Below are 56,152 nucleotides of genomic sequence, written 5' to 3' on the forward strand. Positions count from 1 at the left end.
GATCAGGCTGATGGTCAATACGTAGCGCGAGATCTCGCGCTCGATCGAATGCAGGATGTCGATGGTCACGACTTTTTTGCGCTGGCTCGGCAACAGGGCGATCGCGTTGCGCTGCAAGGATTCGCCGTAGACCATGAAGAAGAACGTCAGCAGCACCACCGCCAGCGTCTGGGCGATGTACTTGGGCGTGGCGGTCAGCGAGCGATAGGGATCGTTGAGTTCGGTCTTGACCACCTGCACCGGCTTGCTGGTGCTTTCGCCGCCGGCGGCGCGGGCGAAGTTCTGCGCGGCGCGGTTGGCGTCCTGCAGCGGCTTGGTCATCTGCCGCAGCTTCGGGCCGATCTGCTTCATCTCGCGCGGCACCTGGCGCACCCATTCGCCGGCCGGTTCGGCCAGTTGCACGGTCAGCGCGCCGGCGATCGCAAGGCCACCGGCCAGCACGATCAACGCGCCGAGAAAACGCGGCATATGGAATTTGCCGAGCAGGCGCAGGATCGGATTGCCGACCAGGGCGAAGAACGCCGCCAGCAGCACCGGCAGCAGCAGTTCCTGCGCGGCCCACAAGGTGTAGCCGATCGCGAGCATGGCCAGCACCAGCAGCGACATCGGCGCGCGCGGACGCGGCGGCAGCGCAGGTTTGGCCGCGGCGTCGGGCGGTGGCGATGCGGTGGCGTCGGTTTGGGACGTCGAGGTGTCGACGTTCGGTTCGACGGTGGGGTCGGACGAAGCGACGCGCGCGTCGGCCGGCTGCGATTGCGCCGGGTCGGACGGCTCGGGTGAGGCGGACGGCGGCGCGGTCTGGCTCAAGGCGGCGAAGGCTCGGCGTTTTCGGAGCGCGTACTGTGCGCTGTCGCGTGTGTGTTCGCCATCACGCCGGACACACGCGCGGAACCGCTCGAAATGGGCTGCCGAAATGGCCTTGTCGGAACGGTCCTGTTGAAGCGGCCTTGTCGAAGCGGGCGCTTTGCAGCCGCGTTCGCACCGGCTCGTCGTGGCCGAACCGACGGGGCCCGAGGTAATCGAGTGCGAATCACGCCGCCCGACCCATGCAGTCGCGGCTTGCGCCGTTTGCGCGCACGGGAAAGGCGATGCCCGAAGCATCGCCGTGGCGGGAGTCGTTGTCGCTAAGCGATGGCGAGCGGCCTCAGGCCGCGTCGCGTTCGCCCGTTTGCGCCGCCTGGTGCGCGCTGTCGGCGGCGTGACCGGCTTCGCGCGCCGCATGACCGGCCTGGCCGGCGGCCTTGTCGGCGTTCTGCGCGGCTTCCTGCGCGCTGGTGCCGGCGAACAGACCCGACAACAAAGTCACGATCTGCATCAGGTTGCCGCTCTTGACCGCGATCTTGACCGGCTCGGCGCGACCCATCACGAAACCGCTGACCAAGCCGGCGATGACGATCCGGCCCGGCGTCCAGGCTTCGCGCCAACTGGCCTTCAGTGCGTCCTTACGCTCGACCGCCTGCTGATAACGGCCTTCGAGCAGCTTCTCGCGCTTGTTGACGCGGCGTTGCAAGGCTTCGAAACGGCTCATCACGCCTCCGTGCGGTTGGGATCGCGGGGCGTGAGCCCCGGCGCGACGCCGAGCGGAGTCGCATCGTCGTCATCGTCGCCGATGCCCAGCCGGCGCAGTTGCCGGCGGGTGGCGTCCAGGCGGGTGTGTTCGAAGTAACGCAAGGCCTGCCACACGCCCACGCCGGTCACGACCAGGCTCAGCCCCGCCGCGAACGCCATCGAGGCCATCCACGACCAGCCCAGCACGCCGTTGAGCACCGCGATCAGCGCCGCCATCAACAGCAGCCACGACGAGGCGCCGAACACGATCGCCACGCTGACCCACAACAGAGCCCGCCCCAGCGCACTGCGCGCCAGGGCGAGATCGGCCACCACCAGGCCGCGCAAGGCGCGGCCGGTGTCGAGCGCGGCCGACAGGCCCTCGCGGCCCGCGCTGCTGATATCGCGGAACGCCGCGTCGATCGAAGGTGCGCGATCGTCCGCGGCGGAACGTTGCGAGTCGCCGCCGGGGGCGCCCGAAGGCGCCTGGGCGTGAGGGTCCATGCCGGGCGTGTCGCTCACGCTTACTTGTCGCCGCTGCGGGCGAGCTTGGCGATGATGAAGCCGGCGGCGAAGGCCACGCCGAACGACGCCAGCGGACGCTCGCGCACCAGTTCGGCGGCGCTTTCGATCAGGTCGCGGCCCTTGTCCATCAGCGCGTCGACTTGCTCGCGCGCGGCGCCGCCGGCGTTCTCGGCCGCGGCGATGCCGGCCAGGGCGCTGTCGGCCAGGCCGGACTTGACGTTGGCCTTGCCGATCTTGAGTTCTTCACCGGCCACGCCGGCGGCGCTGCGGATCGCGTCGCCGGCGTCGGCGGCGGCTTGCTTGAGATGGGTGCCGGCTTCGCCCAGGTTGCTCTTGATGGCGTCGGTCGAGGTAGGGGTCATCAGGGTGTTCCTCCGTGCTGCATGGATGAACCGCTGAACAAGTCCAGGGTTCTAGCGGGTTGTCGCGAGCCCGGCGGCGGGGGCCGATCGGTGACGCGCGACGAGGGTGAGCGGATTGCGCCGCGAACGGTGCGATGAAGCATGGCGCATCGAACACGATGCATTGAAGCGTGGTGCCTTGACGGTGTCGCTTGAAACCTGACGCATCGAAACGAAAACACCGCGGACGGCGCCGGCACGATGCTCGGCACCTTACGCCATCCGCGATTACTGCATTGGCAGATTGCCGACACTGTTGCCGCGGCGGATCCGCAGGACCAACTGTGCCGGAGTCCGCGTGAAGCTCGCGCGGAAGCCGGGCAGATCGTCGAAATCGCCGCTGCTGGCCGCAACGATGACGTCGTCCTTGCGCAAATTGTTCGCCTCCGCGCGGCTGCCGCGGCTCACGCTTTCCACCACCACGCCGGAAACGCCGGATTGGCGCAGGCGCTCGGGCACTTCGGCGAAAGTCGCGCCGGTCAGGCGCGGATCGAGTTCGGCGCCGGCCATCGCCTTGGGCTGTTCGCGCAGGGTCGCGTTCAGTTGCACCGTCTGGCCGTCGCGCTGCACTTCCAGCGCGATCTTGCTGCCGATCGCCTGCAGGCCTTCGAAATTGCGCAGCGCATCGCGGCCGTCGACGCGCTGGCCGTTGGCGGTCAGGATCACGTCGCCGGGCTTGAGCCCGGCCGCCGCCGCCGCGCTGCCGGCGAACACGCGCGAGACCAGCGCGCCGCGCGGCTCGGACAGCTTCAGTCCGGCCGCGAGTTGCGGGGTGACGTCCTGCGATTCCAGCCCCAGCGTGCCGCGACGCACCACGCCGTTGTTGGCGATCAACTGGTCCTTGATGTTGCGCGCCAGGTTGACCGGGATCGCGAAGCCCAGGCCGATGTTGCCGGCCATGCTGCCCTGCGGATTGAAGCTGGCGGTGTTGATGCCGATCAGTTCGCCGTTGAGATTGACCAGCGCGCCGCCGGAATTGCCCGGGTTGATCGAGGCGTCGGTCTGGATGAAGTTCTGGTAGCCCAGCCCGCGCAGGCCGCTGCGGCCGACCGCCGAGACGATGCCCGAGGTCACCGTCTGGCCGATCCCGAACGGGTTGCCGACCGCGACCACGAAGTCGCCGACGCGCAGCGCATCCGAGTCGGCCAGGGTGATCGCGCTGAGGTTCTGCGCCGGAATCCGCATCACCGCCACGTCGGTATCCGGGTCCGAGCCCAGGAACTCGGCCTTGACGGTGCGGCCGTCGGCCAGGGTCACCGAGACCTCGTCGGCGCCTTCGATCACATGGTGATTGGTCAGCACGTAGCCGTTCTTGGCATCGACGATCACGCCCGAGCCCAGCGATTCGTTGATCCGTTCCTGCGGGATGTTCGGGAACATGCGGCGGAAGAACGGATCGTTGGCGAACGGGTTGCGGATGCGCACGGTCTGCTTGGTGTGCACGCTGACCACGGCCGGGGTCACCTTCTGCAGCATCGGCGCCAGCGACGGCAGCAACTGGCCGCCGACCGAGGCCGGCAGCGCGGCGGTGGTCGGCATCACCGCGGCCGCGGCCGGCGAGGCCGCCGCGGGCGCTTGGATCCCTTCGCGGATCGCGGTGGCGGCGAAACCGCCGAACGCGGCGGCCAGGGCAAGGGTCAGCAAGGTCGGCAGAGGGCGCATCGCGTCGCGGTTCCGGTCAACGTGAAAGAAAGAGGGAGGACATCGTGGCAGGTCGGCCCGGTGCCGCCAGGGCGGCCGCGCCGGTCGCAGGCTTGGACCGCCGCGGCGCGCGGTGGTTCGACGCCGGACCCATTCATTGTTGGAGCAGGGCGATAAATAGCCGATGAAGTGATGCACGGCCAGCACGGGCCGCGCAGTGTACGCAGGCCCTTGGCCGAGGATGTATCGCCGCCGCATCGGAACTGGAATCTGTGACAGAGCCAGGTCAGAGAAAGCGTGATAGTCATCAACAAGCCGTTGACTTCGACAAACGCGCGGCGTAGTTTGAAGTCCCTGCGGGGCCACAACATCTAGTGGTCGGCCCGGCGGGAGGAGCCCAAGCGTAGGGGTTCAGCTTGGGTGGGTGTGCAGGCATCGCCTAGACAGTGAGCGGGCGCATGACGACGACGAACGAGAACCTCAAAACACGCATACCAGCCGCACGCGGCGCGTAAATCACGCGATCGCGTGCGTCGTCGTCGGCGGGGGGCTGACGACAGGCTGATCCACCCGGCTAAGGACCTCGTCCGGCGCCAGGCGCAACACCCGCGACAGGCTCTACACGCAGCAGTCGTTACACAGCATGCGTGGGATCGAGTCAGGTCGCGGGACATAAATAGAGTGTCCCGATTACCCAGCAGTCGATTCACCGATCCACCCGCAGTACGTACCACCTTCCGAAGCAACTCAGATTCACCCCGATTACCCGTTCAAAAAAGAAACCACCGGCGGCGGGCGCAACCCAACGGCCCGCCGCCAATAGAAGGAGATGAAACAGGCATGAGCAGCGTGCGCCTCGAGGCGGTGAAGAACCCGGCGGCAGAGCAGGACATGGCCCTGCAGCCCGCGTCCCAGGACATCTGGGACAAGAAGTACCGCCTCAAGACCAAGAACGGCGAGGCCGTGGATGCCGATATCGACGGCACCTACCTGCGAGTCGCCCGCGCTCTGGCCGACGCCGAGCCCAATGCCGAGAAGCAGCAGTACTGGTACGAGCGTTTCGCCTGGGCCTTGCGCCGCGGCGCGATCCCGGCCGGCCGCATCACCTCCAATGCCGGCGCCTTGGAACACAAGCCCGCCACCTCGACGATCAACTGCACCGTTTCGGGCACGATCGAAGACTCGATGGACGGCATCCTCGAGAAAGTCCACGAAGCCGGCCTGACCCTCAAGGCGGGTTGCGGCATCGGTTACGAATTCAGCACCCTGCGGCCGCGCGGCGCGTTTGTCGCCGGCGCCGGGGCGTACACCTCCGGTCCGATGTCCTTCATGGATATCTACGACAAGATGTGCTTCACCGTGTCCTCGGCCGGCGGCCGTCGCGGCGCCCAGATGGGCACCTTCGACGTCAGCCACCCGGACGTGAAGGATTTCATCCGCGCCAAGCGCGAAGACGGCCGCCTGCGCCAGTTCAACCTGTCGCTGCTGATCACCGACGGCTTCATGGACGCGGTCAAGACCGATGCCGACTGGCCGCTGGTGTTCCCGGTCAACATCAAGGAACGCGAGGACGTCGACCTCGAAGACGCCGCCCAGGTGGTGTGGCGCGACTGGCCGACCACGCGCAACTACATCTCGCGCGAAGACGGCCTGGTCGCCTGCAAGATCTACGGCCACATCCGCGCGCGGCACCTGTGGGACATGATCATGGTCTCGACGTACGACTACGCCGAGCCCGGATTCATCCTGATCGACCGCGTCAACGAGATGAACAACAACTGGTGGTGCGAGACCATCCGCGCGACCAACCCCTGCGGCGAGCAGCCGCTGCCGCCGTACGGCGCCTGTCTGCTCGGGTCGGTCAACCTGACCAAGTTCGTGCGCAACGCCTTCACCGACCGGGCCGAGTTCGACTGGGAGGAATACAAGGAAGTCGTGCGCGTGTTCACCCGCATGCTCGACAACGTGGTCGAAGTGAACGGCCTGCCGTTGCAGCAGCAGCGCGACGAGATCATGCGCAAGCGCCGTCACGGCATGGGCTTTCTCGGCCTGGGCAGCACCGTGACCATGCTGCGGATGAAGTACGGCTCCAAGGCTTCGTGCGAATTCACCGACCGCATCGCCCGCGAAATGGCCGTGGCCGGCTGGGAAATGGGCCTGGCGCTGGCCAAGGAGAAGGGCGCCGCCCCGATCATGGAAGAGCGCTTCGCCGTGACCGCCGAGATGCTGCGCAAGCGTCCGGAGATGAAGGCCGATGGCTGGAAGATCGGCCAGGAAATCCCCGGCAAGGTTCTGCACGCCAAGTACTCGCGCTACATGCAGCGGGTGGCCGAAGTCGCGCCCGAACTGGTCGAGGAACTGGCCGACGTCGGCAGCCGCTTCACCCACCACAGCTCGATCGCGCCGACCGGCACCATCTCGCTGTCGCTGGCCAACAACGCCTCCAACGGCATCGAGCCCTCGTTCGCCCATCACTACAGCCGCAACGTGATCCGCGAAGGCAAGAAGTCCAAGGAAAAGGTCGACGTCTACTCGTTCGAGCTGCTGGCCTACCGCGAACTGATCAACCCCAAGGCGATGCCGTTCAGCGAGGAAGCCGAGGCCAAGCTGCCCGACTACTTCATTTCCGCCGACGACATCACCCCGAAGGAACACGTCGACGTCCAGGCCGCCGCGCAGAAGTGGGTCGACAGCTCGATTTCCAAGACCGCGAACGTCCCCACGGATTACCCGTACGAGGACTTCAAGGACATCTACCGCTACGCCCACGAGCAAGGCCTCAAGGGCTGCACCACCTTCCGCTTCAACCCGGCCGCGTTCCAGGGCGTGCTGGTGAAGGAAGCCGACCTCGAGAACACCACCTACCGCTTCGAGCTCGAAGACGGCAGCGTGATCGAGGTCAAGGGCAACGAACAGATCGAATACGACGGCGAAATGCACACCGCCGCGAACCTGTTCGATGCGCTCAAGGAAGGCTATTACGGCAAGTTCTGAGGCCGCCGCGGCCGCGCGCCCGCCAGAGCGGGTCGCGCGTCCGGGCGTCGCTCGACGCCATTGCGGTCGCAGGCAACACCCTCGCGGTCGCGGATTTTCAGCTCGAATCACTCTCGCGCGCAGCGAACCGACGAGCGGCCACTGTCTAGCCGCGCGCAGCAGGTATAGCATCGCTCCGGTAACACCCCCGATTGCAAGTAACGCTCACGTACCGCGATTAAGAACGCCCATCAGGAGGGCATCATGAGCAACGGAAATGGAGTGACGGCGACCCTGACCCAGGCTGCCGAGAACGTGAAAGAAACCGCATCCAACCTCGGCAGCGCGATCGCCACCCGGGCCGAGGAAGCCGTGGCCTCGGTCAAGAAGACCGCGACCAAGGCCCGCAAGGCCGCCAAGAAAGCCGTCGGCACGGCGAAGAAGAAGCTCGCCACCGCCAGCGCCAAGGCCAAGAAGGAAGCCACCGCGCTGAAGGACAAGGCCACCGGCAAGAAGGCGGCGAAGAAGGCCGCCAAGAAGGCCGCGCCGAAGAAAGCCGCCAAGAAAGCCGCGAAGAAGGCGGTCAAGTCGGCCAAGAAAGCCGTCAAAGCCGTGAAGAAGACCGCGAAGAAGGCGGCCAAGAAAGTCGCGACCAAGAAAGCCGCGACCAAGAAGGCGCCCGCCAAGAAAGCGGTGAAGAAGGCCGCCGCCAAGAAGGCGACCAAGAAGGCGCCTGCGAAGAAGGCCGCCAAGAAAGCCGCGAAGAAAGCAGCCAAGTAAACCGGCCGCGATCGTCCCTCCCTCTCCCGCCAGCGGGAGAGGGCTGGGGTGAGGGCAGTGGCCGCGTCTCGCGCCGCATCGCCCCGCAAGTCCCGCACCACCCGCACACGAACAAGCACCGCCGCAATCAGGAGTCGGGCCCATGGCCGTCAAGATCGAACAGAAAATCAAGGGCTACAGCGTCATCAGCCAGGAAGACAAGGCCAAGGACGCCCGCGCCGCCGAAGCCGCCGCCGCCGCGCGCAACGCGCCGGTCGAACTGCCGGTCGCCGACGTCATCCAGATGCACGAGCGCATCGAGCGCCCCGAGATCCTGATCGGCTCGACCTACAAGATCAAATCGCCGCTGTTCGAGCACGCGCTGTACGTCACCATCAACGACATCGTGCTCAACGCCGGCACCGAACACGAATCGCGCCGTCCGTTCGAGATCTTCATCAACTCCAAGAACATGGACCACTTCCAGTGGATCGTGGCGCTCACGCGCATCATGTCGGCGGTGTTCCGCAAGGGCGGCGACGTGACCTTCCTGGTCGACGAGATGAAGGCCGTGTTCGACCCGCGCGGCGGCTACTTCAAGGCCGGCGGCGTGTACATGCCCTCCTTGGTGGCCGAAATGGGCGCCATCGTCGAGGACCATCTCAAGTCGATCGGCATGATCCACGACCCGGAAATGAGCGATTCCCAGCGCGCGCTGATCGCCGAGAAGCGCGCCGCCTACGAACAGCGCGGTTCAAAAAAAAACTCTGAGGTAACTGCGTCGGCCTCGATCACCGTGATCGAGCCGCGCGTCGAGGACGTCAGCGTCACCGGCGACGGCGCCTCGTTCCCGCCCTCGGCCACGGTCTGCCACAAGTGCAGCACCAAGGCGCTGGTGCTGATGGACGGCTGCGCGACCTGCTTGAACTGCGGCTATTCCAAATGCGGTTGAGGCGGTGATGGGGTAGCGCGAAGTGGCCATGCGCGAGCCCCCATATGCCGCGACGTGAGCGCCGATACGTCGCGACCACGGGTGCCCATAAGCGGCGACTTGGCCGGATCGCACGCACTGGGGCTCTTCGGAGCCCCTTTTTCTTTACCGGCGAGCGGCATCGAGGGATCTCTTTGCGCCGAGCGTCACCAACGCCTATGCGGCGGCCGGTTGCGGGCGCCGTCCAAGGGGCGTTCGGCATTCCAGCCCGGAATCACGCCAGGACGAGCTTGCTCGACGCGGAACCGTTTCGCGGTGGTGCACTCGGTCTCTCGGGCGGCGACGTTCTCCAGGGCCCGGACCGCCACGTCCACGCCGTCGGTTCGCATGTCGAACATCAGGGAGCGCGCGATGCGCGCTGTCGCCGAAATGCGCATGCGGGTTGGCCGCCACCTTGGCGTCGAGCGCTGTCTGCGGCATTCCAGGCGACGAGATCGACTTGCCGATGAACTCGGTACCGATCGTTGCCGATTCCGGTCGCGCACATCTATTTCGCCAAGCCCGGGGACTACCGCAAAGCGACGCAGCGCATCTGGCACAGCCCGGAAGCGGCCAGTTCGGTGTCGTTGCCCGTGTACTGACGGCGCATTCGGTTGCAACAACCGGAACCGGGGCCGTGTCCAACCGAGGGGTTCACTCCTTCGGATTTCGCCAACCCGTGCCGCGGCACGAACAGGGACGCGCCGTGGACACGGTGGAATGCAGCGGCGAATTTGCTGACGGTCGTGTATCCGGCGCACATGGCGACCTGTGTAACGCTGCGGCCGTCGCCACCGCCGCCGTTCTGTCTTGCCTTTCCCCGGCCCATGCCCGGCAGGCGACCAGCCTCGACGGTGCGGTGGTTACCGGGTCCAAGCGCGACACTCCCCTATCTCAAAAGCGATCTGTCCGTGACCGTGCTTGACCGCGAAGCGCTCAAGCAAGCGGACGTGACCGAGTTCCGCGACCTCGACAGGCTGGCTCCCAACGTGAAGTTCAACGCGATGGGCCAGCTCAGTGACATGTACATCTCCGTCCGCGGCATCGAGTCCAGCCCGTTGCGCTCAACGGCGGGCGACGGCCGGATGCCTTCACCTACATCAACGATGCCCCGAAACGCACGGAGAAGGACGGGACAGTGGCCGGCGTCAGCGCGCGGTGGCCACTGCATGCAGGCACTCTGGATGTCGCTGTTTCCAGGACACACAGGGGCTCGGTGTAATTCCGCGATTCCACGCAGGTGGTGGCCACGTCCGCACTGTTGAGTGCAGCCAGCATCAGGACGATTGCCCAGAGCCCGAAGACGACGTCCACCTCGCCCGGCAGGTGCAGGAACCCGGCGTGCTTGAGGACCCGGTGCACAGGGCGTTCGAGCGGCTTGGCAGCGAACGTATGAAGAATGGCGAGGCCGAAGATCGCCGCAGCGATGATTTCCAAAAAGGTGCGGGCTGCCTAGGGGCATAGTCGAAGCCGCGTGGCGGCCAGACCGACGCTGATCCTGCCCGCTAGGCAGGTATCCGGCCAAGTCTGGCGGCGCCGTCGAAGCTCCTCTAGCGGCCTTGTCTTGAACCCGGGATTGAACCGATCGCCCAGTTGCGCGCACCTTGTATATAACCGAAGCGGAAGTGTGGCGGCAGGCGGTGAAACGAAACAGCGAGCGCATCTTCGATGAGTACTTGGCGGCCGCCGCTGTGAACGGCGACCGCGAGGCGCTTGCCCGACTTATATCGCGCTGGCAGCCAAGGCTGCTGCGCCATGCTTGGCGCCTGCTCGGCGACGCCGAGCGCGCCAAGGACATGGTGCAGGAGGCATGGGTCGAAATCTTGCGCGGCATCGCGCGGTTGGACGACGTCGCAGCGTTTCCGGCCTGGGCGTTCCGGATCGTCACGCGGCGTTGCCAGCGCGAGTTCGGTCGCCAGAACCACGAGTCGCTTGAACACGACGACGGTACTCCGGCGTGGGACGCACCCGCTCCCGAACACGAGTCGGGCGAGTTCCGTGCCGAGTTGTCGGCGGTAATGGACGCGATCTCCAAACTACCCAGTCCTCAACGCGCAGCGTTGGCCCTGTTCTATCTGGAAGACCTCAGCGTGGCGGAGATCGCGATCGCCACCGACGTTCCACCGGGAACGGTAAAGACCCGGCTCATGCATGCGCGGAACAAGGTCCGCGCGATCCTGGAAGGAGATCCCTCATGAACAACATCGACGACCTCATCGGCAAGGCACTCACCGAGGAAGACCGTGCCCTCCTTGCCAGCCATGCCGAGCCGGGCTATCTGACCCAGGCATTTGGGATTTTCCGCGGTCCCATGGCCGGCATCTTGTGGCTGGTGAATATCGCCGGCGGCGTGGCGTTCCTCGCGGGTGCCTACGCGATCTGGCAGATGTTCGCGACATCGGACGCGCTGATCGCAGTGCGCTGGGGCGTGGGCGCGTTGTTCCTGTTTCAGATCACCACGCTGTGCAAGACTTTCATGGGCGCGCGAATGGAAACGAATCGCGCTCTGCGCGAGATCAAGCGCCTTGAGCTGCAGGTGTCGCTGCTGCGTGAGTCGAAGTGAGCGCACGCCTATCGGAAGCGACAGTCAGGCCCCGCCCTGACTGTCCGCTTCTGGCCAGACGCTGCCGCTAAATCGGACAGGACGATACCAGGGCGCCATCCACGACGTGTTGGTCTCCAGTGGAGTCTGGTCTGCTCTGCGGAACCGGCGTCTTTTGAGGCCTTGCGAAAGCGGACCTGGCGCCATGTGGCGGCCGTTCGGCAGTACGCGCCATGGCCACCTCTGTCGCAGTCCGTCGTTTTACTTAGTCGACTGCCAGCCCCTTACGGGAGATCCCGCACATGCGCGAGCGCCGTGAAGGCGTTACGTCGCCACCCACAAGTTTGCGATTACCTGAAAGGGGCTTTCCGGAGCCTCTTTCTTTTTGATATCGGGTTCTGCTCAACGCGGAACGTGGTGTTTGCGCAAGTTCCGGCTTCGGCGTTCGCATGCCCTGGATAGCTCATGTCCGCGGAACGTCGCAACGACGGAGACTTGCCCGGCGCACAATTGGCACAAGGGTAGCGCTGATTGTCTGCGCGGAGTCTGGAGCCAGCTCAATACCTAACGCATGAGCATGTGCCGGATCGAGACAGGGCCATGAGCGACGCTGTTTCGGTGCATACGGATGGGTGACTACGGGGCGGTCATCGAACAGCAGCGATTGGTTGAAGCCGAAACTTGTCGCAGGGGAACTACGACGTGTACCGATCTGCCTGTTCGCCCGAGCGTGGCGAGGTCGATGAGTGTCTCCATGTCTCCGGCTCCGCCAACGGCGTCGTACATCGTCAAACACTCCCCCGAATACGCCGACAGGCCGGTCGCCACGAACGGCTCGTCAGCGCGATAGATCGCTCAGGCCACGCCGCACGGCTGCTTACGCGATAGCTGTAATCACGCACGGATACCTTTCACAAGCGACGCCACCTCGCAATCGTCTTCAAGACCTTGCGCACCAGCACACCGCCGCTGCACAGCGGGCGGCGGTGAATCGAATCCCGGAATGGATTCAACCACCTCCAACAAGGAGAAGCCATCAGTGACCAGCAACACGATGAAGGTATCGTTCGGCATCGCCATCAGCGCTCTCGGCGCATTCGCAACGCTCGCCCAGGCCGCATCGCTGGACCCCGCGTTCGGTTCGGCGGGCATCGCTTCCACCGCATTCGGCGGTTACGGTGCCGCCGCCCGGGTCGTCATCCAGGCCGACGGACGGATCGTCACCGCCGGCCAGACCGCGCTCGGCGAGTTCGCGCTGGCGCGTTATACGACCAGTGGCGCGCTGGATACGAGCTTCAATGGCGCCGGCAAGGTCACCACCACGCCCTCGGGCAGCTGCTCGGGACAGGCGCGCGCACTCGCCCTGCAGGCCGATGGCAAGATCGTCGTTGCAGGCACCTCGTGCCCGAACTTCACCTCCACCCGCAACTTCACCGTCTATCGCTATAACACGGATGGTTCGTTGGACACGAGCTTCGGCAGCGCGGGCAAGGCGACCGTCAATTTCTACGTGGGCGCTTCGGAAGCCAACGCCATTGCCGTACAGGGCAGCTCGATCTGGGTCGCGGGCTATGCGGGTTCGGGCTTCGCGCTGGCGCGGCTGACCAGCGGCGGGACTCTGGATTACAGCTTCGGCGGCGGTACCGGCACCGTCACCTCGTCGGTCGGCACCGGTTCGGCCTTCGCCAACAGCCTGGTCATCCAGGCCGACGGCAAACCGGTGTTGGCCGGTTATGCGTCGAGCACCGGCACCGTATTCGCGTTGACGCGTTACACCACCAGCGGCGCGCTGGACGCCACGTTCGGTAGCGGCGGTAAGGTACTGACGAACGTGGCCGGCACGGCCGCCGGCAACGCCGCCATCGCCACCTCGCTGGCGATTCAAAGCGACGGCAACCTCGTCGCCGCCGGTTACGCGAAAAGCACGAGCGCCGGGCCCTATCGGTTCGCCGCGGTCCGTTACACGAGCACCGGCGCGCTGGACAGCTACTTTGGATCGGGCACCGGCAAGGTCGTTACCGCCATCGGCAGCGGCGATGCGATCGGCGGCGACGTCGCCATCGACGCCAGCGGCGGAATCATCGTCGGCGGCTATTCCAACGCGGGCAGCTACCGCCAGTTGACCTTGAATCGCTACGACTCGTTCGGCAATCAGGACGCGAGCTTCGGGCCTGTCGTCACCACCGTCGGCAGCGCGAATGCCGCGGTTCAAGGGCTCGCCATCCAGAGCGACGGCAAGATCGTCGTGGCGGGTTATGGCAACTCGCCGTCGGCTTTCGTTTTGGCGCGTTACCAATAAGCTGACGCGCGAGGTCGCCAGCTTCAACGGCGGCATCGGAAAAGTCCCCTCTCACCCGCCGCGGTGGGAGGGGTTTTCGCTTTCCTTTTATCGGCTAGTTCGTTGCGAGTGAAAATCCGCAACGGCGCTGCGTAATTGAAAGGCTCCTTCGGGAGCCTCTTTTGTGTCCGCGATCTTGTCGTCGTCAGCTGCGAAGGCCTGCGCCGCCGGCCGAGGCAAGCGCAGGCATCGTCGCGACGAATTACTCGCGATCGGGCTCGACCCGCGCGTAACCCGGCGGCGGATCGCTGCTCAGGCGCCCGGGCGCGACCGGCCCGTCGAGGGTGAAGCGGTAGTCGATTTCCAGCCCCGCGCCGCCGTGCTGCCGCATCGCCAGGGGCAGGCCGCTGGAGTCTGCCCAGATATCCATGTCGATGCCCTGCAGTCGCAACGACCAGCCTTGCGCGCGCTGTCCGTCGATCATCCGGCTCTCCTTTAGCGGCGTGGCCTTGCCCTCGAAATTGCGCAACTCGTCGAGCCATTGCAACGTGTCCTGCGGCGCGATCTTGCCCTTCGGCAGCGCGGTCAGCATCGCCTGCCTGGGCGCGTGCAGCAGGGTCAGCACGCGTCCACGCGGCGGGTCGACGATGATGCTGAGCTGATCGCCCACGTCGGTGCGCATCACGCCGTGCGCATCGACCAGGGTGCGCGAGGTCTGGATCACCTGGCCCTGCGCGCGCTGGGTGACATTCATTTCCAGATGGACGAAACGGCGCAGATGGTCCTGCACCGCGGCGAAGGCATCGCCGCCGCCGGACAGCATCGGCACGCTCATCACCACCACGACCAGCAGCGCGGCGAGCGCGGACGCGGCGATCCAGCGCGGCGCCTGCAAGCGGCGCGGGCGGGCCTGATTGCGCAGTCGCTGCGTCAGTCGTTGCTGCGCGCGTTCGACCGCATCGGTGGGAACCGCATCGGCTTCGCGGACCCGCTGCGCGAGCGGGGCGGACAGTTCGTGATCGAATCGCTGGTTCATGGGGCGACCTCCACGGCGGCTTCGCCGAGTTGCGTTTCCAGCCTGCGCCGCGCGCGGTGCAGGACGACGTTGACGTTGTTTTCGCTGAGCGCCAGGGAGCGCGCGATCTCGCCGATCTCCATGCACTGCAGATAGCGAAGACTGAAACACTGCGCTTCGCGCTTGGGCAGCTTCGCCAGCGCCAGACGCAGGCGCTGACTGCGTTCGCGTTCCTCGCCGGCCTGTTCCGCCGATGCGGCCGCGAGTGGCTGCTGCGCGCGCCACATCGGCACGACCCGCCACCAGCGCTGGCGGCGGCGCAACACGTCGATGGCCGTGCGTACCGCCGAGGCGGATAGATACGCCGGCCACGACCCGACCTGCGCCGGATTGCTTTCGATCAGTTTCAGGAACACATCCTGCTGCACGTCCTCGGCCAGCGACGCGTCGCCGAGCACGCGGTAGGCGGCCTTGAACACCAGTGGCCCGTATTGCTGGGCCAGCCATTCGGGAGACGGCGCGGATTCGGTCATCGGCGGGGTCCAGGTGATGCCGGCGGGTCTGTGGATCCTGGCAAGCGGGTTGATCCGGGCAAGCATGGCATAGGGGTCTGTGCTGGGAGTTCGACCAGAAAGACGCGCCGGGCCGGCCAAACTTACATCGATCAGCCGATGCGGCCAGATTGGGCGATCGATGTAAGTTTGGCCGGCCCGGCGCGTCATAGCGGTCGACACCCCAGGAGAAAACGCCATGTCGTCCGCCGCCTCGCTGTCGCGTTCCGCCTTGTTTCCGTTCGATGCCCGCATGCCGGCGTGGCTGCGCTCGCTCGCCGCCGCTGGATTGTTGGTGTTGCTGGCCGCCGGTCCGGCCATCGCGCGCGTTCCCGACACCGACGCTCTGGACGCACAAGCCGCCAGCGCGATGGCCGCCACCGGCACGCGCGGTCTCGCCATCGCGATCGTCGACCGCGGTCGCGTCGTGCGGGTCCGCAGCTATGGCAGCCGCAACGCGCAGGGCCAGCCGCTGCGGACCGACACGGTGATGTACGGCGCGTCGCTGACCAAGGCCGCGTTCGCCTATTTCGTCGCGCAACTGGTCGACGAAGGCCGGCTCGATCTGGATAAGCCGATCGCGGGCTATCTCGATCGGCCGCTGCCGGACTATCCCGATGAAGACCGCTACGCGCCGTGGTCGACGCTGGCCGGCGACGAACGCTGGCGCAAGCTGACCGCGCGCCATCTGCTGACCCACAGCCCGGGCTTCGCCAATTTCTTCTTCGACGAAGCCGACGAAAAACTGCGGTTCCATTTCGACCCGGGCACGCGTTACGGCTATTCCGGCGACGGCCTGATCCTGCTGCAGTTCGTGATCGAGCGCGGGCTCGGCATCGATGTCGGCGAAGCGATGCGCGAGCGCGTGTTCGAACCGCTGGGCATGCGCGACACCAGCATGATCTGGCAACCGCGCTTCGCCGCGAACCTCGCCGATGGCTGGCGCGCCGACGGCTTGGCCGAGCCCCACGACGAACGCAGCCGGGTGCGCGCGGCCGGATCGATGGACACCAGCATCGACGACATGGCGCGCTTCGCCGCTGGCCTGGTGCGCGGCGCCGGCCTGTCGAAGCGGATGCGCGCGGAACTGGCGAAGCCGCAATTGCCGATCACCACACGCAGTCAGTTCCCGTCCCTGCAAGCCGAACTGCCGGCGGCGCAGCGGCGCGCGGATCTGGCCGCCGGCCTGGGCGTGATCGCGTTCCGCGGCGCGCAGGGCGCCGGTTTCATGAAGGGCGGTCACAACGACTCGACCGCCAACACCCTGGTCTGCGTCGAGCGCGGCCAGCGTTGCGTGGTGATCCTGTCCAACGATGTGCGCGCCGAGCCCGCGTTTCCCAAATTGGTCGAATTCGTGCTCGGCGAGACCGGCGCGCCATGGGGTTGGGAGTACGGCGATATGAAGTTTTGGGATGGGATGCGTTGAGATCGCGATGGGTCCGCGCAGCCTTGCGCGCGCGCGGGCCATCGCGCCAATGCCCGCTCGCGCTCAGTGCGGGGCAGGCGCGCCGACCGCGTCGTTTCGTGAACCATTCATCGCCAAGCGCCCAATCGCGCACATAGCCGCCGCATCGTCACAGCGACAGCACAGGCCTCAGGCACTGTGCGAACTCGATTCCCGGAGTTGCCCATGTCGCCCACGCCCACTCGTTCGTCCGATCAACTCGCCTCCATCGCCCAGGCCGCGCCGTGGGTGATCGCCCAGCGGCTGATGGAGACCGCGCAGGGCGGCTATCCGCCGTCGGCGCGCACGCAGCGCGAATGGAACCGGATGGTGTCGGAGAAATCCGCCGCGGCCATGCAGGGCTGGTGGGCGATGGCCGGCGCGGCCTGGATGGCGCCGTGGAGCCTGTCGGCGTGGAGCGCGTGGATGCCCGGCGCGACGCCGTGGCAGCAGTGGAGCGGCTTGTTCGCCACCGGCGATCGCATCCTCGCCGAAGGCCTCAAGCCGGTGGCGCGCACGGTCAAGGCCAATCGCAGTCGCTTGGCGCGACGCAAGCCGCGCTGAGCGTCGCCGCGGCCTCGATCGTCATTTGACCGAGGCCGCGCCGCGCGGCACGAACGGCAATGCGTTATGCAGATGGGTGGCCGCGATCGCGGCCTGGCCCACCGCCACCGAGATCCGGTTCAAGCCGCTGACCATGTCGCCGATCGCGTACAGGCCGGGGATGCGCGTGCGTTGATGCGCGTCGACCACGGTTTCACCGGGACGTTCGACCCCGGCCCCGGCGCAGGCGACCCGCGGATGCTCGGCTTCGACGCCGAGGAACGGGTACAGCGTGTCGAGTACGATATGGCCCGGTTCCGCGGGCCTGCGACGGCTTTCACCCGCAATGTTCCGGCTGTCGCGAAGAAGGAGTCGGCGTAAGCATCGAGCGCGCGGCGCCGCCGCGTTCAAGCGCCGGTCGCGCGACGGCCGATCGGAACGGTCGCCGCGCGATGCGCGGCCAGCAGCGATTGCAGGCTGCGCGCATCGCCGATCGCGTGCCCAGCCGCGGTGTTGTCGAAGATCGCCCAGGTCTCGCCAGCGTCCGCCGCGGTCGCGATCTGCCCGGCCAACGCGGCCAGGGCCGAAGGGGCGTACGCGCTGTAGTACATCTTCGGCGAGCCATGCCATCGCCAGTAACGCCACGAGCCATCGCCGCCGGGCACGCGCGCGTCCTCGCTGAGCGCCGGGTCGGCGCCGACCCGGCCGATCGCGTGGTTGCGCAGCAACTCCGTCGCCGCCGGCGCGAACCAGCTCGCATGCCGCGGTTCGCATACACAGCCGCCGTTCCAGCGCGCGCGCAGCATGCGGAAAAACGTCGCGGCCGTGCGCGCGTCGAAGGCCAGACTTGGCGGCAGCTGCAGCAATAACCCGCCCAGCTTCGCGCCCAGCCCGGTGACTGCTTCGATGAACGGTTCAAGCAGCGGGCCGGTGCGATGCAGGCGGGCCTCGTGCGAAATGCTCTTGGGCAGCTTGGCCGAAAAACGGAAATCGGCCGGCACGCTGGCGGCCCAGCGTTCGTAGGTCTTGCGCTGATGCGGACGGTAGAACGAGGAATTGATCTCGACCGCATCGAACACCGTGGCGTAACGCGCGAGCATGCTGTCGCCCGCGCCGAACGCGTCGCGATGCGCGGCGGAGATCGACCAGCCCGCGCAGCCGATGCGAACGCGCGCGGCTTGTACGGAAGATGACTCGTTCATTCGTGCAGGCATTGCTCGTGTCGTCATGAGTCGCGAGCATCGCACGACGATCGCGCGTCAGCGTTGACGCATCGCTAACCTTGCGCGCCGATACTGCGGTCATGCCTGAAGGCCCGACGATCGTCATTCTCAAGGAAGAAGCCGCCGCCTTCGAAGGACGCGAAGTGATGAGCGTGGCCGGCAACTGTGCGCAGGACATCCAGCGCATGCGCGGTCAGGCCATCGTTGCCTTGCGCACCTGGGGCAAGCATTTCCTGATCGAATTCGAAGGCTTCGCGCTGCGCATCCACCTGATGCTGTTCGGCAGCTATCGCGTCAACGAGCAGCGGCCGACCGCGCCGCGAGTGAGCCTGCGCTTCGCCCTCGGCGAGGAACTCAATTTCTACAATTGCTCGGTCAAGTTCATCGAAGGGCCGCTGGACGAGGCCTACGACTGGAGCGGCGATGTGATGAACCCGGCCTGGGACCCGAAGGCGGCGCGCAAGAAACTCAAGCTGCGTCCGAATGAGCTGGCCGCCGACGCCTTGCTGGATCAGAACGTATTCGCCGGGGTCGGCAACATCATCAAGAACGAAGTCCTGCACCGCATCGGCGTGCACCCGCTGAGCACGGTCGGCGCGTTGCCGCCGCGCGAACTCGGCGAGCTGATCGCGCAGGCCCGCGACTACAGTTTCGATTTCTATCGCTGGAAGAAGGCATCCGAGCTCAAGCGGCATTACCAGGTGCACACCAAGACCCATTGCCCTCGCGACGGCGCGCGTCTGAGTTACTGCAAGCACCTGGGCCGGTTCAAGCGGCGCGCGTTCTTTTGCGAGGTCTGCCAGAAACGCTACGGCTGAGGCCGTCGCGGCTGGCGTCCCGCCACGACTCGGGACTGACCGATCTCGCCCGTCGCGGCCGCTTCCGACCCCGTTGATGTAACGCCGCAGCATCAAACCTGCGCGAGGTCGCATCGCGACGCTGAACCTTTCAGCCTGGGCCGCCGATTGTGCCGACGGTGTGCCATGACACCCAGCCTATTGCACACAACCGGCCTCGACGCGATGATGCGGCCTGCCTCGGGAGCGTATGGCCGCGCGGTGCGACCTCACCCAGACGGCCTTCCTACTCATGCCCTTACGCTCCGTCGACCGACTTTCGCCGTTCTGGCAGGCCACCGGGCTGGCGATCGTCATCGTGCTCATCGTGGTCGCGCCGGCCTGGGTGCTGTTGCAGGCCAACCAGTCCGCGGCGGAAGCCTCCGACTGGGTCCAGCACACCCTCGAAGTCGACGCCCGCGCCCAGGCCCTGGGCCAGAACATCCGCGACGTCGAGGCGGCCTCGCTGGCGTTGGCGGCCGGCGTCCCGCGCAGCGAGGGTTTCGACAAGCGCATCGCCGACGCCCGCGCCGGCGTGATCGAGGAACTGCGGGCCCTGCAGCGGCTGACCCAGGACAACCCCGGCCAGCAATTGCGCCTGGGCGAATTGCGCGGGCAGGTGCGACTGCGACTGCAATCGATGCACGACATCGCCCAGCCGCATGCCCAGCCGCTGCCGGCGGAACGAATCAGCCAGGCGGTGACCCAATATCCGGTGGGCGTGTTGATCGCCGCGCTGATCAAGCAAGAACGCGACCTGCTGGCGCAGCGCCAGACCCAGTACGAACAGCGCATCCGCCTGACTGAACTGACCCGCTGGGGCGCGGTGCTCGCGCAGATCCTGGTGCTCGCCGCGATCAGCTTCTTCGCCTTGCGCCAGATGCGCCGGCGCTTGACCGCCGAGCGCGACGCGCAGACCGCGAGCGCTTACGCCTCGGTGGTGCTCGATACCGTGCGCGAGCCGATCGCGGTGGTCGATCGCGAGCTGCGCGTGGTCCTGGCCAATATCGCCTTCGGCGAGCTGTACGGCATGCGCGACGAGCCCGGCGAGCGGCAGAAGCTGACCGAACTCAGCGGCGGCGCCTGGGCCGACGAGGAAACCACGCGCCGGCTGGCCGAAGTGCTCAACCGCGGCCGCGAGCTGTGGGACTACGAGCGCGAGCAGATCACCCACGACGGCGTACGCCGGGTCATGATGATCAACGCGCGCCGCATGCCGCTGCCGGAAACCGAAGAAAACACGGTGATGATCACCGCCAGCGACATCAGCGCCCGTCGCGCCGGCGAGAACCGCATCCACGAACTCAACCGCCAGCTCGAGGGCAAGGTCGAGCAGATCTCCGATGTCAACCGCGAGCTGGAGGCCTTCAGCTACTCGGTCTCGCACGACCTGCGCGCGCCGCTGCGCCATACCGCCGGCTTCGCCGACAAGCTGCAGCGTCACCTGGGCGAGGCCGCCGACGAAAAGTCGCGCCACTACCTGCAGGTGATCTCCAACTCGGCCAAGCGCATGTCGGACCTGATCGACGACCTGCTGGTGTACTCGCGCCTGGGCCGCAGCGCGATGCGCCTGCAGGCGGTGGACATGCAGTCGCTGGTGCAGGAGACGCGCTCCATGCTCGACGCCAATGCGCGCATGGATCAGCCCGGCCGCGAGATCCAATGGAAGCTCGCCGCGCTGCCGATCGTGGTCGGCGACGAGAACATGCTGCGCCAAGTCTGGCTCAACCTGCTGGGCAACGCGGTCAAGTACAGCGTGCACAGCCAGCCCTCGATCATCGAGGTCGAGCATCGCTACGACGAAGAACGCAACCATCACTTCAGCGTGCGCGACAACGGCGCCGGCTTCGACATGGCCTTCGCCGGCAAGCTGTTCGGCGTGTTCCAGCGCCTGCATTCGGCCAGCGAATTCACCGGCACCGGCATCGGCCTGGCCAGCGTGCGCCGGGTGCTGACCCGCCACAACGGCCGGATCTGGGCCGAAAGCCAGCCGGGCGAGGGCGCCACCTTCCATTTCATCCTTCCTTCCAACGCCGAACTCGCCAGGGGACCTTCGGGCCATGACTGACATCCGCACCATCCTGCTCGCCGAAGACAGCCCCTACGACGCCGAAATGGCCATCGATGCGCTGCGCGAGGCCAACCTGATCAATCCGATCGTGCACGTCACCGATGGCGTGGAGGCGCTGGACTACCTGTTCCGCCGCGGCAAATACGCCGATCGCGGCGAGGGCGACCCCTCGGTGCTGCTGCTCGACATCAAGATGCCGCGCATGGACGGCCTGGAAGTGCTCGAAGCCTTGCGCCAGGACGAAAAGCTGCGCCAGTTGCCGGTGGTGATCCTGTCGTCTTCGCGCGAGGAAGCCGATCTGGTGCGCAGTTGGGATCTGGGCGTGAATGCCTACGTGGTCAAGCCGGTCGACGTGGACCAGTTCTTCGAGGCGGTGCGCACGCTCGGAAAGTTCTGGGCGGTGATCAACGAACCGCCGTTCAAGGCGCAAGGTTGAGCGAGCCGTGACCTGGCGCCTGCTGTTCGTCGACGATGTCGCCGAGGACGTCGAACTGGCGACCTTGGAGCTCGGCCGCTGGCCCGAGCCATGGGTCAGTCGCCGGGTCGACAGCGAGCCGCAATTGCGCGCGGCCCTGGCCGAGTTCGCGCCGCACATCGTGTTGTGCGACCTCAATCTGCCCGGTTTCGACGGCGAGGTTGCGCGCGCGATCGTGCGCGCGCAGGCGCCTGCCAGCTTGTTCGTGTTCCTGACCGGCGCCACCGCCGACGCGACCGAACACCTGGACGAAACGGTATGGGACAAGAACCGGCTGGAGCTGCTGCCGATGCAGTTGCAGACCCTGATCGACGAGCGCGGGCGGCGCGCGCCGACTGATGCCGCAGCCGATCAGGCCGAAACCGATTAAGCCACAGCCGATCAAGCCGAAGCCGATCCGCCCCAGCTGCCGGTCTCTCGAGGCCCGCTCGACGCCGGCCAAGCGCCGCGCGCTGCATGTCCGGCTAACACCGGCTCGCGCACAATAGCCGCCGATATACGTTCTTCGGCTGGCCCATGGCAAACAAACCCACTCGAGCAGATCCCCGCTTCGGCGCGTACGTCAGCGTGCGCGGCGCGCGCGAACACAACCTCAAGGACATCGACGTCGATATCCCGCGCGACGCGCTGGTGGTGTTCAGCGGCGTGTCGGGCTCGGGAAAATCCTCGCTGGCGTTCGGCACCTTGTTCGCCGAGGCGCAGCGCCGCTATCTGGAATCGCTGTCGCCGTATGCGCGGCGCCTGATCGATCAGGTCGGCGTGCCCGACGTGGATGCGATCGACGGCCTGCCGCCGGCGGTGGCGCTGCAACAGCAGCGCGGCACCCCGAACGTCCGCTCGACCGTCGGCAGCGTGACCACGCTGTCGAGCCTGCTGCGCATGCTGTACTCGCGCGCCGGCACCTATCCGCCCAAGCAGCCGATGCTGTACGCCGAGGATTTCTCGCCGAACACCCCGCAAGGCGCTTGCCCGAATTGCCACGGCCTGGGCTACGTGTACGAAGTCACCGAACGCGCGATGGTGCCCGACCCGTCGCTGAGCATCCGCGATCGCGCGATCGCCTCGTGGCCGCCGGCCTGGCACGGACAGAACCTGCGCGACATCCTGGTCACCCTGGGCTACGACGTCGACGTGCCCTGGCGCGATCTGCCGAAGAAGGACCGCGACTGGATCCTGTACACCGAAGAACAACCGGTCGCGCCGGTGTATGCCGGCTTCACTCCCGCGCAGACCCGCGCCGCGCTGCGCCGCAAGGCCGAGCCGAGCTACATGGGCACCTTCACCGGCGCCCGCCGCTACGTGCTGCACACCTTCGCCACCACCCAAAGCGCGTTGATGAAAAAACGCGTGGCGCGCTTCATGAGCGGCGCGCCGTGTCCGGTCTGCGACGGCCGCCGCCTGAAGCGCGAAGCGCTGTCGGTGAGCTTCGCCGGTCTCGACATCGGCAGCCTGTCGCGGCTGTCGCTCAACCGCATCGCCGAGGTGCTGGCGCCGGCCGCGAACGGGCGCTTCGATGCGCCGACCAAGGCATCCACGCGCAGTCGCGCGGCCAGCGTCCAGGACACCGCCAAGCGCGTCGCCGCGGGCGGATCGGCGCATGCCGGCGGCACCGACGTGCGCCGCACGCCGGACCTGTCGGAAGAAAAACGCATCGCCGCGCAACGCATCGCCCACGATCTGGTCGAGCGCATCGCGACCTTGCAGGCATTGGGCCTGGGCTATCTGGCCATGGACCGGACCACGCCGACCCTGTCGCCGGGCGAACTGCAACGGCTGCGTCTGGCGACCCAGATCCGTTCCAACCTGTTCGGTGTGGTCTACGTGCTGGACGAGCCATCCGCCGGCCTGCATCCGGCCGACAGCGAAGCGCTGCATCGCGCGCTGGATCAACTCAAGGATGCCGGCAATTCGGTGTTCGTGGTCGAACACGACCTGGACATGATGCGGCGCGCCGACTGGCTGGTCGACGTGGGCCCCGACGCCGGCCAGAACGGCGGACAGATTCTCTACAGCGGCCCGCCCGACGGCCTGCGCACGATCGCCGCGTCGCACACCGCGCGTTATCTGTTCGCCGCCGACGGTGCCGATGCGAAGCGCGCGCGAACGCCGCGCTCGCCGAGCGGCTGGCTGGAACTGCGCGGCCTGCGTCGCAACAACCTGCACGGCCTGGATGCGCGCTTTCCGCTGGGTGTGTTCACCGCCGTCACCGGCGTGTCGGGCTCGGGCAAATCCAGTCTGGTCAGCCAGGCCTTGGTCGAACTGGTCGGCGATCATCTCGGCCACGAGCCGCCGGTGGAAGAATCCGAGACCGGCGAACCGCAGCCCAGCGAAATCGCCAAGACCGCCGGACGCATCCACGGCGGCGCCGATGCGATCAAGCGGCTGGTCAATGTCGACCAGAAACCGATCGGCCGCACGCCGCGCTCGAATCTCGCGACCTACACCGGTTTGTTCGATCACGTGCGCAAACTTTTCGCGAACACCGCGCTGGCCAAGTCGCGCCGCTACAACGCCGGCCGGTTCTCGTTCAACGTCGCGCAGGGGCGCTGCGAGACCTGCGAAGGCGAGGGCTTCGTCCAGGTCGAATTGCTGTTCATGCCGACCGTGTACGCGCCGTGCCCGACCTGCCACGGCAGCCGCTACAACGCGAAGACCCTGGAGGTGCTGTTGAACGGCCGCAGCATCGCCGAGGTACTGGCGATGACGGTCGACGAGGCGCTGGCGTTCTTCGCCGACGAAGACGCGGTGCGGCGTCCGCTGACGTTATTGCGCGACATCGGCCTGGGCTATCTGCGTCTGGGCCAACCGGCGACCGAACTGTCCGGCGGCGAAGCCCAGCGCATCAAGCTGGCGACCGAGTTGCAGCGCAGCCAGCACGGCAATAGCCTGTATGTGCTCGACGAGCCGACGACCGGACTGCATCCGGCCGATGTCGACAAACTGATGGCGCAACTGCATGGCCTGGTCGATGCCGGCAACACGGTGATCGTGGTCGAACACGAAATGCGCGTGGTCGCCGACAGCGATTGGGTGATCGATGTCGGGCCGGGCGCGGGCGAAGACGGCGGCGCGATCGTCGCCAGCGGCACGCCGCAACAGGTCGCTCGCGTCAAGGCGAGTCGGACCGCGCCGTACCTGCGGCGGGTGTTGGGCTGAGTCGCATGCTTGCGCGCAGCAGGACGTTCAATCTGACGGTTTGATGATCGCCGCGCGGCAACGTGAAGCCGCGTCGCGACTTACGGCGCGAGCGCCTTCAGCGTCTCGATCCGATCGGCCTGCTCGACGGTCTTGTCCTGACGCCATCGCAGAATCCGCGGAAAGCGCACGGCGATCCCCGACTTGTGCCGGCTCGATCGATTGACCGCTTCGAAGCCGAGTTCGAACACGTGCAGCGGCGTCACCGAGCGCACCGGGCCGAAGCGTTCGAGCGTGTTGGCGCGGATCCAGCGGTCCAGTTGCAGAATTTCCTGATCGTCCAGGCCCGAGTAGGCCTTGGCGATCGGCACCAGCGCATCGCCGTCCCACAGCGCGAAGGTGTAGTCGGTGTACAAGGTGCTGCGGCGGCCGCTGCCGGCCTGCGCGTACACCAGCACCGCATCGATGGTCAGCGGATCGATCTTCCACTTCCACCAATCGCCGCGGCGTCGACCGACCTGATAAGTCGAGTCGCGACGCTTAAGCATCAATCCCTCGACGCCGCGTTCGCGCGCCTGTTCGCGCATTGCCGCGGCCTGCGTCCAGTCTTCCGCGTCGACTCGCGCGGACAGCACGATCGCCGGATCGGCATGCGCCGTCAGCAGCGTCGCCAGGGCGGCGCGGCGTTCGTGCAGCGGCCGCGGCCGCCAATCCTCGCCGTCCAGTTCCAGCAAGTCGTAAGCGAGCATGCGCGCCGGCGTGTCGGCCAGAATCTTCGGCCCCGGCTTGCGGCGCTGAATCCGGGTCTGCAAGGCGGCGAACGGCAGCGGCTGCGCGTCGCCGCCGCCGCGCCAGCCGAGCAGTTCGCCGTCGAGCACGCAATCGCGCGGCAGGCGTCGCGCCGCCGCTTCGATCTCCGGAAAGCGCCCGTCCAGGCGTTCCTCGCCGCGCGACCACAGCAACGACTGGCCCTGGCGATGGATCAGCTGCAGACGGATGCCGTCCCATTTCCATTCCAGCAACCAGTCCTCGATCGGCCCCAGCGCTTGAGTCGGCGGCGCATCGTCCTTCGATTCCAGCGGCGAGGCGAGAAAGAACGGATACGGCTGCTGCCGGTCCTGCGCGGTGGTTTCCTTCGCCAGCAATTGCTGCACGAATTCGGGCGAAGGCTGCCATGCGCCGAGCATGCGTTGCGCGATCAGCGCGATATCCACGCCGGACCATTGCGCCAGCGCCTGCTGCACCAGCCGTTGCGACACGCCCACGCGCAGGGCGCCGGTCAGCAGTTTGTTGAACACGAAACGTTGCTCGGCCTGCAATCCGCGCCAACCGGCGACCACCGCTTCGCGACGCGTCGCCGGGTCGACGCCGCTCAACGGCGCGAGCTGCAGTTCGATCCAGTCGTGCAGCGGCCGGTCCACGGCTGCGGCGGCATCGGGTTCGTCGAGCAACAGGCCGAGGGTTTCGGCCAGGTCGCCGACCTGATCGTAGCTGTCGTCGATCAGCCAGCCGGGCAGTCCGGTTTCCTGCGCCACCCATTCGCGCAATTCGCGCTGGTTCGCGATCTTGCCGAGCTTGTGGCCCGACAGCAGCCACAGGCCCCAGGCCAGATCGCGCGGCGCGGCGGCGGCGAAGTAATCGATCAGCGCGGCGCGCTTGTCCGAGGTCGCAGTGCTGCGATCGAGTTCGCGGAACAGGGCGGCGAAGCGTTTCATGCCTGCTCGCCCTGCATGCCGGTATCGAAGCGATCCACCGTCAGACCGCGTTCGGCGAGCACGCGCAACAGCGCCTCCGAGCGCCCGTGATGGGCGATCACCCGTTCGGCGCGGCTGGCGTCGATGGTCTGCAGCAACGCGGGCCAATCGGCGTGATCGGAAATGACGAAGCCGCGATCGAAGTTGCGCCGGCGCCGATTGCCGCGGATGCGCATCCAGCCCGACGCGAACCCGGTCTGCACGCGGCGGAACCGGCGCATCCACGCCGAACCCGCGGCCGACGGCGGCGCCAGCACCAGTTCGCCGGCCCATTCGTCGCGTGACCTCGTATCCGCCACCAGTTCGGTATCGGCCATGGCCACGCCGGCCTGCCGGTAGACCTCCACGCCCGAGGCGATCGCGCCATGCACCCACACCGGTCGCGAGGCGTGCTTCGCAAGTTCCGCCAGAATGCGCTGCGCCTTGCCCAGCGCATAACAGAACAACACCGCCGTCTCCCCGCGCGCGGCGCAGTGCTCGCGCCACTCGACGATCTCGGCCGCGACCTGCGCGGCGTCCGGCCATCGATAGATCGGCAGGGCGAAGGTCGACTCGGTGACGAAGGTCGAACACGGCACCGGTTCGAACGCGCTGCAGGTCGGATCGTGCTGGCGCTTGTAATCGCCGGACACCACCCAGACTTGGTCGCCGTGTTCGATGCGCACCTGCGCCGAACCCAGCACGTGCCCGGCCGGATGCAGGGATACGCGCACGCGTCCGAGTTCGAAGGCTTCGCCATAGGCATGGCTTCGATACGCCTGCTCGCCCAATCGCCAGCGCAGGATCGGCAGGCCTTCTTCGCTGCCGTGATACACGCCCATGCCGACGCGCGCATGGTCGGCGTGGCCGTGAGTGACGACCGCGGTGGCGACCGGTTGCCAAGGGTCGATGTAGAAATCGCCGAGCGGGCAATACAGGCCGTGCGGACGAACCACGATCAAATCATCAGGCTGCATGCGCCAGGTCCGACGATTGGGTGGCGCCACTGTGCAAAACGCGTCGTGACGGGATCGTCATATCGCTCTCGGTTGCGGCTGTATCGAAGCGAATCGCGGTTCATCCGCGCGATCAATACGAATCGCGATCGTCGCGCAGATCAACGCAGCGTGAGTTGGCGCGCGAATCCAGAATATGAATTATTCAGCGCATGCGATTGTATGAATCGTTGCGTGCAAGGATCACGAGGTCTTAATGAGCGATGCGAAATAGTCCATGGCACCGGCGCACATCGCCGGCTCATTACGAGCAATCATCCCCACACGGCCAGCGCTACACGACTTTGCTGGTCAGCCAGGAGCTTCAATGAATACCTAGACCAAGACCGCACATACCCTCAACGACCTGATCGAAATCGCGCGCGACGGCAAGGACTTCTACACCGAAGCGGCGCAGAAGGTGAAAGATGCCGAACTGTCCGCGCTGTTCGTGCACATCGCCGGCGTCAAGGGCGACATCGTCACCAGCCTGAGCTCGGCCGTGGTCGCCGTAGGCGGCAAGCCGGCCGAGCACGGCACCTTCGTTGGCTCGATGCAGCAGTTCTACGGCAAGGTACGCGCGACCCTCGGCGACACCCAGTACGGCTATGTGGCCGAACTGGAAGAATCGGAAGATCGTCTGCTCAAGGCTTTCAACGAGACCTTGTCCGACAGCGACACCCCGCCGGCCGCGCGCGTCGAAGTCGAACGCCTGCTGCCGCAGGTGCGCGAATGCCATCAGATCATGAGCACCCGCAAGCACGCGCTGAAAGCCGCGTCCTGATCGATTCGAAGATCGCGTCGAGCCGTGGGCTCGAATAACGATCGAACCTGCTGCGTCGAACACGCGGCACGATAGCTAAACACAGCCCCGTCGACGACGACGGGGCTTTTTCATGCCTGCACTTAAGCGTGAACGATCAACGCAAACGAATCGCCAGATCGCGCCCCGCGCTCGCCTCGTTGCCGCTGTAATCGCGCGCGCTGATGCGCAAGGTGTAATCGCCCGCCGGCAGTTCGCTGGGCAGCCACAGGCCGGTGGCGACCTTGCCGTTGCGCACGGTGTTGGTCAGCACGTAGCGGAAGCGGGTGATCGCACTGCCGTGGACGGTGATGCCGCTGTCGGCGGCGTACAGCACCTTGGTCGCATCGTCGGGCGGTTTGCGGTCGAACTCGATGTTCATGCGCGGCTGTTCGTACCCGGCCAGCGGTTTGCCGGCGGCGTCGAGCCATTGATAGCCCAGCGTGTACAGACCGAGCCGGCGCCGCGCCAGATTGTCGTCGACCTGATCCCAGGCTTCGACCACGATCTGCACGCCCGGTTGCCCGCGCGACACCACGAGCCGGCCCTGTTCTTTCTGCGCGAGCGGCTGTTCCAGCGAATCGAGCAACTGGATGCGCTCGATCCGCGGCGGGTAATGATCGGCGTAACCGGTGAAGCCCAAGGTCACCGCATTGCGCTCGTAACCGTTCGAACCCAGCGCCAGATGCACATGCGCCATCGGATTGATGGTGCCGAGCACGTCGCCGGCCTTGAAGCGGGTGCCGCGGCGCAGGCGCATGCGTTCGATCTTGCCGTCGTCGCCGACGATCGGCTGGAACCGCGCCGGATCGATCGGTTCGCCCTTGCCGTTGCGGCCCACGCGCATGTGGATGTAGCTGATCGTATCCAGCGACGCGCCTTCGCCGAGGCTGCCGTAGCCCCAGGCACTCGACGGATTGCTGGTCTTGGCATCGGCGATGGCGAGCACCTGCTGGCCGATGTCGCCGCGGATGTCGAAGCCGCCATGCAGATGGTGGCGGCTTTCGCCGCGGCCGTCGCCACGCACTTCGCCCAGGGTGCCGACGACTTCGTGCCACCCGTCCTGTGGATGCAGCGGCCAACGTCCGGCGGTGAACGGCAATGGGTCCAGCGGCGATGGGCCTGCCACGGTGACGATGGGTTGCGCCGCGGCCGGGGCAACGCGATGCACGCGATAGCTGCCGGCATCGGTGAGATAGATCGCACCGTCGGCGTCGAGCGTCATCGCCGCGGGCAGCGACAGGCGCTGCTCCTGCGCGTTGCCGGTCAGCGCCACCCAATTGCCGTCGGCGCGGATCTGCACCACCAATCCCGTCGACATGTCGCCGACATACATCAAGCCGTCGTGGGTGATCGCCAGCGCGGTCGGGCGCGCCAGCGGATTCTTGCCTTCGACCGTCGGCAACAGGTTCAAGGTGCTGACATCGCCATCGGGTTCGACCCGGCGGATCGCGCGGTTGCGGGTGTCGGCGACCCAGACGATGCCTTGCGCGTCGATCGCCAGCGCGGTCGGCGTATCGAAACGCGCGATCGCCGCCGCGCCGTCGCTGTTGCCAGGCGCTCCACCGGCGAGCGTGCCGACGGTGCCGTCGGGTTCGATCACCCGGATGCGATCGTTGTACGTGTCGGCGACGAACACGCGCCCGGCCTGAGACACCGCGATCCCGATCGGCCCGTTGAACTGCGCCTGCGCACCGGGGCCGTCGCGATAACCCGCCACGCCGGTTCCGGCCAACGTGCTGACCACGCCCTGCGGCGAAATCTTGCGGATCGCGTGATTGCCGGTGTCGGCGACATACAGATTGCCGAGGCTGTCGAGCGCCAACCCGGACGGCGTATTGAACGCGGCCTTCGTGCCCGCGCCATCGGCGAAGCCTTCGATCGAACCGGCCACGGTGGCGACGCTGCCGTCGGCGCGGATCAGGCGGATCAGATTGTTGTCGCCGGCATCGGCGACATACAAGGTGCCGTTGCCGCTGCGCGCCAGTCCGTAAGGATCGGCGAAGCGCGCCTGCGCCGCGGTCGCGTTGCGCAGGCCGCGCACGCCGTCGCCGGCGATGAGTTCGAGTTGCGCGTTCCAGCCGAACGCGGTCGGCGCGGGCGCGGGCTTGGCCGCGTTCAACAAGGCGCGCGGTGCGCCGGGTTCAATCACGAAGGTCGCAGCGAGCGCCGCGGCGGTCAGGCCGATCGCGGCCCAGATCCAGGAAGTGCGGTTCATTCAAATCCTTGCGACGCGGCCCGCATGAGACGGGCGAGGCATGTACGGATTCGAATTTTAGACGCAGCGTGTCATTGCTGCCACGCACCCGGCACGATCGCTCAGTCGGGCAGGAACTGATTCAACGCATGCGCCCGCAACGCGCTGGCGATGATGGCCCGATTGCCGCTTTTCACATCGCCGCCCCAGTAGTGCAGGCCGATCACGCCTTCCGAGCCGATCGGCGTGGCCGGCCCACCGGAATAACCGCCGATGGTGGACGCGTCGTAGAGCAGATCGACGGCGCTGTTCGGATCGGGATCCATCAACTCGCCGAAACTTACGCGCTTGCGGCCATCGGGGTTGCCGAACACCGCGGCGATATCGCTCGGCACGTGAGCCATCCGGCCGGGATGGCCGACGGCGTAGACGAAATTGCCATCCCATTCGTTGGCATCGGCATTGAGTGTCAGCGGCCTGGGCGCGGCAATGGACGAGCCGGCCATCGGCTTCACCCGCAACAGCGCTACGTCGACCGGGTCATTGGGCTGGGAGACGAACACCACCGCGTCCACCGCATAACGCAGCTGGCGCGCCGGGCCGTTGTCGTGGGCGAAATCCAGCGACACGCCGACATCGGACTTAAGCCGCGCCTGGGTCGGGTTTCCGGGCTGACGTCGCGCCAGGCGCAGGCCGTAGTCGGGAAACAGCACATGCCGGTTGGTGATGGCCAGATTGGGGCCGAGCAGCCAGGCGGTGCCGACCACGGTTTCCGGGGTGGACGCGAAGTGGTCCTTGACCATCACCGCGGCGACTGCCGAGGCGGTCGTCGCCAGGGCGCGTTCGTGCTCGTCGAGTATCGCGCGCCAGAAATCCGAGCCGGGATGGCGATCGTCGTCGATGGGTTCGATCGCGTGCTGCATGACCCGCAGCGCCGGGCGACCGCGGCTGAGGATCACCGATTCCAGCGCCAGGGTATGCGACAGCGACAAGGCCGCGTTCGGGCCGTCGTCGACCATCACCCGCATCGCGTCCTGCGCTTGCTGGATCAACTGTCCGGCCAGCAGGTCGGCTTCCTGGCTGCGGTCGCGACCGGTCAGATCGGCTTTGGCCGCCTGACTCCAGCGGCTGAGCAAGCTGCGTGCAATCAGTGCACGGTCGTGATCATCGGGCGCGCCCCGCCGCGGCCGGTCGCTTGCGAGGAACTCGGCGGCCTCGAATGGGTCGTGATGCCGGGTGCCCAGAAGCTTGAACGCGCGTCCCGCGGATTGCTCCAGCAAAGCGGCTTCGGGTTCTTTCAGATCCAGGCTCACGTGAGGTCCTCCGGTGCATCGAGCGGTGCGCCGATCAGCCGGCGCAGGCTCGGCGACAGCGATGGGGTCGGCGGGGTTTCGACCCGAGCCCGCAGCGTGGGCTGCACCCGCAGCCGATCGAATGCCGCGCAGGCCAGTTCGGCGTGGTGTTGTGGATCGTCGAGCGCGGGGGCCGCGGCTTCCGCGCCGGTCGGGCCATAGGCTGCGGCCAGAAGATGGCGCAGCGACGCCTCGACATCGTCCTCGGCGACGGGGCGAGCGGTCTCGACGCCGCCCCAGGCGCTGGCCGGCGCGAGCTTGAGCAGTTCCAGCGCGTCGACGATACCGGCGCCGAAACGATCGTGGTCGAAGTCCTTCGGTTTATCGGCGGAACGGCTCAGCAGCCGCCGGAACATGTCCTGCAACGTATGCGGCTTGCTTACCTCGGCGATCAGCGCGTCGCGGCCGTGATGCGCCAGCCACAGTGCCGCCACGCCGGCGGTCAGCGCGGTCGCGAAGGAGGTTCCCTCGCTGGCCGAAACCCGCGCGGGCGGTTGCATGGTGTCGTTGCCATCGGCGCGCAGAACGAACTCGCCCGGTGCCGACACCGTCACCGATTCGCCGCGGCATGAGCCACGCCATGGCTGGCTTTTTTCGTTGGTGCCGCCCAGCGCGATCATTTCGGCGTAGCGCGCCGGCCAGACCACTTCGGTCACGCAGTTGCCCGCGGCCGCCAGCACAATCACGTCCGCGCTCACCGCCTTGCGCACCGCCGCGTGCAGCGCGCGACTGGGCACGCCGCCCAGGCTCATGGTGATGACGTGCGCGCCTTGTCGACGGGCATAGTCGATCGCCTGGGCGACCCGGCTCTGATCGAACACCGCGACCGATTCGGTGCAACGAATCGGTACCAGTCGAGCCTTCGGCGCGCTGCCGCGCATGGTGCCGTTCGCGCTGATCACCACGCTGCCGGTACCGGTGCCATGGCCTGGGTTCATGCCATGCAGCAAAGGGTCGATCGGTTTTTTCCCTGGCTCGACGAAGTTGGCCGAGCGCGGATCGTCGGCGATGTCGCGGGGCAGTGCGGTATGGGTATGGACTACGCCGGTGTCGGGTTGGAACACCGAGATGCCTTCACCGCCATGCGGTCGACCTAGCTGTTGCGAATAGTCCCAGGCATTGGGCGCTTTGATCCGCTCGACCGCCCAGTCCGGCTCCTGCGGCTGTTCCTTGGCCCAGCACCAGAATGTCCAGTTCGCCGCTTCGACCGATCCTCCGTCCGGCGGCGGCGACTGCTGCTGGTAGTAATCGCTGCCCACATCGGGTTCGACCGTGGTGGCGCCGGTCGCCGCCCGCAACGCGTTGGCGACTTCGAACAGATCGGCGCGATCGGGCCGATCCACGCCGGGCACGGTCAGCAGGATGAAATCTTCCGAAGATTCGCCGTCGTCGAACAGCGCAGCGAGCGCGAACTCCAAGGCCAGCACCGAGGCGACGGCGGCATGCAGGTCGCGCTCGGGCGGCGGCGCTTCGATGACGAAACGGACCGATGAGTCCGGCGATACGCGAGTCTTTTGTTCTGCGTCCCAGGCCGAGACGATATCGAGCAGCACGCTTTCCATGGCGAATGATTCCGTTTGCTGGATTGCGCTGGACCTTACTGGCCCAGGGTCGATGCGAGACGAGAGGATTTGGTATAGCCGCCGTGCTGCGCGATGGTGCCGCCGTCGATTACGCGTCCATCGCGGCCGTCCAGCAACAGATAGGACACGGCTGCGCCGCCCATGTGATACAGCGGTGGCGCGCCCAGGCCGGTCAGCAGATTTTTCTTCAACAACATGCCGCCGCCCGCGCTTTCCAGTCGGATGAGCAGCAACAGCGAGCCAGTGTCGTCGCCCGCGCCTTGCAGGGTTGATTCCAGCGCCATGTCGCTGACCAGATCGATGATTGGATCGCGAGCCGGCGTTCCACTCGGGGTGGTCAACGAAACCAGCAGCGCGTCGTAACCGCTAACGGCCTCCCGCAGTACCGCTTCGTCGCTGCGATAACTCGCGGCTTCCGCCAGTGCCTGTTCCTTGTCTTCGCCATCCTCCGCGGCGACACGCTCCTCGCGCGCGGCGAGCGCCGCCAGCGCGACAGCCCGAGTCTGGGCCTGGTTGCGCAGCTTGAGCAGCCCCTGCAGTTCGGTGACGATGCTCTCCAGCGCCCGGGCGCGCTGCGCGGGCATTTGCACGGCCGGCCAGTACACCCGGGCGCCGTGCTGGGACAAGCCGCCGGCTACGGCGTACATGGCCACCGATTCGTCCGTGGTCTGATCGAAGCCCAGCATCTTGTAGTCGGACTTGAAGAAGCTGAGCAACTTGCCCGCGGCGTCCAATCCGGCCGACACGACCGCCGGCAGGGCGGACGCGGTTTCGGCACCGCCACTGGATCGAGTGCTGGTAAGCGCCGAGTCGAGCACCTGCTTGAGCATCTTCACCCGGAATCGGTACAGCTCCAGGCGTTCGGGCGATCGATAACTCGTCCCGGCGGCGACGAGGACCCGGCGCTCACCGATTTTCCCGCACAACTGCGCGCAGATCCGCTGTGATGCGGCGGCGATCGCCTTGGTCGCCAGCAGCCTGGCTTCCAGCGTGCCGGCCTTGTCGTTGAGTTCGACCGCGCCGGTATAGGAGGCATTCTTGACCGTACCGAACGCCTGGGCGATGCGTGCTTCGGTGGCGGAGTTCGCCAAGTCTTTCTCGGCGTTTTCCAGTGCGTTTTGGGCCTGCAATGTTTTTAAACGATCGTCTACCGGCGCGGCGGCCTGATCGCGCACGCGCTGCGCGGTCAGGCGCGCGGTTTCGGCGGTGAGCCGGGCGGTTTCCGCGTTCAGACGCAGGGTATCCTGATTGATCGTGTCGACGGTTTCCTGAGCGATCGCCATGACGCTTGCTCCTGCCAATGCCAGACCCAGCACGATGGCCAAATTCGAGGGCGTCGTGCCGCGCCTCGGGCGAACGACGACCTGCCGGCCACGCGGTGGCCCGCTGTCCTGAGCGATACGATGCATATGTTCCCCCTGTTCTTCCCTGATGCTACGCGTGGTGTTGGTGATCGAGCGGGCCGTCCTTGCGGATTGAGATGCGTGTGGCCATGGATGCAGGGAGGGGCTCGCACGAGCGTGAACCAGCGCCGCGCGGCCCGGTGGCGACTCGGGCAGTGGCGCACTGGGTTATCTGTCGGAACGTAATCGCCGGCCGCCACCGGCCAAAGTGGCGGGCACGGGCACCCGCGGCGATCGGACGCAGACGGGCGTCGGCCTGAGATCAGCGTTGCTGTGCGAGCAAAAGGAGCGTTCGCGTGGCGCACAAATGACCGAGCGGCCAGCAAGCCGCTCGGTCGGATGACACTTCGTTGTCGGATGCCGCCGAGCGCGAACTCAGCGCCGCGCCGCGCCGATGCCGAGTTGCTCGCTCACGATGCGCGCCACCGAGGCCAGCACCGCGTCGCGGCCGGCGCTGTCGAGCTTGGCGGTGGCCAGATAGCTGACGATCAGGACCGGTGCGCGGCCCGGCGGCCAGACGATCGCGACGTCGTTGGTCGCATCGTCGCCGCTGCCGGTCTTGTCGCCGACCCGGACCCCGGCCGGCAGGCCCGCGCGCAGGCGCTTGTCGCCGGTCTTGTTGGCGACCAGCCAGGCGATCAACTGCTTGCGCGAGGATTCCTTCAGCGCATCGCCCAGCAGCAGGCGCTGCATCGTGGCGACCTGCGCGGTCGGCGTGCTGGTGTCGCGCGGATCGTCGGGCGCGCCGCTGTTGAGCGTGGGTTCGGTGCGGTCGGTGCGGGTGACGCCATCGCCGATCTCGCGCAGGAACCGGGTCAGGCCCTGCGGTCCGCCGACCAAGGGATACAGCAGATTCGCCGCCGGGTTATCGCTCAAGGTCACCGTCGCCTCGCACAGCTGCGCGACGCTGGCGCTGCGGCCCACCAGCGGCTGAGTGAACGGCGCATGCGCGATCATGTCGGCGGCGGTGATCGGCACCTGCTGCGACAGCGTGACTTTGCCCAATTCAACCTGACGCAGAATCGCCGCGGCCAGCAGGTACTTGAACGTGCTGCACATGCGGAAGCGTTCGTTCTCGCGCCACGCCAAGCGCTGGCCGTTGCCGGTGTCGAGCACGGCCACGCCCAGCCGGCCGCCGCTGTGCTTTTCCAGATCGTGCAGGCGCGACTGCCAGTCGCCGGGGTTGGCATCGTGCTTGGCCGGCGGTGCGAGGCTCAGCGCGGCGGCGCCGAAACTGGCGCTCGCGCCGACGGCGAGCAGCAGGCCGCTGGCGCATTGCAGAAAATCGCGTCGTTGCATGGGCAGGTCTCCTTCGGGGACCCCGATTATTGGCGGCGGGGGTGAGCGCGACAAACGAGGAATTCTCGCGGCAGGCAAAAGAAATCCTTGCAGCGGCTGCAACCGTCGCCGCGCCGGCCGTATCTGTTGCAGCAATCCAAAGTTTTCGGCATCCGCATGAACGCTACCGTACAACTAGTCGTAATCGCTTCGCTGCTGGCCGTCGTGGTCGGCCCGCTGTTATGGGGCGCGGTCGGGGTGTTGCGCTCGCGCGGCACGGCCGCGAGCGCGGCGCCGCGCAGCGAATGGAGCTGGCGGCCGACCCTCCATTCCACCGCGCTGTACGCATTCAGCTTCAGCCTGATCTTCTTCATCCAGGAAGTGTTCCTGGTGGTGCCCAAGGCGCTGACCCCGGGCCTGCGGCCGACCTTGTTCCACAACAATCACAACTGGGACGGCGACAACCCGCTCGCGCATCTGTTCCAGGGCACCGGCGCGTTGGCGATATTGTTGGTCGCGATCGCCTGTACCGTGTGGCTCAAGCTGCGTCCGCCGCGCGGCATGGGCTGGCGGCTGTTCGCGATCTGGATGGCGTTCCACGGTTACTTCCAGTCGTTGCCGCAGATCGTGGTCGGCTCGGTGGTGCCGCAGAACGATGTCGGCATGGCCTTCGATTATCTGCAGCTCGGCGCGGGCACCAAGCTCGCGTTGGGGCTGACCGCGTTGCCGATCATCGCCGCGCTGGCGATCGGTTTCGCCAAGCCCTTGCTCGCGCTCGCACCGCAGGCCGGCGACATCGCCACACCCGGACGGCGCAGCGGTTTCATGTTCCGCATCGCGACCCTGCCGGCGTTGCTGGCGCTGCCGTTGATCATCGCGATGCGGGTGCCGGGCAGTCTCGATCAGGTCGCGATCGTGCCGATCGCCGAGTTCGTGATCGGCGTGTGGTGGCTGCAGGCCGCGGCGTGGTCGACCGCGTCGGCGCGAGTGGCGGGCATCGCGCCCGCGCGTTCGCTGGCGCTGCCGGTGGCGGCGGTGATCGCGCAGTTGCTGATCTTCCAGGTCGTGCTGCGGCCGGGCATCGCGTTCTTCTGAGGTCGTGCGCTCACTGCGCGCACGACGCTTCTTGCGCGTCGCTCGCCGACGAGCGCGCGCGGCCCGGCGCGAAGATCGCCAGGCTCAGCGCGGCCAGCACGCACACGCCGATGCCGCCGTACCACAGCACCCACTCGAAGCCCTGGATCAACGCGGCATGCGCGACCTCGTGGGCGCCGCCACTGACCGACTGCAAAGCGTTGACATCGCCGGCCGCGATCCGCCCGGCCAGTTGCCGCAACTGCGCGCCGTCGAAGCGCGCGCCGAACACCTCATGCAGATGCGCGGCGATGCCCGCGACCAGGATCAGACCCATCAAGGCGATATTGATCGCCAAGGTGATCAAGCGCGCGCTCATGTCGATGCCCGCGGCCATGCCGGCGCGCGAACTCGGCACCGCGGCGGTGGTGGTATTGGTCACCGGCGTATTGGTCAGGCCCAGGCCGGCGCCGGCCAGCAGCGCGCCGGGCAGCATGCTGAGCCAACTGGCATGCTCGACCGCGCTGCCGTAGCGCATCGCCACAAAGCCCGCGCCGATCGCGAACAGCCCCAGCGGAATCACCACCGCGGACGAATAGCGCGCCGACAAACGTTCGGCGAGCGGCGGCATCAACAGGGTCGGCAAGGTGTAGGCCAGCAATGCCAGTCCCGCGCTGACCGTGTCGTAGCCCAGCGCGCTCTGGTAATAGATCGGCAGGTAGATCATGAACGGCCAGAAGCTGAAGTTCATGCCGATCGATCCCATGATCGAGCCGGAGAAATCGCGGATGCGGAACACCGCGAAATCGAACATCGGATGCGCGCTGCGCTTTTCCGCGATCACGAACGCGATCGAACCGATCACCGCGATCGCCAGCGCGGCCAATGCAACCGGACTGGCGAAGCCTTGTTCCGGCGCCTGGGTCAGGTAATAGGTCAACCCGAGCACCGCCAGCGACAAGGTGGCGATGCCGGCGCGATCGAGCTTATGCGCATTGGGATCGCGCGACTCCTGCGCGCCGAGCGCGATCAGCACCCAGGTCAACACCGACAGCGGCACATGCACCAGGAACACCCAGTGCCAGTTCGACAGCGCGACGATCGCGCCGCCGATGATCGGCCCGAAGCCCAGCCCGGCGCCGAACACGATGCCGAAGATCGCGAACGCGCGGCCGCGTTCGCGGCCGGCCTGAAACTGATGCGACAGGATCGCCATCTGGCAGGTCAACATCGCGCCGCCGGCAATCCCTTGCGCGAAACGACTCGCGATCAGCACCGGCATGCTTTGCGCCACGCCGCAGATCAGCGAGGTCAGTCCGAACGCGATCACGCTGAGCACGAACACACGGCGGCGGCCGTAGCGATCGGCCAGCGTGCCCGCGGCCATCAACACCGTGGTGCAGGCGATGGTGTAGGCGTTCATCACCCACTGCATGTCGCGCAGATCGCCGTGCAGTTGTTTTTCCAGGGTCGGCAAAATCACCGGCACGCTGGAGATCTCCAGGCCGAACATCAGCGCGGCGAGGCTGACCGCGGCGAGGGCGAGGGTGTTCTTGCCGGATTGGGACAGGGGCATGGGGTGTCCTGGGAAACGATGGGGCAGGGCTTCGCATTGCCGCGTTTGATGGCTGCGGCGCGGTTGCGTTGCGAGTAGTCAAAGGTGGATGCGTCGCCAGCCAGCCAGTTGGTTTGTGCAAGACCGCAGCTCAGCTTCGAGGTCTGTTGTGGGAGGGGCTTCAGCCCCGACGCTCTCGACCAGGTCACTGAGGCCTTTCGCAATCTGAGCGGAAAGCGTCGGGGCTGAAGCCCCTCCCACAACAGACCTCGCGGCCTCGCGGCGATGGGCGGCGTCGCCAATCGAGCGACACCGATCATTCTCCCCGTCCCCGACTCATGAGAGAAATGATTTAATTTTGTGGAACCCATTACGGCCCATCATCAATCGCCGTATCCTGAGCCCATGGACTTCGACCCGGCCCTGCTGCGCACCTTCGTCGCCGTCACCGAAACCGGCGGCTTCACCCGCGCCGCCGAGCGCCTGCACCTGACCCAGTCGGCGATCAGCCACCAGATCCGCCGCCTCGAAGAACAAGTCGGCCGCCCGCTTCTGCGCCGCACCACACGGCGCCTGACCTTGACCGAAGACGGCGAAGACTTCCTGCGCCATGCCGGCCAGATCCTGCAATCGTTGGACGCATTGACCCGGCGCTTCCAGCCCTCGCCGATCGCCGGCGTGGTCCGCTTCGGCGTACCCGAGAATTTCATCGGCGATCGTCTGCCCAACGTGCTGTGTCAGTTCGCGCGCGCGTTCCCATCGATCCGTCTGGACGTCAGCGTCAGCATGAGCATGGACCTGCGGCAGATGGTCGAAGCCGACGAACTCGACCTCGCGGTGATCATCGCCTTGCCGGGCAGCGGCGCCGGCACCGTATTGCGGCGCACGCGCTGGGTGTGGGTCGCGGCCGATTACTTCGATGTCGCCGCGAACACCTCGTTGCCGTTCGCGTTTTTCCCGCCGCCGTGCATCAACCGGCAAGTCGGCATCTCCGCGTTGGACGGCACCGCGGTCGAATGGCATGTGGTGTTCACCTCGCCGAGCCAGCAGGGCCTGCACGCGGCGATCCTCGCCGGCCTGGCGATCACGGTGATGGCCGAGGACGACGTCGAACCGGGCATGCGCATCGTCGACGGCGAATACGGCCTGCCGACCTTGCCCGACGCCGAGTTCGTGTTGATCTGGAACTCGCTCGAAGCCGCGCCGGCGGTGTGCGAGTTCGGCAAACTGATCCGCGACCTGCCGGCCACCGCGCCGAACCCCGCGCCGAATCCGATGCGCGTGCGCGGCGTTTGAGTTTCCGCGCCGTCCAACTCCGCATGCGCTAACCGAAAACCCGTGCTTTTCCCCCCTTTGAAAAAGGGGGGCAGGGGGGATTTGCTCTTCCTCCAACACCAAGCGCAAAAGCAAATCCCCCGCGCCAGCCACTACAACCCAACCTCACGCAGCGCAGGGCGCAGCCCCCTTTTTCAAAGTGGGCGAATTGACTCGCGCGCTCGTACATAACGACAGCCCGATCAACCAATGGGCCGACCATCTCCCAGCCCCCCGCGCCCTGCTTTTCCCCCCTTTGCAAAAGGGGGGCAGGGGGGATTCGCTTTTAGCCCGTCCACCATCACCCACCATCACCCACCAACACATCGATCCCATCCTCACCACAAACAAACCCCACCACCCCCCATCCCCAGCCAAAGCCCGATAGACCCTTCACCCCCACCTAGCTACCATCGGCCGACCTACCGAGGGCCTCCCAATGAAGTTGCCAATCGCCACGCCCCTGGCGGTGCTCTGCGCCGCCGTCCTGTCGCTGCCGGCCTACGCCGCCAAGCCCGCCAAAGCCCCGAAGGCGCCCAAAGCCCCGGCCTTCGACACCAAGCGCCTGTCCGACGAGGTCAAGACCCTGTCCTCCGACGAGTTCGAAGGCCGCGGCCCGGCCACCGCCGGCGAGACCAAGACCATCGACTACGTCGTCGCCCAGATGAAGGCGGCCGGCATCCAGCCCGGCGGCGACCTCAAGGACGGCAAGCGCCTGTGGACCCAGGCCGTGCCGCTGCTGCGCACCGAAATCGCCGGCACCCCGACCCTGTCGGTCGCGGTCAAGAAGAAGGCCCGCGCCCTCACCCAGGGCAACGAGATCGCCGTGCGCGCCGCGCTCGACGGCTCCAAGACCGTGAGCTTCAAGAACGCCCCGCTGGTGTTCGCCGGCTACGGCGTCGCCGCGCCCGAGCGCCAGTGGGACGACTTCAAGGGCGTCGACCTGAAAGGCAAGATCGCGGTCGTGCTGATCAACGACCCGGACTTCGAATCGGCCAGTGGCGACTTCGGCGGCAAGGCCATGACCTACTACGGCCGCTGGACCTACAAGTTCGAAGAAGCCGCCCGCCGCGGCGCGCTCGGCCTGCTGATCGTCCACGAAACCGACCCGGCGTCGTACGGCTGGGCCACGGTCAAGAACTCCAACACCAACACCATGTTCGACGTGGTGCGCGACAAGCCCAGCGCCACCCATCCGACCATGGAAGGCTGGATCCAGCGCGACCTCGCCGTCAGCCTGTTCAAGAGCGCCGGCCTGGATTTCGAAAAACTCAAGAAGCAGGCCCAGACCCGCGAGTTCAAGCCGGTCGTGCTGAAGAACGTGACCCTGTCGGCCAACTACGCCGTCGACAGCCAGGTCATCACCTCGCAGAACATCGTCGGCCGCATCGACGGCAGCAAGAAGCCCGACGAAACCGTCATCTACAGCGCGCACTGGGATCACCTGGGCGTCGGCCAGCCCGATGCGAAGGGCGACAAGATCTACAACGGCGCCGTCGACAACGCCACCGGCACCGCCGCGCTGATCGAAATCGGCCGCGCCTTCGCCAAGGGCAAGAAGCCGCAGCGCTCGATCGTGCTGCTCAACGTCACCGCCGAGGAAAAGGGCCTGCTGGGTTCGGAGTACTACTCCGCGCGTCCGCTGTACCCGCTGGCCAAGACCGTCGCCGTCATCAACATGGACGCGCTCGACCCGACCGGCCCCTCGCGCGACTTCACCACCTCCGGCAGCGCCAAGCAGGACCTGCTGACCGACCTCATCAGCACCGCCCAGCGCTGGAACCTGCGCTACGTCGACGACCCGAAGCCCGAAGCCGGCTACTTCTTCCGCTCCGATCACTTCCCGTTCGCCAAGCGCGGCGTGCCGGCTATCTCGTTCGGCTCGGGCGAAGACAAGGTCGACGGCGGCGTCGCGGCCGGCAAGGCCGAGAGCGACGCCTACACCCGCGACCGCTACCACCAGCCCGCCGACCAGTGGGAGCCCACCTGGACCTTCGCCGGCATGGCCCGCGACATGCAGATCCTCTACACCCTGGGCAATGAACTGGCCAACTCCAACAAGTGGCCGAACTGGAGCGAAGACTCCGAGTTCCGCGCCGCGCGCGACGAGACGGCGGATCAGCGTCCGAGCAAGTAAGCCTGCAATCGCGCCGGGTCCAACCCGGCGCTAAAAACCAAACGGCCGCGTCGGAGCCCACATCGCTCCTCGCGGCCGTTTCGTTTCTGCCTGCCCCACAACCCGTTCCCCCAACCCCGCATCACCCGCAAACCAAACCCGCCGCCAGCTTCGTATCCCCTGTAGGAGCGGCGTAAGCCGCGACCGCGCCACTTCAACCATCAACGCACCCCGCCCAACCCCCGCGCCCCACCGCCCCTCACCCCAACGGCAAGTTATGCCCGATCCGCCACAACACCCCGCTCGGATCGACCAGCGTGAAATCGCGAAGCATCCACGGCCGATCCTCCGGCGCCCCGATCTCCACCCCGAACGTCTGCGCGATCTTCTGCTCGTCCAGATGCCGCCACCAATGGTCCGCGTTCTCCACCAGCAGATGCATCTGGAAATTACGCGCGTGCTCGGGGACGTAGAAGTTCTGCAGCAGGAAACTGCAATGGCCGTGGTGGACGTAGGCGAGGGTGTCGTCGGACCAGGGGATGGTGAAGCCTAAGGCTTCGTAGAAGCGCTTTGATAGATCGAAGTCGCGTGCTGGAAGAAAGGCTTTTACTTCGGATGTTTTTAGATTGAGAGTTGGCATCGTTGCATCACGAATTAACGTGAATTTTCATATAAAGGTGTTGGCCATAATTATTTATTATTGTTATCTTTTTAGTGGTCCGGGTTGGATCTTAAATTCCCCGTTTTAGCGAGCTATGCGTACTTGCTCGAACTTCCCCTTTCCTTGCTTTTTCCAGGGAACGCGAAAAACAGCAGGTGGACGAATGGATTCAGCTTGTTCGAAGATGCGAGGCAACCATTCCACTAATCTTGCTGCTTTGTTGTAAAAGGGTTGCTCGGACCATCCTTTATTTAGCACGAACACAACTAACCCCGAGCCTGCGATTGCATCGCGTTCTATTTGTCTGCGATGGTGGTGATCCTGTGTGATATGCAATTGCACTCCGGCTACTGCAACAGCTTTGAACAAATCAATATCGTTCGTACCGCGAGGGACTAGGTCACTGACGTGAAGAACCTCGTGCTCATCTGACTGAGCAAGGCAATGGAGGGCCTTGGCGAGAGAGGGGGGCAAATTCTCGTCAAGTTGTGCCTTCATGCGACAGTCGCCTTATTCTCGAATTCTAAGGCTCTCCGTACTGCAGCTAAAGGGATTTCGTACATCCTGGCTACCCGCTTTTCATCTCCCATTTCCGCTTTAACGGCTTCAACAACCGCTGCTGTGGGTATGTCGAATTCAGAGAGGATTGGCTGGCCAAACTTACGAGCCGGATCAAAAACTATGGCGCGTGACCTCTTCAAGGGAAACCAGCGAGTCGCTTCGCCTTGCATATCCAGCTCCACTCCTTCACGAAGTGAGGGGCCGATGACTTTTTGTATTACGTTCTGCTGTTTCTCTACGTCTACGAGCGATTCCTCACCTGTTTCTTCGATTACCTCCATGAATATCCGTTTGCCGTCGGTTTTGAATTTTTTACAAGTGAAGGGGTAGGGAGTGGAAAGACGCTCTTTTGCAACTGATAGTGTTCGCCGAATTACGTGTAAGGGGACGCCTTCGTTCCGAAACGTATGTACAAATCTAAGCTCGATCAAATCTTTAAAGCCAAGGCCTTCAATATCGGATTCAATAAGTTGGCTATCCCATAGAGGGAGCGAGAATGTCTGTCTTCCATTTGGACCTTTATGCGTATAGCCCAGCATCCATCGTCTAAGCTCTCGGGGTTCTGCTCCGATAAAGCGCGCCGCATCGGCATATGAATAGATGCCGATACCGAGGGGGCTTCGATGAGAAGAACTGGTCATCTGGGTAGTCTATCTCTTGGAGAAGAGCGTTGTAGCGCGAATCGATGAATATTACGATAGGTCTTCGCAATCGTTGCGACTTCAAGACCCTACGACGGCCATATGATATCGCTTCAGGAGGGGAAATTGAGTTGACATCCTGAAGCGATTTCACCTCAACGATAGTTAATTTAATTTCGTTATGGCTTGACGTCCATCGATAGTTTCGCGTGTCAGTCACACGCCGTTAGTGTTTGTTCTGACCGCCAATTTCCATCTCACAGCACCCTGCGTCGCGTCATGTTGGTGGAGGTTTTGTGGGGGGAAGCGGTCTGGCGCGTTGCAGGTTATTTCTTTATTACAACCAGGGCATCTATAGATTCCAGAGACGGGTACATCATCGCCCGGACCGTAAGTGCTTTTCCACCAGATGCGATTGCCGTCAGATTTAACTAGCTTCGAATTGTCAACGTACCAAGCCATCTCCTTCCCCTGTTCATCGTTAGGTGGGCGCTGATAACAATCTATTGTGTCTAGCGCAGTGAGTAAAAACGGATGAATCATTGAAAATAGGACATCTGCATATAGCGCGCCTAATCAAGGCGGAGTCACTAGTAGTTGAGTCACGACTGCGGAGCATGCATAGCCCAAAATGGGTTATCTGGGTCGGGGCTTTAGGCTTTCCAGGTGCCTACTGTCCTCAACAAGCCCGAATACCTGTGTTTGCGACAGCTGTTGGTCGAGGCCCGTGAACGCGCTGGTCTGACTCAGACCCAGGTAGCCGAAAAGCTGCACCGAGCACAATCGTTCGTCTCCAAGTACGAGCTAGGCGAGCGCCGGCTCGATGTCATCGACTTCATGCACGTGTGCGCCTGCCTAGGCGTCGATCCGGGCGATGTCATCCGGCAGGTCGCTAAGTCCCGCAAGTAACCATCTGCATGCTCGCGCTGCACCTTTGTTGTGGATCGCGAGTCTTTCTTCGCATTGCATATCCCAAAATGGGTTGAAATTACCCCAAAACGGGATATAAAGGCGTTGGTGATCTCTGGATCGGTCATCACGAATAGCCGCAGCAATGTTCGGAAGGAGTCGCGCATGCCCGTTCCCGCAACACAAGCGCCTTTTGCCAACTCAACTCAGCGTCGCGAGGTCGTCTTAGGCGAAGCTAATTTGGCGATCGCCCGAGATTGGGCTGACTCCCTTGGCGTTCCATTGGCCTACCTCTACGCGGACAACGCCGATCTGGCCGAGGTGATCCTCGCCTTCGGCTTGTTGCCCGAATCCGAGCAGCGCCGCCTCGCGATGGAGCTGAAGGCGCGCGTCAGCCCACCGGCCACGCGTACCCGCCCAGCCCGCAAGGCGCGGGCGACGCCGCGCACGCGCTGAGCCGGGTCTGACCGAGTCGTCGCCGGAGTGAAGCTGCCGACGCCAGCACGGTGAAGAACGACTCCCGATGTTGAGCGGGCTTCGTCCGACCCGACATGTACCATCGATATGTATTTTTTCCATTCCGTAGTCCGAAAAAGGTTCATCGAAAGCCCGGCGATTGATTCCGGAGTCCAAAAAAACTCCATACGAATCGCAAATTGCTGCTTCGGAATCCGAAATGGCTGCACGTGAGCAGCAGATCGGGACTCGCGAGAGCGAAAGAGTCATTCACGAGTCCGAAATCGGGACTGCGGAGTCCGAAAAAGCTTTACGCGAGTCCCGAATCGGGACTCCGGAGTACGAAAACGTCCTTCGCGAGCAGCAGATTTGGATTGCGAAGTCCCAAAGCGCTTCACGCGAACACCGAATCGGCATTCGGGAATGCAAAATTCGCTTTAGCGAATGCCTCGCCGGCGCTACGGAATCCGAAATAGCTTCATGCGACTACCTCGCCGGCCTTCCTCAATGCCTGTCGCGGCTTCGCAAGCGCATTGCCCATGCTTGGCAGTGCAGCCCGGGTTCTGCGATGCAGCCTTGCGGTGCAACTGAACTCGGCCAGGAGCGTCGCGCGCAGCCCGTTGGTACACAGTGGGTGCAAGTACCAGGCAAAAGCGCTGACGCTGAGAGGCCGAGAGTGCGTGACGCCGAAGCCACCGGCCGCGTAAGGTTGTCCACGCGTAACAGGAGAAAACGCATGATCGGTCTACAGGGACGTTCGCCGCGAACCAAGCCGGTCGGGCGCTGGAGAGGGCTTCGACGTGTCAGCGCGCTCGCCGCGCTCTGTCTGTGGGGCAGCGCCGGTAGTGCGGTGGGAGGTTCTGTATCGGATGAGGGGGCGCCTGCAAAAGCGCCGTCGGTCGTCACCGAGCCGGTGGGGCAATCGGTGGCCTGCCCATCCGCCGACTTCAAGGAATTCTTGAAGGCATTCGCCAACCGTGGCGCGGTGCAGTCGGCCTATTCGCTATGGCCGTACAAGGCCAAGTTTCCCTATTACTGGGAACACAACACTCAGCCGGGCGATCCAAAATTCCCGCGTTGGCACGTCGAGGAGCGCGGCGACGTACCAAGCGTCAAGTATCGCTACGACGCCGCGCGCGACGTGTATGTGTACGACACCGAAGTTCTGACGGCATCCGAGCGCTGGACGAAGCCACGCGATACCCGGCGCAAGCGTCCGCCTCCGCCGCTCGCGGGGTTCAAGATCAAGCGTGTGTCCGCGACCCGATACGACGTCGTGATCGACGGTGGCGTGACCGACAGCTTTGAGAAGAAATCCGACTGCTGGTACTTCGCGCAGCATTGGGAGTCCGAGCCCCTGGCGCTTTGCAAATGGCCGCACGAGTGCCGCAAGTTGCGCGAACACGAAGGCCCGTCCAACTGACGTTGTCCGGTTTGTGGTGAGTGGGCGAAAACCAGGTTGCGGATCTGGTGGAGGCGCAGCTTCCTGACGAGGCAAGCGCCAGAGAAAGCTACAGTCGCGCGCCGTACGTGATGACGATACGTTGCCGCCCTGTTCCGATCCTTCGGTGCGTCAACGTCGCCACTTCATCGTGGCGGCGGCTGCACGGCTACTGCTGCTTGTAGATTTCAATCACCCGAAGGCATTCCTGTCCGCCGTAATCGCCGGTCAGGTCGATACGCACCTCAACGCTATCGAACCGATAGTCCACGTGTCCGGTGACGATGTCGCTGCCGGCCGTGGCGAGCATGCGCTTGGCGCCGATCCAATCGGCCGCGCGCGCGACGGGCAGACAAGGCGTTGCCGCGAGGTCTATTCGCACATCGCGGGCACCGGGGTTGGTCACGGTTTGGACAATGACCGCGCCGTCATCGAGCGAAACAGGAGCTTTGCTGTTGACGAACGGGGACAGTGGCGTGCCTGAAGCAACGCCGTAGCGTGCTTGCAGTGCGGAAGTCACTTGGTCGACACCGGCGGCGCCGAGTTGTGCAGGTAATCGAATCAGGCGCTGAGTATCGAGCGCATCGTGTGCGGATTTAGTTTGATAGGTGCTGCAGCTCACCAAAAATACAGCCAACACGGAAATGCGAAACACAGAGTTGCGCATTGGGTGCCGTGGCCTGCTTTTCATGATCGATCCATCGATAACTGGCGCTAGTATAAGACGCGCGATTGCAGGTAAATGCCGCGAGGATGGAGTCATGGATGAGAGAGGTGAACACTCGCGCTATCAGCGAGATACCGATTGCCTTCGAGTTAATGCCCGGTTCGGCGCTGTGAGCGGGCGGCGGGGAGCCACAACGATGTGGCGTGCAGCGCGATCGGCAGACATCGGCCGTGATGATGCGGAGGTTCTATCGCTTGTTTACCGACGAGGCAATGCCTGTTGCGGGAGGCGTTTGTAGATGGCGATGGAACGCACGCAAGCCGGGCCTGGGCGCTGCGCATCCATTTCAATGTCGATCTGCGCGCTTTGGAAGAAATAGCTCGAATGGCTGGTGGTTATGTCATCGCCATCAACCTCGTAGCCCTTCTTCGCGTCGATCATTGCCGCAATGCGATGGGCATCCACGCAAGGACGCTCCGCGATCCCAAGAAACACATCCCTCGCTACTTCATCGCTGAGGTTGATGTTGGTAACTACCTGAGTGATGACCGTGCCGTCGGCCAGGGTAATGGGCGTCTGGGTATTGGTGCGCGGGGACAGTTCTACGTCCGAGCGTTGGCCGTAGCGTGCCTGCAGGGCGCGAACCACTTGATCGAGGCCTTGATGTCCGTTTTCGGCGGGCAATCGCACCACCTGTTCTATCGACAGGCTGGACGCCGAAGGCGCCGTGCCGATCGATGGCGCGCTGGTGCAGCCGGCAACCACGGTCGCGAAGACAAGGCAGCCGAAGGTCAATCGGATTGAGGTGATGCATAGCTTGGTCGCCATGTTCCGGTCCTTGGGTGCCGACAGGTCAAACGCAGTATAGAAGCCAAGATCGTCGATGGATCAGTTGGGGGTTGTATGAACGATGAAGAACGCAAGCGATACGAGGAAAATACACAGTTGCTGACCCGCAATGCGGAGTTCCTCGATCTGCCTCGGGAATTTCAGTCGCTGGTTTTGAAGTCCTCGCATGCCAGTGCTGATTTCAAGGAGTTCTTTTCCAATGGCGGGCGGTTGGTGGCAGATCCTTCCGAGCCCTTGGCCGCCTATCGATCGGAACCGCATCGCGAAATTCGCGTCAACAAAAGCCACTACGAGTTTTCGAAGACCGATCAGGGGGCGCATCTCGTGGTGGGATTGTTTTCGCGCATGGCTCACGAGGTAGGTCACGACAAGGATCGTCATGCGGTTTTTCCCGAGAACGCAAGCGCCGACGACTACGTTCAATTCCGCAGCGAAAAGGAGGCTCGGGCGATCTTCAACGCATTTCCCATCTTTGCCGATCTGAGTAAAAGCGAGCCGTCGTTCAGACCCAGGTGGAGCGATCTTGGTTACAGCACGATGGGCCTGGACTGGCCACAGTTATACGACGGCTGGAAGAATGGAAGCCTGGACGATGCGTCGGTGATCGAGGCGATGGCAAAGGTCGTCGTCGATCAACCGTACACGCGTGCCGATGGCCTGGGGGATCAAAATCAGGATGGTCGCTTGACCCAGCGCGATCTGTACCTTCGCGATTACCAACGCCTGCTGCGTCATCCGGATTCGTCTTCCGTACCGGTCGAATCGTCTGGCCGCGCACTCGTCCGGGAATTACGCGACCAATTGCCCGCTGCATTCGCGCAGCACGGACCGGTGCCGCCTGCGACCGATCTGGATCGCATCGCGGCCTGTCTGGCCGTCGAGTGCCGGCAGCGCGGGATCGAGCGTCCCGATCACGTCGTCGTCGGTCGGCCCGCACCCGATGGATCGGGGCGTCATGTGTTCGCCGTCGAGGGCGAATTGAACGACCCCGCGCATCGCCGCGCGGGCGTTGCCGGACAGGCAGCGGCGCAGACGCCGTTGGAAGAGTCGTTGCCTACGCTGGCGGCGTTGCAGTCTCAGCCGTCGCCAGCCGCGGCTCCGGTCGAGCAGGCTCAACAGACGCAGAAGGGGATTGGACCTCGCGTTTGAATCGTCAAATGTGGGTCGCATCCGACGATGGCGTTCGCTGGCTGATCGGTGGCGCGTACGTGGATCGTCAGCTCGACGATGCCTGATCGCAGAAGTTCGCTTTGACCACTTCCTTCCCCGCCCGCAACGCATCCATCACCTCATCCCAGCACCTGAACTCTTCTCTCAGCACCGGCTTCAACTGCTCGGGCAGCGGGTAACCATCCAGGTCGTCGTCGTACCCCCAGTCGTCCCACGCGGCCGCGCGGGTGTCGAAGGTGTAAGGCGCGTTGATGGTGGCCGCGTTGAAGAAGTGGTCGTCCCAGATCAGCAGCGGCGCGGTCGCGGTGCCGTCGATGTACAGCTCGCCGTGGTTGGTGTGGCCGAGCACGGTGTCGGTGACGTCGGCGTCGCCGCGGATGCGGATGAACGCGCCGCCGGCGATCAGGCTGCGCGCGCGCAGGTGCTCGCGTACCAGCAGCATTGGGCCGGCCCATTGGCTGATGATCGCGCCGCCGACGTGCAGGCTGCCTTCGATGGCGACGCCGTCGATGGCTTCGCCGGGCGGGCAGCCGGCGACGTCGCGCCAGTCGTGCCGCGGCGGGTGGGCGTTGCCGTCGGGGCGGTCCCATTCCAGTTGCAGGTCGCCGTCGACGCTGAGGTCGCCGGGGACGACCAGGATGCGCCGGTCGGCCGGCATGTAATCGGGGACGCGGTAGGCGTCGGCGAGGTCGGCCAGGGCGACGATGCGGGGCGATGGCGGACTCATGGGTTCCTTGGACGAACGGTCCTGTTCGGGCTTGCGATCTTAGCGGCGCATGCGCATATTCGTGACCTACATCACGCTGGTCTTGGGGGCTGATATGGATGCGGCAGGCGAAGGCGGGGGGCTGCGGGCGAGCGCGTCGCCGCGGCGTGGCGAACGGCCTAATGTGCTGCGGGTGTCGGCTATCGCCGGGGCGTTGGCCTTGCATGCGTGGTTGCTGCTGGCGGTGACGTTGCCGGTCAATCCGTTCGAGCGATCGGCGTACGTGCCGGCCGGCGATTCGATCGTTGTTCCAATCCCGTATCCGCATCCGATTTCGGACGGCTGGACGATTGGCTGCGACCTGGGTGGCGATCATCCCTCTCCTGATCGGCTGACGATCGACAAACACGTGCGCGTGTCGATCGATCCTGCGCCGACGTTGCCGCTGACGGTGCCGAGCCTGCTGGACACGTTGCGGCTGCCGCCAGCGCATTACCGCGCGAGTGTCGATCTGCCGCTGCAGGCCGTCGCTTCGCCCGCACCGGCGTACCCGCGTAAAGCGTTGCATGCCGGGCTCAGCGGCTCGGTCGAGATCGAGGTGGTCGTCGGTGTCGACGGCGTGCCGCTGTCGGCGAGGATCGCGCGCAGTAGTGGCCATCGCGCGCTCGACGAGGCGGCCTTGGCCGCGGTGTTGAGCGGTTGGCGTTTCCAGCCGCGGGTGCGCGACGGCGAGGCGGTGGAAGCGGTTGCGCGGGTGCCGATCGAGTTTGTTTTGCCAGAGCGCGTCGCGCGCGGTTGAACCATCGGGCATGATGCCGCGTCGGCGAGGGAGCGCGGATCTGCGTTCGCGTCGCCGAGCAACGATTGGAAACCTTGAACACTCCAGGAGGGATGTGTGATTACACGTAATTTGTCGTCGGCGCTGTTGCTTTGTTCGCTCGTCTCCGCGTCTGCGTTCGCGCAGGACGCGCCCGAACCGTCCACATCGCCGCCGGCCGCCGCGTCGGCACAGGCGACCGTGCCCAAGCTGCACATCGTCTGGGACTGCGGCGAGTGCGAGCACAACGACAAGGTGCCGCCGCTGATCGAGCAGGCCTACGCCGAAGAAGCGCAGGAGCACTCGGCCACCGTGTCCGAGACCGAAGTCGCCGAAGTCACGATCACCGATATCCGCCAGCGTCCGCCCGGCGTGCGGGTGATGTTCGGGGTCATGGCAGGGCGCGACCGTCTCGCGCTGCGCATCCGTTATCGCGATCGCGACCATGAGGTCAAGGACACCTCGTCCAACATCATTCAGGGCCTCAACAGCCTGTCGGCCTCGGTCGGCCGCAAGGCGTACGCGGCGCTGTCGGCGAAGCCCGCGCCGTAACGCCCCCGGCGTGTCGGAGCCCGCGAATCTGTGGTTGCAGTCGCACAACCGCATCGCCCGGTGCCGGGCGACGATTGACGCGCCGGCCACGGCGGGCGTATTGCTGACCGGCAGGCCGCCGCGGGCGCGTATCACAGCCGCCTTGCGCCGGCGCTGCAGGGACTTATCGCACGCATCGACACTTACGAGGGACTGTATGAAGAAGTTGATCGGAACGACCATCGTCAAGAATGCCATCACCCTGGCCATCGCCGCGCAGCAGCAGGTCAGCCAGAACCAGGCGCCGGCGCCGACGCCGGAAGAGAAGGCGATCCTCGATCTGCTCGCCAAGTAAGCGGCGGGGTACGACCGAAGCGGCACGGCTCCGCCCGGGCCGCTTCGTTTTTGCGAGGCCATCAGGCAAGGAGCGCGGGCATGATTCCGTTGGAACGCGAGCGGTCGCTGGCCGATGCGCAGCGGGCGATCGACGCTTTTCTCGCGCGCCAAGGGTGGCGCGCTCAGATCGACAGCACCGACACGGGTCTGCAAGGCGCGGTGTGCATGCTGCACGACGCCGACGGCGAGGCCATCGGCAGCGGCTTCGGCAAGGGCGAGCGCGACGCGGCGCGGGTCGGCGCGCTGTACGAAGCGGTCGAACACGTCTATGCGAATACCTCGGCGCCGCAGGAACGCGCCGAGTTGCGCGCGGCCTCAATGCTGTTCGCCGATCCGCGTTACGTCGCGTTGCCGTTTTTCGCCGAGTTGCGACGGCAGGCAACGCGGCAGCTGACTTGCCTGCGCTATCGCCCGTTCTTCGGCGACGGCGACGATTTCGCGGTGCCGGCGTTCCTGTGCCGACCGAATGCGCTGGCGGATCTGTTGCCCGGCGACGACTTCGATTACAGCAGCGTGATCCGCTACGGTTCCAACAGCGGCACGGCGATCGGCGCCAGCCTGGAAGAGGCCGCGGTGCACGCGATCGGCGAATTGATCGAGCGCGATTCGTGGTCGCTGTTTCTGGTCGCGCATTACCTGGGCGAGTCTTCGCGCTTCGGTGCCTGGGTCGACCCGGCCTCACTGCCCGAATCGGTCGCGGCCGTGCACAGGGCCGCGAGCGCGCAGCTCGGCCGCGAGGTGCTGCTGATCGATACGACCAGCGACCTGGGCGTGCCGGCCTTCATCGCCACCACCGACCGCATTGTCGATGGCGAAGCGGTGTTTCCCACCGGTTACGGCGCGTCGCTGTACGCCGAGCACGCGGCGATCCGCGCCTTGACCGAACTGGTGCAGACCGTGGTGGTCGGGCAACGTCTGGCCAGCGTCGGCGATTACAGCCGGCAGGTGCTGCAGGCCCTGGCCGAGTATCCCAAGCTGCGCGCCTGTGCGTATTTCCAGGTGGATCGTGAGCGGATGCGGCATGCGGCGTGGTCGCATCCGCAGCGCGAACGCATGTCGCCGGCGGCGTTGCTGCGCGAGTTGATCGATACCTTGGCGGAGCGCGGCATCGAGCTGCATCACCTGATCCATCACCGCGAAGGCGACGCGTTCTGCGTGGTCAGCTGCGTGGCGTTGGAGCTCGAGCGTTTCCTGTTGGTCACCACCGGCATGGTGATGGCGCCGGGGCGGCGCGGGATGGCGTTGCTCGCGGGGGCGTTGGCGGGCCGGACGGCTGAGTTCGCCTGATCCCTGAGCACGGCTCGCAGGTGTTCGGCCTACCGGTCACCCCGCGCATGACTCTCGTGCGTTGGGTCTTGATGCCTGGAACGGGCCGGGTGCCCGGCGCGGGGCCCTGATCCGAGAGAGGACAGCTTCATGAAGACCATTACCCTGACGTCGATCGCGACGCTCGCTTTGCTGTCAGCAATTGGTTTCCAGTCCGCCAAAGCGCAGGCCGCCGGCATGGACGGCGAGCGTGGGCAACAGATGCAGCACGACGACCCGACACCGGCCGATCCGGGGCGAGTGCAGGCACTGGCAAGCGCCAGGTTTCCGGACACGTTTGGCGGCTTGTATATCGAGCACCGGCCGCGTTACCGGGTGGTCGTCAATTTCAGCCGCGACGCGAACACCAGCCTGCGCCAGTTGACCGCGGACCCGACCTTCGAAGCCGTCACCGTGGCGCATTCGCTGCGCGATCTGGACAGGATCGGCGAGACCGTCAAACAGGTATTGCGGACGAAGGGGCTGGACTGCACCGTGTCCACCGATCCGAAGCGACCGAGCCTTAAAGTCTGGTTGCGCGACCAGGACCTGACGCCGGCCCGGGCCGCGTTGAGCGAGGCGGGGTTGATGCAGCCGTTCGTGGCCGTGGTGGCTTATGAGCTTGTCGAGCTGACCGGCGGCGGGGAGCGTTGAGCGCGGTGATTCGTCTGCTTCCGCATGCGCCATTGGCGAGGCGTGCGGGCGGCTCAGGCACAGTGGAGCGTTCGATCAGTTGACGAGTGAGTGACCCACGGGTGGTGCGCGATATCGGTGGTTGAGCTGGAGCGTATCTAGACGAGCATCCAGCGAAGATTTTCTTCGGCCATGTGTCGTGATCGCGGCATTACGGCCATGTCGCGGCTGGCGTCGTTGTTGCAGTTTCGCGGTCGCGGCTTGCGCCGCTCCTACAGGTAGGCCATGCGGCTTTCGTTTGAAGTCAGATTTCATTTCCAGCGCTGCGAGGCTTGTAACTCGCGTTAGCAAAAGTACACCCGAAGGGCGGCGCACATGGATGTGCGCCGTGCGCCACCGGGACAGGATGTCCCGTGTGGCGCATGCCCGCGTCTGCACAGATCTTGCGGGCCCTTGATTCAAGAAAAGCGTTTTTCTTTGGTTACCTTTTGACCGAAGGGAATCCAGGCGGACTTTTGTCGCTTTTGACAAAAGAAAGTGACCCGCCGCTTTAGTGGCGGAAGCTTTTGATCCCGCTTTAGGCATCAAATCTCTTGGGGGGCTTCCAAGCCGAACCCGGATTGAAAGCGTCCGCCGCCAAAGTAGCAGATACCTTTCTTTGCCTACGGAAAATAAGAAGCCGGTCTAAAAAGACGAACGCACTCGCACCAACGCGAACCCATCAATGCGCGTGCGCTTCACCGCGATGCTTCAAATAACTCGCCGCAAACGGATCGAGTTCCATATCGCCCAGGTCCGCATAATCCGTCTCGCGATAATCCGAAGTTGCGGTAAACGCACCATCGCCACCGACGCGTTCGAGCTTGAGCAAACGCAGCTCATAGGCCCCGGCCTCGCCAGACGAAGCCTTACCCTTGCCGGCGCGATAGTACGCAGGCAACCCATCGGCCTCGATCCACTCCAGCGCAATCGCCTGCCCCTCGGCGCTCTCACCGCGATAACGCAACGCAACCGCACCGAACGCCTTGACCTCACCACGACGCTGCAACCGAGCACGCAACTCCGGATTGATCGGACTGGCCAACTGCTCCCACTGCGGCATCTCGCCGATTGTGCGCAGATCGCCAGGCGCCCACGACACACTGCGCTGCTCCTTCGCGAACAACTCCAGGCGCGCGATGCCATCGGGCGTCCTGCGCCAGACCTCAACCGGCTCGCCCTGCATGCGATATTCGATGCGATCGGCGGAGCGCACCAGGACGAGGCTGCGTTCGCCATGCGCATCACGAACCTGATATTCGGCGACCAAGACCGGCATCGCTGCCGCATTCGTGACGACAGCGGCTTCGCCACGGTGGTCGGTGCCGGTGCCGGCAACCGCGCCGACAACCGCCACCTCAGACCGCGCCGCATCGCCGGCCCACAACGGACCGGCGAACGCGAGCGAAACGGCGACGCACAACGTCGCCGTACCCAGAACAACCCAACTGTGCATTACAGCGAAGCCGACTGCTTCGCCATGCCCGCGCGCAGGTCTTCTTCCATCAGCGGCGCATTGATCGCCGAGCGGCCGCGGCCGTTGCCGCACTGGCCCAGCAAGGTGCACAGGAAGATGCTGGTGTTGCGCTGCGACTGCGCCATCACGTGGAAGATCGTGTTCTGCTCGACCACGCCCTGGAACGCATGCGCGCCGGGGCCGCGGGCGTAGATGGCGACGTCTTCGGCGGCGTGGGTTTCATCGCCGAGCGGCACGGTGGCTTCCTGCAGGTAATTCGGGTGCGCGGTGTCGATCGCGGTCAGGTCCGGGCGCGCGTTCGGGCCGCGGTAGCCGGGGCCGTTGACGTAGCCCAGGGTGGTGTAGGGCTTGCCGTTCTTGTCGAGCGCGAGCTGGCCGTTGGTGACGACCTTGCCAAGGATGTCGTTGCCGCGGTCGGGATAGCCGGCGACGGTGAAGGTGTGGCTGTGGTCGGCAGTGACGATGATCAGGGTGTCGCGCTCGGAGGTTTTCTCCATCGCCTTGCGCACCGCGTCCGACAGCGCGATGGTGTCGGTCAGCGCGCGGCTGGCGTTGCCGGCG

General features: G+C 65.4%; 53 protein-coding genes and 1 pseudogene (2 of these 54 only partly in view). 26 read left to right on the forward strand and 28 right to left on the reverse strand.

Annotated features, from left to right (window positions below; translation table 11 throughout):
• The 5 genes from AC3A4T_RS10170 to AC3A4T_RS10190 form a co-directional block, all read right to left on the reverse strand.
• On the reverse strand, positions 1–630 hold the 5' portion of the coding sequence (locus AC3A4T_RS10170) for an AI-2E family transporter (RefSeq protein WP_487675590.1). Its footprint begins 420 nt before the window's first position; 630 of the gene's 1,050 nt are visible here — the first part of the coding sequence; it begins with the start codon at positions 628–630; the stop codon falls past the left edge of the window.
• Positions 631–1,144: 514 nt separating this feature from the next.
• Positions 1,145–1,528, reverse strand: a complete 384-nt coding sequence (locus AC3A4T_RS10175; RefSeq protein ID WP_487675285.1) for a hypothetical protein — start codon at positions 1,526–1,528, stop codon at positions 1,145–1,147.
• Positions 1,528–2,052 (reverse strand): CobD/CbiB family protein, encoded by a 525-nt coding sequence (locus AC3A4T_RS10180; RefSeq protein WP_056107054.1) that lies wholly within the window; start codon positions 2,050–2,052, stop codon positions 1,528–1,530. The genes AC3A4T_RS10175 and AC3A4T_RS10180 overlap by 1 nt, the downstream gene beginning before the upstream one ends.
• A 20-nt stretch (positions 2,053–2,072) precedes the next feature.
• Positions 2,073–2,435: a hypothetical protein gene (locus AC3A4T_RS10185; RefSeq protein WP_487675286.1), complete on the reverse strand. Its 363-nt coding sequence runs from the start codon at positions 2,433–2,435 to the stop codon at positions 2,073–2,075.
• A gap of 267 nt (positions 2,436–2,702) precedes the next feature.
• Entirely contained in the window at positions 2,703–4,136 is a 1,434-nt protein-coding gene (locus tag AC3A4T_RS10190) for a Do family serine endopeptidase (protein ID WP_487675287.1), read from the reverse strand.
• Between the two features lie 819 nt (positions 4,137–4,955).
• On the opposite strand from AC3A4T_RS10190, the gene AC3A4T_RS10195 reads away from it, so the two are divergent.
• From AC3A4T_RS10195 to AC3A4T_RS10205, 3 genes are all read left to right on the forward strand, one after another.
• Complete coding sequence (locus AC3A4T_RS10195) at positions 4,956–7,109, forward strand: adenosylcobalamin-dependent ribonucleoside-diphosphate reductase (protein WP_487675288.1); 2,154 nt, start codon at positions 4,956–4,958, stop codon at positions 7,107–7,109.
• 243 nt (positions 7,110–7,352) lie between these two features.
• Positions 7,353–7,868 (forward strand): hypothetical protein, encoded by a 516-nt coding sequence (locus tag AC3A4T_RS10200; protein ID WP_487675289.1) that lies wholly within the window; start codon positions 7,353–7,355, stop codon positions 7,866–7,868.
• A 142-nt stretch (positions 7,869–8,010) separates the two neighbouring features.
• The gene (locus tag AC3A4T_RS10205; protein ID WP_056106350.1) at positions 8,011–8,799 is read left to right on the forward strand and encodes a TSCPD domain-containing protein; all 789 of its coding nucleotides are present in this window, start codon (positions 8,011–8,013) and stop codon (positions 8,797–8,799) included.
• Positions 8,800–8,984: 185 nt separating this feature from the next.
• On the opposite strand, the gene AC3A4T_RS10210 is transcribed toward AC3A4T_RS10205, so the two are convergent.
• Together AC3A4T_RS10210 and AC3A4T_RS10215 are read right to left on the reverse strand one after the other, a co-directional pair.
• A complete protein-coding gene (locus tag AC3A4T_RS10210) occupies positions 8,985–9,215 on the reverse strand; it encodes a hypothetical protein (protein ID WP_487675290.1) in 231 nt (76 codons plus the stop codon).
• 697 nt (positions 9,216–9,912) lie between these two features.
• Positions 9,913–10,254, reverse strand: a complete 342-nt coding sequence (locus tag AC3A4T_RS10215) for a putative Na+/H+ antiporter (RefSeq protein WP_487675291.1) — start codon at positions 10,252–10,254, stop codon at positions 9,913–9,915.
• Between the two features lie 167 nt (positions 10,255–10,421).
• Here AC3A4T_RS10215 and AC3A4T_RS10220 point away from each other — a divergent pair, with 167 nt between their 5' ends.
• The 3 genes from AC3A4T_RS10220 (at position 10,422) to AC3A4T_RS10230 (ending at position 13,658) form a co-directional block, all read left to right on the forward strand.
• Positions 10,422–11,015, forward strand: a complete 594-nt coding sequence (locus AC3A4T_RS10220) for an RNA polymerase sigma factor (protein WP_487675292.1) — start codon at positions 10,422–10,424, stop codon at positions 11,013–11,015.
• Positions 11,012–11,380, forward strand: coding sequence for a DUF6768 family protein (locus AC3A4T_RS10225; protein ID WP_487675293.1), 369 nt, complete (start codon positions 11,012–11,014; stop codon positions 11,378–11,380). Before AC3A4T_RS10220 ends, AC3A4T_RS10225 begins: the two co-directional genes overlap by 4 nt.
• Positions 11,381–12,398: 1,018 nt before the next feature.
• Positions 12,399–13,658: a delta-60 repeat domain-containing protein gene (locus AC3A4T_RS10230; protein ID WP_487675294.1), complete on the forward strand. Its 1,260-nt coding sequence runs from the start codon at positions 12,399–12,401 to the stop codon at positions 13,656–13,658.
• Positions 13,659–13,899: 241 nt separating this feature from the next.
• Here AC3A4T_RS10230 and AC3A4T_RS10235 read toward each other — a convergent pair whose 3' ends face one another.
• Positions 13,900–14,673, reverse strand: coding sequence for a hypothetical protein (locus AC3A4T_RS10235; protein WP_487675295.1), 774 nt, complete (start codon positions 14,671–14,673; stop codon positions 13,900–13,902).
• Complete coding sequence (locus AC3A4T_RS10240) at positions 14,670–15,404, reverse strand: RNA polymerase sigma factor (protein ID WP_487675296.1); 735 nt, start codon at positions 15,402–15,404, stop codon at positions 14,670–14,672. Before AC3A4T_RS10240 ends, AC3A4T_RS10235 begins: the two co-directional genes overlap by 4 nt.
• Positions 15,405–15,456: 52 nt before the next feature.
• Between AC3A4T_RS10240 and AC3A4T_RS10245 the strand changes: the two genes are divergently transcribed.
• Both AC3A4T_RS10245 and AC3A4T_RS10250 read left to right on the forward strand, forming a co-directional pair.
• Positions 15,457–16,629: a serine hydrolase domain-containing protein gene (locus tag AC3A4T_RS10245; RefSeq protein ID WP_487675591.1), complete on the forward strand. Its 1,173-nt coding sequence runs from the start codon at positions 15,457–15,459 to the stop codon at positions 16,627–16,629.
• Positions 16,630–16,833: 204 nt separating this feature from the next.
• Complete coding sequence (locus AC3A4T_RS10250; protein ID WP_487675297.1) at positions 16,834–17,211, forward strand: hypothetical protein; 378 nt, start codon at positions 16,834–16,836, stop codon at positions 17,209–17,211.
• A gap of 21 nt (positions 17,212–17,232) precedes the next feature.
• Here the strand turns inward: AC3A4T_RS10250 and AC3A4T_RS10255 are convergent, their stop codons facing one another.
• Together AC3A4T_RS10255 and AC3A4T_RS10260 are read right to left on the reverse strand one after the other, a co-directional pair.
• Positions 17,233–17,601, reverse strand: a complete 369-nt coding sequence (locus AC3A4T_RS10255) for an FAD-dependent oxidoreductase (protein WP_487675298.1) — start codon at positions 17,599–17,601, stop codon at positions 17,233–17,235.
• Complete coding sequence (locus tag AC3A4T_RS10260; RefSeq protein ID WP_487675299.1) at positions 17,598–18,404, reverse strand: DUF72 domain-containing protein; 807 nt, start codon at positions 18,402–18,404, stop codon at positions 17,598–17,600. Before AC3A4T_RS10260 ends, AC3A4T_RS10255 begins: the two co-directional genes overlap by 4 nt.
• 89 nt (positions 18,405–18,493) lie before the next feature.
• Here AC3A4T_RS10260 and AC3A4T_RS10265 point away from each other — a divergent pair, with 89 nt between their 5' ends.
• From AC3A4T_RS10265 to AC3A4T_RS10285, 5 genes are all read left to right on the forward strand, one after another.
• Positions 18,494–19,231 carry a DNA-formamidopyrimidine glycosylase family protein gene (locus AC3A4T_RS10265; RefSeq protein ID WP_487675300.1) on the forward strand — a complete coding sequence of 246 codons (738 nt, stop codon included), beginning with the start codon at positions 18,494–18,496 and terminating at the stop codon, positions 19,229–19,231.
• Between the two features lie 271 nt (positions 19,232–19,502).
• On the forward strand, positions 19,503–21,317 hold the full coding sequence (locus tag AC3A4T_RS10270) for a sensor histidine kinase (RefSeq protein WP_487675301.1): 1,815 nt from the start codon (positions 19,503–19,505) through the stop codon (positions 21,315–21,317).
• The gene (locus AC3A4T_RS10275; protein WP_056106326.1) at positions 21,310–21,756 is read left to right on the forward strand and encodes a response regulator; all 447 of its coding nucleotides are present in this window, start codon (positions 21,310–21,312) and stop codon (positions 21,754–21,756) included. The genes AC3A4T_RS10270 and AC3A4T_RS10275 overlap by 8 nt, the downstream gene beginning before the upstream one ends.
• 7 nt (positions 21,757–21,763) lie before the next feature.
• A complete protein-coding gene (locus AC3A4T_RS10280) occupies positions 21,764–22,165 on the forward strand; it encodes a response regulator (RefSeq protein ID WP_487675302.1) in 402 nt (133 codons plus the stop codon).
• A 146-nt stretch (positions 22,166–22,311) separates the two neighbouring features.
• Complete coding sequence (locus AC3A4T_RS10285; protein WP_487675303.1) at positions 22,312–24,951, forward strand: excinuclease ABC subunit UvrA; 2,640 nt, start codon at positions 22,312–22,314, stop codon at positions 24,949–24,951.
• 80 nt (positions 24,952–25,031) lie between these two features.
• On the opposite strand, the gene AC3A4T_RS10290 is transcribed toward AC3A4T_RS10285, so the two are convergent.
• A complete protein-coding gene (locus AC3A4T_RS10290; protein ID WP_487675304.1) occupies positions 25,032–26,645 on the reverse strand; it encodes an ATP-dependent DNA ligase in 1,614 nt (537 codons plus the stop codon).
• The gene (locus AC3A4T_RS10295; protein WP_487675305.1) at positions 26,642–27,640 is read right to left on the reverse strand and encodes a ligase-associated DNA damage response exonuclease; all 999 of its coding nucleotides are present in this window, start codon (positions 27,638–27,640) and stop codon (positions 26,642–26,644) included. The genes AC3A4T_RS10290 and AC3A4T_RS10295 overlap by 4 nt, the downstream gene beginning before the upstream one ends.
• Before the next feature lie 358 nt (positions 27,641–27,998).
• Between AC3A4T_RS10295 and AC3A4T_RS10300 the strand changes: the two are divergent.
• A pseudogene (locus AC3A4T_RS10300) lies at positions 27,999–28,442 on the forward strand (PA2169 family four-helix-bundle protein); the annotation flags it as partial.
• A gap of 136 nt (positions 28,443–28,578) precedes the next feature.
• Here the strand turns inward: AC3A4T_RS10300 and AC3A4T_RS10305 are convergent.
• From AC3A4T_RS10305 to bla, 5 genes are all read right to left on the reverse strand, one after another.
• Complete coding sequence (locus AC3A4T_RS10305; protein WP_487675306.1) at positions 28,579–30,678, reverse strand: NHL repeat-containing protein; 2,100 nt, start codon at positions 30,676–30,678, stop codon at positions 28,579–28,581.
• A gap of 101 nt (positions 30,679–30,779) precedes the next feature.
• Entirely contained in the window at positions 30,780–31,970 is a 1,191-nt protein-coding gene (locus AC3A4T_RS10310; protein ID WP_487675307.1) for a trypsin-like serine peptidase, read from the reverse strand.
• Entirely contained in the window at positions 31,967–33,571 is a 1,605-nt protein-coding gene (locus tag AC3A4T_RS10315; RefSeq protein WP_487675308.1) for a S8 family peptidase, read from the reverse strand. The genes AC3A4T_RS10310 and AC3A4T_RS10315 overlap by 4 nt, the downstream gene beginning before the upstream one ends.
• 35 nt (positions 33,572–33,606) lie before the next feature.
• Positions 33,607–34,917 (reverse strand): hypothetical protein, encoded by a 1,311-nt coding sequence (locus AC3A4T_RS10320; RefSeq protein WP_487675309.1) that lies wholly within the window; start codon positions 34,915–34,917, stop codon positions 33,607–33,609.
• A gap of 453 nt (positions 34,918–35,370) precedes the next feature.
• Complete coding sequence (bla, locus tag AC3A4T_RS10325; RefSeq protein WP_487675310.1) at positions 35,371–36,294, reverse strand: class A beta-lactamase; 924 nt, start codon at positions 36,292–36,294, stop codon at positions 35,371–35,373.
• Between the two features lie 156 nt (positions 36,295–36,450).
• Between bla and AC3A4T_RS10330 the strand changes: the two genes are divergently transcribed.
• Positions 36,451–37,368 carry a hypothetical protein gene (locus AC3A4T_RS10330; protein ID WP_487675311.1) on the forward strand — a complete coding sequence of 306 codons (918 nt, stop codon included), beginning with the start codon at positions 36,451–36,453 and terminating at the stop codon, positions 37,366–37,368.
• A gap of 10 nt (positions 37,369–37,378) precedes the next feature.
• On the opposite strand, the gene AC3A4T_RS10335 is transcribed toward AC3A4T_RS10330, so the two are convergent.
• Together AC3A4T_RS10335 and AC3A4T_RS10340 are read right to left on the reverse strand one after the other, a co-directional pair.
• The gene (locus AC3A4T_RS10335; protein ID WP_487675312.1) at positions 37,379–38,923 is read right to left on the reverse strand and encodes an MFS transporter; all 1,545 of its coding nucleotides are present in this window, start codon (positions 38,921–38,923) and stop codon (positions 37,379–37,381) included.
• A gap of 78 nt (positions 38,924–39,001) precedes the next feature.
• Positions 39,002–39,163: a DUF6053 domain-containing protein gene (locus AC3A4T_RS10340; protein ID WP_487675313.1), complete on the reverse strand. Its 162-nt coding sequence runs from the start codon at positions 39,161–39,163 to the stop codon at positions 39,002–39,004.
• Positions 39,164–39,307: 144 nt separating this feature from the next.
• On the opposite strand from AC3A4T_RS10340, the gene AC3A4T_RS10345 reads away from it, so the two are divergent.
• Positions 39,308–40,198, forward strand: a complete 891-nt coding sequence (locus AC3A4T_RS10345) for a LysR family transcriptional regulator (protein WP_487675314.1) — start codon at positions 39,308–39,310, stop codon at positions 40,196–40,198.
• Positions 40,199–40,655: 457 nt separating this feature from the next.
• Entirely contained in the window at positions 40,656–42,353 is a 1,698-nt protein-coding gene (locus tag AC3A4T_RS10350) for a M28 family metallopeptidase (RefSeq protein WP_487675315.1), read from the forward strand.
• A gap of 238 nt (positions 42,354–42,591) precedes the next feature.
• On the opposite strand, the gene AC3A4T_RS10355 is transcribed toward AC3A4T_RS10350, so the two are convergent.
• The 3 genes from AC3A4T_RS10355 to AC3A4T_RS10365 all read right to left on the reverse strand — a co-directional run bounded on the left by AC3A4T_RS10355 (position 42,592) and on the right by AC3A4T_RS10365 (position 44,195).
• Positions 42,592–42,972 carry a VOC family protein gene (locus AC3A4T_RS10355; protein ID WP_487675316.1) on the reverse strand — a complete coding sequence of 127 codons (381 nt, stop codon included), beginning with the start codon at positions 42,970–42,972 and terminating at the stop codon, positions 42,592–42,594.
• Between the two features lie 105 nt (positions 42,973–43,077).
• A complete protein-coding gene (locus AC3A4T_RS10360) occupies positions 43,078–43,491 on the reverse strand; it encodes a PIN-like domain-containing protein (protein ID WP_487675317.1) in 414 nt (137 codons plus the stop codon).
• Positions 43,488–44,195, reverse strand: coding sequence for a DUF433 domain-containing protein (locus AC3A4T_RS10365; RefSeq protein ID WP_487675318.1), 708 nt, complete (start codon positions 44,193–44,195; stop codon positions 43,488–43,490). The genes AC3A4T_RS10360 and AC3A4T_RS10365 overlap by 4 nt, the downstream gene beginning before the upstream one ends.
• A gap of 666 nt (positions 44,196–44,861) precedes the next feature.
• Between AC3A4T_RS10365 and AC3A4T_RS10370 the strand changes: the two genes are divergently transcribed.
• The 3 genes from AC3A4T_RS10370 (at position 44,862) to AC3A4T_RS10380 (ending at position 46,983) form a co-directional block, all read left to right on the forward strand.
• Positions 44,862–45,104 carry a helix-turn-helix domain-containing protein gene (locus AC3A4T_RS10370; protein ID WP_487675319.1) on the forward strand — a complete coding sequence of 81 codons (243 nt, stop codon included), beginning with the start codon at positions 44,862–44,864 and terminating at the stop codon, positions 45,102–45,104.
• A 165-nt stretch (positions 45,105–45,269) separates the two neighbouring features.
• Positions 45,270–45,560 (forward strand): hypothetical protein, encoded by a 291-nt coding sequence (locus AC3A4T_RS10375; RefSeq protein ID WP_487675320.1) that lies wholly within the window; start codon positions 45,270–45,272, stop codon positions 45,558–45,560.
• Between the two features lie 736 nt (positions 45,561–46,296).
• Positions 46,297–46,983 carry a hypothetical protein gene (locus AC3A4T_RS10380; RefSeq protein WP_487675321.1) on the forward strand — a complete coding sequence of 229 codons (687 nt, stop codon included), beginning with the start codon at positions 46,297–46,299 and terminating at the stop codon, positions 46,981–46,983.
• A 187-nt stretch (positions 46,984–47,170) separates the two neighbouring features.
• On the opposite strand, the gene AC3A4T_RS10385 is transcribed toward AC3A4T_RS10380, so the two are convergent.
• Together AC3A4T_RS10385 and AC3A4T_RS10390 are read right to left on the reverse strand one after the other, a co-directional pair.
• Positions 47,171–47,692, reverse strand: a complete 522-nt coding sequence (locus AC3A4T_RS10385) for a hypothetical protein (RefSeq protein WP_487675322.1) — start codon at positions 47,690–47,692, stop codon at positions 47,171–47,173.
• A gap of 234 nt (positions 47,693–47,926) precedes the next feature.
• Entirely contained in the window at positions 47,927–48,496 is a 570-nt protein-coding gene (locus tag AC3A4T_RS10390) for a hypothetical protein (RefSeq protein ID WP_487675323.1), read from the reverse strand.
• 75 nt (positions 48,497–48,571) lie between these two features.
• Here AC3A4T_RS10390 and AC3A4T_RS10395 point away from each other — a divergent pair, with 75 nt between their 5' ends.
• Entirely contained in the window at positions 48,572–49,666 is a 1,095-nt protein-coding gene (locus tag AC3A4T_RS10395) for an XVIPCD domain-containing protein (RefSeq protein ID WP_487675324.1), read from the forward strand.
• Between the two features lie 67 nt (positions 49,667–49,733).
• Here the strand turns inward: AC3A4T_RS10395 and AC3A4T_RS10400 are convergent, their stop codons facing one another.
• Positions 49,734–50,414: a hypothetical protein gene (locus AC3A4T_RS10400; RefSeq protein ID WP_487675325.1), complete on the reverse strand. Its 681-nt coding sequence runs from the start codon at positions 50,412–50,414 to the stop codon at positions 49,734–49,736.
• Between the two features lie 49 nt (positions 50,415–50,463).
• Here AC3A4T_RS10400 and AC3A4T_RS10405 point away from each other — a divergent pair, with 49 nt between their 5' ends.
• From AC3A4T_RS10405 to AC3A4T_RS10425, 5 genes are all read left to right on the forward strand, one after another.
• Positions 50,464–51,192: an energy transducer TonB gene (locus AC3A4T_RS10405; protein WP_487675326.1), complete on the forward strand. Its 729-nt coding sequence runs from the start codon at positions 50,464–50,466 to the stop codon at positions 51,190–51,192.
• A 96-nt stretch (positions 51,193–51,288) separates the two neighbouring features.
• Positions 51,289–51,762 carry a hypothetical protein gene (locus AC3A4T_RS10410; protein WP_487675327.1) on the forward strand — a complete coding sequence of 158 codons (474 nt, stop codon included), beginning with the start codon at positions 51,289–51,291 and terminating at the stop codon, positions 51,760–51,762.
• Positions 51,763–51,958: 196 nt separating this feature from the next.
• A complete protein-coding gene (locus AC3A4T_RS10415) occupies positions 51,959–52,096 on the forward strand; it encodes a hypothetical protein (RefSeq protein ID WP_157476005.1) in 138 nt (45 codons plus the stop codon).
• Positions 52,097–52,176: 80 nt separating this feature from the next.
• Positions 52,177–53,424 carry a YcaO-like family protein gene (locus AC3A4T_RS10420; protein ID WP_487675328.1) on the forward strand — a complete coding sequence of 416 codons (1,248 nt, stop codon included), beginning with the start codon at positions 52,177–52,179 and terminating at the stop codon, positions 53,422–53,424.
• A gap of 129 nt (positions 53,425–53,553) precedes the next feature.
• Positions 53,554–54,096 carry a hypothetical protein gene (locus AC3A4T_RS10425; protein ID WP_487675329.1) on the forward strand — a complete coding sequence of 181 codons (543 nt, stop codon included), beginning with the start codon at positions 53,554–53,556 and terminating at the stop codon, positions 54,094–54,096.
• A gap of 700 nt (positions 54,097–54,796) precedes the next feature.
• On the opposite strand, the gene AC3A4T_RS10430 is transcribed toward AC3A4T_RS10425, so the two are convergent.
• Together AC3A4T_RS10430 and AC3A4T_RS10435 are read right to left on the reverse strand one after the other, a co-directional pair.
• Positions 54,797–55,570, reverse strand: coding sequence for a hypothetical protein (locus AC3A4T_RS10430; RefSeq protein WP_487675330.1), 774 nt, complete (start codon positions 55,568–55,570; stop codon positions 54,797–54,799).
• Positions 55,570–56,152, reverse strand: partial view of an alkaline phosphatase family protein gene (locus tag AC3A4T_RS10435; RefSeq protein ID WP_487675331.1) — the 3' portion only. The gene runs 1,082 nt beyond the window's last position; 583 of the gene's 1,665 nt are visible here — the last part of the coding sequence; the start codon falls outside the window, past its right edge — the gene reads right to left on this strand; its stop codon occupies positions 55,570–55,572. The genes AC3A4T_RS10430 and AC3A4T_RS10435 overlap by 1 nt, the downstream gene beginning before the upstream one ends.

The organism is Lysobacter sp. Soil_N_51 (genome assembly GCF_057655755.1).

Excerpts from the sequence above, each read along its gene's own strand:
- AC3A4T_RS10175 (WP_487675285.1), bottom strand. The coding sequence starts at position 1,528 with ATGAGCCGTTTCGAAGCCTTGCAACGCCGCGTCAACAAGCGCGAGAAG.
- AC3A4T_RS10180 (WP_056107054.1), bottom strand. The coding sequence starts at position 2,052 with ATGGACCCTCACGCCCAGGCGCCTTCGGGCGCCCCCGGCGGCGACTCG.
- AC3A4T_RS10185 (WP_487675286.1), bottom strand. The coding sequence starts at position 2,435 with ATGACCCCTACCTCGACCGACGCCATCAAGAGCAACCTGGGCGAAGCC.
- AC3A4T_RS10190 (WP_487675287.1), bottom strand. The coding sequence starts at position 4,136 with ATGCGCCCTCTGCCGACCTTGCTGACCCTTGCCCTGGCCGCCGCGTTC.
- AC3A4T_RS10195 (WP_487675288.1), top strand. The coding sequence starts at position 4,956 with ATGAGCAGCGTGCGCCTCGAGGCGGTGAAGAACCCGGCGGCAGAGCAG.
- AC3A4T_RS10200 (WP_487675289.1), top strand. The coding sequence starts at position 7,353 with ATGAGCAACGGAAATGGAGTGACGGCGACCCTGACCCAGGCTGCCGAG.
- AC3A4T_RS10205 (WP_056106350.1), top strand. The coding sequence starts at position 8,011 with ATGGCCGTCAAGATCGAACAGAAAATCAAGGGCTACAGCGTCATCAGC.
- AC3A4T_RS10210 (WP_487675290.1), bottom strand. The coding sequence starts at position 9,215 with ATGCGCATTTCGGCGACAGCGCGCATCGCGCGCTCCCTGATGTTCGAC.
- AC3A4T_RS10225 (WP_487675293.1), top strand. The coding sequence starts at position 11,012 with ATGAACAACATCGACGACCTCATCGGCAAGGCACTCACCGAGGAAGAC.
- AC3A4T_RS10235 (WP_487675295.1), bottom strand. The coding sequence starts at position 14,673 with ATGAACCAGCGATTCGATCACGAACTGTCCGCCCCGCTCGCGCAGCGG.
- AC3A4T_RS10240 (WP_487675296.1), bottom strand. The coding sequence starts at position 15,404 with ATGGCGTTTTCTCCTGGGGTGTCGACCGCTATGACGCGCCGGGCCGGC.
- AC3A4T_RS10245 (WP_487675591.1), top strand. The coding sequence starts at position 15,457 with ATGCCGGCGTGGCTGCGCTCGCTCGCCGCCGCTGGATTGTTGGTGTTG.
- AC3A4T_RS10250 (WP_487675297.1), top strand. The coding sequence starts at position 16,834 with ATGTCGCCCACGCCCACTCGTTCGTCCGATCAACTCGCCTCCATCGCC.
- AC3A4T_RS10260 (WP_487675299.1), bottom strand. The coding sequence starts at position 18,404 with ATGCCTGCACGAATGAACGAGTCATCTTCCGTACAAGCCGCGCGCGTT.
- AC3A4T_RS10265 (WP_487675300.1), top strand. The coding sequence starts at position 18,494 with ATGCCTGAAGGCCCGACGATCGTCATTCTCAAGGAAGAAGCCGCCGCC.
- AC3A4T_RS10270 (WP_487675301.1), top strand. The coding sequence starts at position 19,503 with ATGCCCTTACGCTCCGTCGACCGACTTTCGCCGTTCTGGCAGGCCACC.
- AC3A4T_RS10275 (WP_056106326.1), top strand. The coding sequence starts at position 21,310 with ATGACTGACATCCGCACCATCCTGCTCGCCGAAGACAGCCCCTACGAC.
- AC3A4T_RS10285 (WP_487675303.1), top strand. The coding sequence starts at position 22,312 with ATGGCAAACAAACCCACTCGAGCAGATCCCCGCTTCGGCGCGTACGTC.
- AC3A4T_RS10290 (WP_487675304.1), bottom strand. The coding sequence starts at position 26,645 with ATGAAACGCTTCGCCGCCCTGTTCCGCGAACTCGATCGCAGCACTGCG.
- AC3A4T_RS10295 (WP_487675305.1), bottom strand. The coding sequence starts at position 27,640 with ATGCAGCCTGATGATTTGATCGTGGTTCGTCCGCACGGCCTGTATTGC.
- AC3A4T_RS10305 (WP_487675306.1), bottom strand. The coding sequence starts at position 30,678 with ATGAACCGCACTTCCTGGATCTGGGCCGCGATCGGCCTGACCGCCGCG.
- AC3A4T_RS10315 (WP_487675308.1), bottom strand. The coding sequence starts at position 33,571 with ATGGAAAGCGTGCTGCTCGATATCGTCTCGGCCTGGGACGCAGAACAA.
- bla (WP_487675310.1), bottom strand. The coding sequence starts at position 36,294 with ATGCAACGACGCGATTTTCTGCAATGCGCCAGCGGCCTGCTGCTCGCC.
- AC3A4T_RS10330 (WP_487675311.1), top strand. The coding sequence starts at position 36,451 with ATGAACGCTACCGTACAACTAGTCGTAATCGCTTCGCTGCTGGCCGTC.
- AC3A4T_RS10335 (WP_487675312.1), bottom strand. The coding sequence starts at position 38,923 with ATGCCCCTGTCCCAATCCGGCAAGAACACCCTCGCCCTCGCCGCGGTC.
- AC3A4T_RS10345 (WP_487675314.1), top strand. The coding sequence starts at position 39,308 with ATGGACTTCGACCCGGCCCTGCTGCGCACCTTCGTCGCCGTCACCGAA.
- AC3A4T_RS10350 (WP_487675315.1), top strand. The coding sequence starts at position 40,656 with ATGAAGTTGCCAATCGCCACGCCCCTGGCGGTGCTCTGCGCCGCCGTC.
- AC3A4T_RS10355 (WP_487675316.1), bottom strand. The coding sequence starts at position 42,972 with ATGCCAACTCTCAATCTAAAAACATCCGAAGTAAAAGCCTTTCTTCCA.
- AC3A4T_RS10360 (WP_487675317.1), bottom strand. The coding sequence starts at position 43,491 with ATGAAGGCACAACTTGACGAGAATTTGCCCCCCTCTCTCGCCAAGGCC.
- AC3A4T_RS10365 (WP_487675318.1), bottom strand. The coding sequence starts at position 44,195 with ATGACCAGTTCTTCTCATCGAAGCCCCCTCGGTATCGGCATCTATTCA.
- AC3A4T_RS10375 (WP_487675320.1), top strand. The coding sequence starts at position 45,270 with ATGCCCGTTCCCGCAACACAAGCGCCTTTTGCCAACTCAACTCAGCGT.
- AC3A4T_RS10380 (WP_487675321.1), top strand. The coding sequence starts at position 46,297 with ATGATCGGTCTACAGGGACGTTCGCCGCGAACCAAGCCGGTCGGGCGC.
- AC3A4T_RS10385 (WP_487675322.1), bottom strand. The coding sequence starts at position 47,692 with ATGAAAAGCAGGCCACGGCACCCAATGCGCAACTCTGTGTTTCGCATT.
- AC3A4T_RS10390 (WP_487675323.1), bottom strand. The coding sequence starts at position 48,496 with ATGGCGACCAAGCTATGCATCACCTCAATCCGATTGACCTTCGGCTGC.
- AC3A4T_RS10395 (WP_487675324.1), top strand. The coding sequence starts at position 48,572 with ATGAACGATGAAGAACGCAAGCGATACGAGGAAAATACACAGTTGCTG.
- AC3A4T_RS10400 (WP_487675325.1), bottom strand. The coding sequence starts at position 50,414 with ATGAGTCCGCCATCGCCCCGCATCGTCGCCCTGGCCGACCTCGCCGAC.
- AC3A4T_RS10405 (WP_487675326.1), top strand. The coding sequence starts at position 50,464 with ATGCGCATATTCGTGACCTACATCACGCTGGTCTTGGGGGCTGATATG.
- AC3A4T_RS10415 (WP_157476005.1), top strand. The coding sequence starts at position 51,959 with ATGAAGAAGTTGATCGGAACGACCATCGTCAAGAATGCCATCACCCTG.
- AC3A4T_RS10420 (WP_487675328.1), top strand. The coding sequence starts at position 52,177 with ATGATTCCGTTGGAACGCGAGCGGTCGCTGGCCGATGCGCAGCGGGCG.
- AC3A4T_RS10425 (WP_487675329.1), top strand. The coding sequence starts at position 53,554 with ATGAAGACCATTACCCTGACGTCGATCGCGACGCTCGCTTTGCTGTCA.
- AC3A4T_RS10430 (WP_487675330.1), bottom strand. The coding sequence starts at position 55,570 with ATGCACAGTTGGGTTGTTCTGGGTACGGCGACGTTGTGCGTCGCCGTT.